Here is a 57,671-nt window from a genome sequence, read left to right as displayed (position 1 = left end):
GCGGTGAGGCGGCTGCCTTCCGTGGGCGCGGTGGTCTCCTCCGCCGGCACCCAGCCGCTCCGGTCGCCGTCCGGACGGTCCCAACCGGAGATCTGCCGCCGGGCGTCGTAGTCCTCTCCCCCGTACCAGCTGGAGAAGGTGGTCGGGCCCGCAGTGGTGAGCCATGAGGCGTCGGAGGCGACGACGGCACCGGTGCCGTCGGAATAGGTGAGTTCCAGTTGGGCGACGAGCTTCGGCGCGCCCATCGATCCGGAGAACTTCTGGTACCGGCCCGGCGTCGACGGCACGTTGTAGATGCCGTTGCCCAGCTCGAAGCCGAGGGCGTTCGGGCCCTGGCGGAGCTGGCCGGTCACGTCGTACGTCGCGTACTCGATGCGCTTGCGGTAGTCGGTGTTGGCCGGCTCCAGCACCGCATCGCCGACCTTGGCGCCGTTGAGGCGCGCCTCGTAGACGCCGAGGCCGGTGGCGTAGAGCCTGGCCCGCGCGACCGGCTTGTCCACGGTGAAGGTCTTCGCGAACAGCGGCATGGCGCCGGGTTTGGCCGGCGGCTTCGGTGCGGCCTGCCCGGTCACGCTGGTCACAACCGTGCCGGTGGTCTCGTCCGCGGCCCGCACCTGCACCGTGTAGTTCTCCGGAAAGTTCGGCGTGGAGCCGTCCGCAGTGAGGGTGTCCGTGCGCGGGTACAGCACCAGCTTGTCGACGTCGGTGTCGCGGCCGAGGTCGAATTCGAGCCAGATCGAACCGTCCAGGTCCTGGTACTGCCGCTCGTAACTGGTGTAGCCCATCGGCGGGCCGTCGCTGGTCAGCCGGCCGTCGTGGACGGCCTGGAGGGCCCAGCTGCCGGGGATCTCGAAGGACTCGGAGGCCTTCGCGACGGCGTCGCGAGAAAGCAGCTGGCCCGCGCCGTACACCTCCATCTCAGCCAGCTGCAGCCGGGAGACGGGGTACGGCCAGCCTTCCTTGATCGGCTTGCCGAGTCGGGTGACGTCCAGCCGCACGTACCGCCCGTGCCGGGCGGGGAAGGTGATGGTGACCGGGTTGGTTCGCGCGAGCCAGTCGGGGTTGGCGATCCAGCGGGCGGACCAGTCGGTCGGCTTCAGCAGCCCGGTCTCCCAGGAGCCGACGCCGCTCCAGGGCGACGGGCGGTCGTCGGCATCCCAGGCGCGCAGCGCCCAGTAGACCCGCTGGCGGGAGTGCAGCGGCTTGCCCCCGTAGCGGATGCCCACGGACTGGCTCGAGGCGACCTTTCCGCTGTCCCACAGGTCCCCGTCGCCGGCGGCGATCCGCTGCGGGCTGGACGCGACGAGTGCCTGGTAGGCGGTCTGGACGGAGTTGCGCCGCGTGGCAGCCAGTTGCCAGGTCAGCGAGGGTGTCGGGTCCTCAATGCCGAGCGGGTCGGCGAGTGAATCCACGGTGAGCGCGCCGACGGAAAGGACCGACGCGGTGGCGGCGGGAGCCGCCGCCACGGGGGCCGCCCAGGTCACGGCGGCGGCGACGGCGCCGGCGGCGAAGACCGCCACGGGGATGCCGATCCGGCCCGATCTAAGCCTCATGCCCGTGGTCCTCTCACTCGAACCAGCTATTAGAACGTTTCAAAGTGACACCGGTCACTTCTTAACTCTCCGGAAACACGCAGCACAACCCCATGTCCGGATCCGGCCATGGCACGGACGGCAGGGACGTCAGGACACCTCACGTCGGCACGACGGAAGCCGCCTGACGTACCCGCCGCCGCCCGGTGACCGTGGACGCACGGCCCCGGGCGGGTCAGATCAGATGGCGGCGGGCCGCCCAGACCACCGCCTCGATCGGCGTGCTCACGCCCAGCCGGTCGCAGATCGTCCGAGTGCGCCGGCGCACCGTCCGCTCCGACATCTCCAGGCGCCGGGCCACGGCGTCCAGCGACAGTCCTCGCGCGAGCAGCGCGAGGAGCGCCACATCCTCCTTGGACAGATCAGGACGTGGTACGCCTGGGGCGTCCACGTGCCGGCCTCCCTCCGGTCATACCCGCAGTTCGCGGAACTCGACGTCGAGCAGCTCCGCGACCGCCCGCAGCTCGTTCACCCGATGTCCGGTCCCGAGTGCCCAGTGATGTCCCACGCCGCTCGCGCTCCACGCGTCGGTCCACTCGCCCGGGTCGCAGCCGAAGTCCACGCGCGACGTGGTGTTCCCGATCTGCAGCAGCGGCCCGGCGACGACGCTGCCCTCGGATGCCAGGAAGGTGTACCGCCCGTCGCGGGTCTGCCCAACGCCGAACGCGGTCACCGGGCCGTGCTTCACGTCGAACTCGACCGAGACGCCCCAGCCCCGCTTGCCGTGGTACACACCCAGCCCGCGCAGCAGCGGCTTGCCGTCGCTGATCGCGAGATGCGCTGGACCGTCGTGGCCCATCTCCACCACATTGTCGAAGAAGTTCAGCGCCTGGAACTCGGTGAACGACCCGCCGGCACCCAGCCGGTCCATGATGAGCATGGCCAGCGACGTGCGCAGCTCGTACTCCCCCGCCGCCGGGATGCCGCGCGCGGTGAGCAAAGACGCTCCGAGGATCATGCCGGCGCCGAGCCGCTCGTGCAGCTCGCCCTCCAGCCCGCGGTGGTAGTAGGCGAGGCTGTCCAGCTCGAAGTCCTCGACCAGCCGGTCGAGGCCGACCGCCACGCGGGCGGCCCACTGGAAGTCCTCGTCGACGACGGACTCGTTGACGGCGAAGATCTCCCGCGCCTGCGCCATCTTGGCGCGGACCTGCTCGTCGGTCGCGGCGTTGACGCGTACGCGCAGGTCGTCGAACTCGACGACCTCCATGTGCCCGCCGAAGTTGGCCGGCACCATGGTCAGGTCGGTGGAGACGTCCAGCATGCCGGGGTAGAGGTGCCCCATCAGGCCGTGCCGGCCGCGCCGCAGCACAGCCCGTACGCCGGCCGCCTTCACCCAGCGGGCGATTCGTGCCCAGGCTCGTTCGTCCTCCAGGTAGCCGGAGACGGAACGGAATGGGATGCCGCAGCGGGTGAACGCGTTGGCCATCTCCGGCAGCGGGCAAGCCCCGCAGTAGGCCAGCCACTGCCCGGTGTCGAAGGTCGCGTGGTCCATCGCCTCGGTCGGCTGCAGGTTGATGAGCAGCACCGGCGCGTCGCTGCGCTGGGCGATCGGCAGAAGCATGGTCGCGGTCATGTAGGTGGTGAGGAAGCCGACGATGATGTCGCAGCCGGCGACGCGCAGCTTCTCCGCCGCCGCCGCACCCTCCTGCGCGTCGGAGATGAAGCCGACGTCGACGACGTCCGCACCGAGAGCATGCATCTTCTCGCTCACCCGGGCCGCCGATCGTTGCAGTTGCGGCAGCAGATCGGGAAACTGCGGCCAGTACGCCCCGAGGCCGCCCGCAACGAGTCCGACCTTGACGCGGCGCTGCGGGATGCTGGCCAGCGTCGGGCTCGCGGCGACCGGCTCAGTCGTGGTGGTCATGTCCGTGTTCCTTTCGGGTCAGGGGGTCGGCGTTGCCGTGTCCAGGGGGCGAGCCGCACCGACTTCCAGCTCGGCGAGCTGGAAGCGGAAGACGTTCAGCCGCTCTTCGAAGTCGGTAGGTCTGCCGAGTCGGGTGACCAACACGCGAACGTACCGGGCGGGCACGCCACCAAGGTCCACGAGGACCGGGTGCCGGCCGGGGTTGCCCTGCCCGGTCACCGTCGCGGCGTCGGTCCAGGTCGCGTTGTCAGTCGAGACCTGAACCGTGAAGACCTCTGGGAAACAGACGCCGTCAACCGGCAGCTCGCCGTCGGACGGTGTCTGCGTTCGCGGCCACAGTGCGAGCGTCCCCGCGGTCAGGGTCCGCCCGAGATCCACGCTCACCCACTCCGAGGCGTCCCGGCTGGATCGCGGCGGGTCACTGGTGTAGCCGCGGGCGCCGTCGACGCTGCGTCTGCTGCCGTCCGTGAGCAGCCGGGTCCCCCAGTCGGCCGCCTCCAGGCTCACCCGGGCGGCCGCCGGGCGGTTCAGCGCCAGGTCGCCGACCGGGACGCTGATCGAGCGGCTCAACGCCCCGGTCCCATACGACAACCGCAGATCCAGCTCGGGGCTCCGCTGGCCAGCCGCCTGATCCCGGGAGACGTCGATCGTGACGGTGGTGGTGGCTCCGGGGGCCAACGTCACGGTCGGCACCTCGGCGGCCCGCCACCCGTCCGGGACGGCGAGCGCCGCTCCCACGCGCAGCGGAACGTCGCCGAGGTTGCGCAGCGCCGCCCGGACCTTCCCGCCGGCCGCGTCGCCGAACACGCCGGCCGCCCGCAGCTCTTCGACACGCACCGGGGGCGCCAGCGTCACCGCGGACCGGGCGGCCAGCACGAAGTCGGCGTCCTTCAGGGCGACCGGGGTGGTCGCGACGACCTCGGTCGGGAGAGAGGTGTCCGCATCCACCGGGCTGCGCACCTCGAACGTGGTGACGGCCTGTTCCCCCGGGTCGAGCTGTCCGGGTGCCGCGTCGCGACGGATAAGGCGCGCCGTCCAGCCGTCCGGCAGGTTGAGGGTGCTGTCACCCACACGCACAGGTTGGCTCCCGTCGTTTCGGACAACGGTCCGCACGCTGACCGCCGCACCGGCCACCGCGCCGGACCCGTTCACGGTCGTCGTGGCGTGTACGTCAGTAAGCAGTGCCAAGGCCTCGTCGACGGATCCGCGTGCCGCCCGCAGATGGTCGTCCGCGCCGGCTGCGTCGGCCAGCATGCGGTCGATGCGACGCTGGCTGTCGCGCAGCGCCTTCAGCGCGTCCGTGGTACCGCGCAGCAGCGCCTCGAGCGGCTCCCGGGCCCGCGCCGCATCGTCGCCCCCCACGGCCGCGATGTCGTCCCGCGCGGCCGCCACGGCGCCACGGAAGGCATCCGTGCCGAAGCGGTACGAGCCAGAGCCGACCTCGAACGTGGCCCGCCCGTCGGCGGCCGACACCGGGCGCACCCCGGGGGACTCGGCGGCGATCCGGCCAGTCTCCGTCACCGCCCAGGCCGAGGAGGCCGGCACCGAGACCCGGGCTGTCACCCCGACCGGCACCTGCACATCCAGCGTGAACCGTTTCCCGTCACGCCGCCACGACGATCGGACTTCCCCGTACGGCGTGCCGACCTTCGCCGAGGCCGAACGCAGATCGTCGACGGGGTGCGGTGCGACGTCCACTGTGCGGTAGCCCGGCGACGTCGGGCGGACACCCGCCAGCTGCTCGTAGAACCACTGGTCGATGGTGCCGAGGAACGCATGGTCGCGGGACCGGGCGTCGAGGTTCCATGACTCCCACATGGTCGTCGCACCGTTCTCGAACCAGTAACCCCAGCTCGGGTACGTCTTCTGGTTGGCGACCCGGAACGCGACGTCACCGGAGCCCTGCTCGGTCAGCACCGGCAGCAGATAGCGGGTGCCGATGCTGCCGGTGTTGAGGTGGTCGTCCCGCGCCTCGGTGATGTCCTGCACCAGGTTTGCGGTGACGGCGCCCCGATCCTGGTCGGGCACCAGACCGAAGGCCAGCGGCAGGATCTGCGACGTCTGCCGGAACCCGGCGTCCCGCTCGGTGCGGAAAACCTTCCGCTCGCCGTCGTAGAACGTCCGCTGGAACGCGGCCTTCACCTCGCCCGCCAGCCGGGTGTACCGGTCGCGGTCCGCAGCCGCGCCGAGCAGGGCGGCGCTGTCCCGCATGACTTCGAGGTCCCGGAACAGGTACGCGGTCGCGGTCAGCCGGGCGCCCTCCGGCGGGGTCAGGTAGCCGGGCGAGACCCAGTCCCCGAGCACGCTGTCGGCGATGAGGCCCGGACTGTCGGCCAGCTTGCGCTCCACGTACGCCCGCATCGAGGCGTACTGGCGGGCGATGATCCGCGCGTCGCCGGACCGCTGATACACGTACCAGGGGACCAGGACTCCCGCGCTGCCCCACTCGATCGCGTCGATGCCCGCGCCCCAGCCGTCGTCGGGCGCGATGGCCGGGATCCGCCCGTCGGGCATCTGGCTCTCGGAGAGGTCAGCGACCCACTTCGACACGAGCGGCACAGAGTCCAGGTTGATGAGCGTGTCCTCGGACCAGAGGTGGAAGTCCGCCCAGCCATTCTTCTCGAACATCGGCGAATCGCTCGGATACCCGTACAGGTTGTTCAGTGTGGTTCGGACCATCGCATCGTGTATCCGGTTGAACAGCTCGTTCGAGCTGGTGAACTCGCTGGTACTTGCCAGGTCCGAGTGCACGTACACGGCGGTGAGCGTGCCGGTCTGCGGCGCCCGAGGCAACCCCCGCGCCTCCACGTACCGGAAGCTCTTGTAGCTGAACCTGGGTTCCCAGCTCTCCGCTGCACCGCCGCGCAGCACGTAGCGGTCGACCTGGATGTCGCCGGTGATGTGCTGCTGCTCGTTGGCCACCGTGCCGTCGGGCCGCAGCTGCTCGCCGTACCGCAGCTCGACCTGCTGGCCCGGCTCGCCCTCGACGGCGAGCCGGGCCCAACCCGCGACGACCTCTCCGAAGTCGAAGACGTACGCGCCGGACGGCAGCCGAGTGATCTTCACCGGGGCGACGGAGCCGGCACGGCGGATCGGCTGCAGCGGCTCGGCGCGCACCTCGCCGGCGGGCGCAGGCACGGTGGTGACCGGTCGCCACGCGGCATCGTCGAAGCCGGGCGCATCCCAGCCCGCCTGCTCGCGGCGGGCGTCGTACACCTCGCCAAGATGCAGACTGTCCGCCTGGGTGGGGCTGTCCGCCCAGCGCCAGGTGCCGTCGCTGACGACGGTGTCGCTCGTGCCGTCCGGATGGTCGACCACGAGCTTGAGCCGCAGGGCCGGCTCGGCGCGCCAGGGCGCGGTGTGGAAGTTCCAGACCGTCGGCGTGGTCATCGAGTACCAGCCACGCCCGAGCGTCACGCCGAGCACGTTCTCTCCGTTGCGGAGCGCTCCGGTGACGTCCTTCGTCACGTAGTAGACGCGTTTGTCGTACCGCGAGAACACCGGCGACAACACCTCGTCGCCGATCCGTTCCCCGTTGATCCGCAGTTCGGAGATGCCCAGGCCGCTGTAGTACACGCGCGCCCGGCTCACCGGCTTGTCGAGGTGGAGCGCCTTACGCAGCTGCGGGGCGGCGGTGCTGACCGCCGGGATGGCCATCGGTCCCCACGGACCCGCGCCCTGCGCCGCCACGACCTGAGCCCGCGCCCAGCCACTGTCGTCGAACCCGGGCTCGGTCCAGCCCTGCGGGGCGGTCTGCGCACTCCGCCAGTTCGTGTTCGTCCGGATCGCCACGGTGGCGCCGGTCGAGAGGACGACCCGCAGGCTGCCGAGGAAACCCGCGGGTCCGGTTGAAACGCCCGGGTCCGGGTCGTTCGTGACCTCGACCGCGATGGCGTTCGCGCCCGGGCGCAGCACATCGGTGAGGTCGAAGCGCCGCACCTGCTGCCAGTCGTCACCGCGTCCGAGCTCGCGCCCGTTGACGAAGAGCCGGAAATGGTTGTCCGCGGTCGCGATTAAGGTGGCCTGCCGGATCGTGGCATCCGCGGCCAGCGGCACACTGCGCCGCAGGTAGCGGGTGCCGGCCGGCGCACCGGTGGGCAGATCGGCCGGCGCGTGCCAGATCCAGCCGGCACTTCCCCAGTCCACCGCGCCGTCGCGTGCCCCAGCGCCGATCCACGACGCACCCCAGTCGGCGGCGTCGAGCAGGCCGGTCTCGAACCAGGTGGGCCTGCTCCACTCGGAGACGACGCCGGCGCGACCCCAGGCCCGGACCCGCCAGTGGTACCGGGTGGCCGACCGCAACCCCGGGCCGGCCCAGTCGAGGAACTGATCGGCGGTTTCCCGGCGGCCACTGTCCCAGATCAGGTCACCGCGACCCAGGTCGTCGGCGCTGGCCGCCACCTGTACCTGCGCCGCCGTCTGGATCTCGCCGCGGGCCGTGGCGGTTAGCGTCCAGGCCAGCCGAGGCGCCGGATTGTCCACCCCGAGCGGCGTGGCGAGGTGGTCGGTGGTGGTGGCGATCGCGACGAGCGACGGCGGGCCGTCCTCCGGGCTCGCGGCAGCGGGCAAGGCCGCGACCGGAAGGAGCCCCGCGACCAGCCCGGTCACCAGGGCCAGGCGCAGCGGGGTGCGTAACCGGGACAGGGCCACGGGAACTCCTTTCTTCGACCGGTCGGTCAGCGGAGGAACGCCGCCGCGACGCCGGCATCGACGGGGATGTGCAGGCCGGTGGTCAGAGACAGATCGCCGCCGGTCAGCGCGAGCACCGCCGCCGCCACGTGCTCCGGCCGCACCTCCCGCTTGAGCAGCGTGCGTCCGGCGTAGTACTCGCCGAGCTTCTCCTCGGGGACCCCGTAGACCGCGGCGCGTTGCGCGCCCCAGCCACCCGCGAAGATCCCCGAACCGCGCACCACGCCGTCCGGGTTGACGCCGTTGACCCGGATGCGGTGTGCGCCCAGCTCGGCCGCTAGGAGCCGCACCTGGTGCGCCTGGTCGGCCTTCGCCGCGCCGTATGCGACGTTGTTGGGGCCGGCGAAGACTGCGTTCTTGCTGGCGATGTAGACGATGTCGCCGCCCATCCCCTGATCGATCATGATCTTCGCGGCGGCCTTGGCGACCAGGAACGACCCTCGGGCCATGACCCGGTGCTGCAGGTCCCAGTCCGCCTCGTCGGTCTGCAACAGCGGCTTGGAGATCGACAGGCCGGCGTTGTTGACGACCATGTCGACCCCGCCGAACGCCAGCGCGGCGGCGTCGAACGCCGCGGCGATCTGGCCGGCGTCGGTGACGTCCGTGCGCACCGACACGGCGACGTCAGCGCCGATACCGTGCCGGATCTCGTCGGCGACCGCCGACGCGGCATCCTCGTTCAGATCGGCGACCACCACGCAGGCGCCCTCCGCGGCCAGCCGCATCGCGATCGCCTTGCCGATGCCCGAGCCGGCCCCGGTGACGAGCGCGACACGCGTCGCCAGCGGCTTCGGCGCCGGCAACCGGCGCAGCTTGGCCTCCTCCAACTCCCAGTACTCGATCCGGAACTTCTCCGACTCGGGGATCGGGGCGTACGTGGAGATGGCCTCGGCACCGCGCATCACGTTGATCGCGTTGAGGTAGAACTCGCCGGCGACCCGCGCTGTCTGCTTGTCCTTGCCGAAGGAGAACATGCCGACGCCGGGCACCAGCACGATGGCCGGATCGGCCCCGCGCATCGGCGGGGAATCCGCGGTCGCGTGCCGGGAGTAGTACGCCTGGTACTCCTCCCGGTAGGCGGTGTGCAGCTCACGCAGGCGCGCGACCACGTCCGCCAGCGGGGCGGTCGCCGGCAGGTCGACCACGAGCGGGCGCACCTTGGTCCGCAGGAAATGATCCGGGCAGGAGGTGCCGAGCGCGACCAGCGCCGGGTGCTTCTCCCGGGCCAGGAAATCGAGCACGGCGTCGTCGTCGGTGAAGTGCCCCACCTGGGCCACGTCGGTCGAGGCGAGCCCCCGGACGACCGGGGCGAGCGCGGCCGCCCGGGCCCTCCGCTCCGCCTCGGGCAGTGGCCCGTACCCCTCGAGCAGCGTGCCGAGCGGCTCGGCCGCTCCCCGGGCGTCGATAAACGCATGCGCGTTGCGGATGATCTCCAGCGACCTGGCCTCGCACTCGGGTGAGGTGTCGCCCCACGCGGTGATCCCGTGCCCGCCCAGGATCACGCCGATCGCCTGCGGGTTCGCCGCTTTGATCTTCGCGATGTCCAGCCCCAGCTGGAACCCGGGGCGGCGCCACGGCACCCAGACCACCCGGTCGCCGAAGCACTCCTTGGTCAGCGCCTCGCCCTCGGCGGCGGTGGCGAACGCGATGCCGGCGTCGGGGTGCAGGTGGTCGACGTGCGCGGCGTCGACCAGGCCGTGCATGGCGGTGTCGATCGACGGTGCTGCGCCACCCTTTCCGTGGAGGCAGTAGTCGAAGGCCGCCACCATCTCGTCCTCGCGGTCGACGCCGGGGTAGACGTCGACGAGCGCGCGCAGGCGGTCCAGCCGCAGGACGGCCAGGCCCGCCTCGGTGAGCGTGCCGAGGTCACCGCCGGACCCCTTCACCCACATCAGCTCGGTGTCCTCCCGGGTGACCGGGTCGGATGCGGTCGACTTGCAGGAGGCGTTGCCGCCGGCGTAGTTCGTGTTCCGCGGATCGGCGCCGAGCCGGTGCGCGCGTTCGAGCAGAGCGGCGACGGTCGGGTGGGTCGTACTCATGGTGGCCCTTCTCCGGTGATTTCTTGCGACGGCTGCCTGGTGTTGGACGTGCGGGCGACCGTCAGGCCCCCCAGCCGGCCTGCGAGCCGCCCTGCCGCTCGGCGACGAGCCGCTCGTGGTGGCCCGACCGGCGGTAGGCGGTGATCGGGTCGGGGTCGATGCCCATCTCCTCGCGCAGCTCCGCGAGGATCGGGCGGACGTCGGTGTTGAACGCGTCCATGAGCACGGCGTTGGCACCGAGCACGTCACCGTTGTCCTGGGCCGCTTGCAGCGCGTCGGAGTCGACCAGCAGTGCCTTGGCCGTCGCCTCCTGGACGTTGAGCACCGACCGGATCATCGCGGGGATCTTCGGCTCGATGTTGTGGCACTGGTCGAGCATGAACGCCACGTCGGCGGCGGGGTCAAGGGCACCCGCCTGCACGATCTCATGCATGATCCGGAACAGCTGGAACGGGTCCGCGGCGCCGACCATGAGGTCGTCGTCGGCGTAGAAGCGGCTGTTGAAGTGAAAGCCGCCGAGCCGGCCGGCGCGCCGCAGCAACGCCACGATGAACTCGATGTTGGTGCCCGGCGCGTGGTGACCGGTGTCGACAAGCACCTGGGCCCGCTCCCCGAGCTGCAGGCAGTGCGCGTACGAGGTGCCCCAGTCGGGCACGTCCATGGTGTAGAACGACGGCTCGAAGAGCTTGTACTCCAGCAGCATCCGCATCCCCCCGGGCATCGCGGCGTACGTCGCCTCGAGCGCCTCGGCCAGGCGATCCTGACGGGCCCGGATGCTGTCCTGCCCCGGATAGTTCGTGCCGTCGGCGAACCACAGGCTGAGGATGGTCGAGCCGGTGGCAGTGCCGATCTCCACGCACTCCAGCAGATGGTCCAGCGCCTTGCGGCGCACCGCCGGGTCGGGGTTGCAGACGCTGCCGAGTCGGTAGACGTCGTCCTGGAACACGTTCGGGTTGATCGCGCCGATCCGGATCCCGGCATCGCTGGCGTGCTTGGCCAGTTCCGCGTAGTCGTCGACGCGGTCCCACGGGATGTGCACGGCGACGCTGGGGGCCACCCCGGTGAAGCGGTGCACGGTAGCGGCGTCGTCGACCTTCTCGTACGCGTTGCGCGGCACCCCTTCCTGCGCGAAGACCTTGAAGCGGGTACCGGAGTTGCCGAAGGCCCACGACGGTGTCTCGATCCGCTGCGCCCTCAAGGCGGCCTTTACCGATGCTGTGTCAGTCATGAGTGGTGCTCCTGATCCATTGCTCTGCCGTGGGCTCTCTCGTCGGTTCGGTGTGTCAGTCGGTCATCGCCGTCTCCCGCCGTGGCCAGATCACGTGCCGGCCGCCACCGTCGTGTCGATGCGCAGGTCGCGACCGGTCTCCTCGCGCCAGGTGGTGCCACCGTCGTTGCTGTAGAGGGCGCTGCCGCCGGGATAGGGGTCGGCGTCGCTGTATGCCATGCCGTAGCAGCCGCGGCCGGCGGCCGTGCGGACGACGAGCGCGAACCGGTCGCCGGCCGCCACGTCGAGGCCCACCTCGACGGCGACCCTGGACGGCGACCAGCTCACCGCGGCCGCCGGCACCTCCCGCCGCACGAGCGGCTCGCCGGGCCGCCCGTCGGCGCCGAGCCGGGAGACTTCGAGAATCAACGGCCCGTCGGGATGGCCGGACTGGAAGGTCGTGTACGAGACGCGCTCGAGCCGGCCGCTCCGTCCGGCGGTGAACGTCTGGGCCCGCTGGATCCGCCCGGCCACGTCGCAGAATGCCCGGAAGCCGAGATCTCCGGCCGTCACGTCGATGCTGGCGGGGACCGGCGGGCCGGTGTTGTCGCGAAGCCCGGCGAGCGGCAGATCGTAGCTGCGGCCGCAGGTGATCGGTTCGATCGACCCGTCGGCCCGGAAGCGCAGCGGCTCCCAGTGATGCCGGGCCAGCGCCTCGTTCGGCGCCCCGTTGTTCCACAGGTCGCTCTGGTACAGGTAGACCTTGCCCTGCCGGGCGGGCAGCGCGGCGATATCGGCCGGTTGCCCTCCGCACGAGTCATTGCTGATCTTGATGCCAACGGGTGGCAGGGCGGGCCGGTCCCAGGCCGCGAGGTCGCCGGAGAAGTCGTCGGCGAACAGGACGGTGCCGTCCGGCGCGGTGACCTTGACGTCGTCGAAGCGCGCGCTCTCGTGATCCGAGCCGCCACTCTCGCGGAAGCCGATCCGCCCCGCGCCGTACGTGCCGTCGGTTGTCTCGTCGATCAGCACCCCGTCTACCCAGGTGCGGATCGTGTCGCCGCTGACCTGGGTGCGGACGGCGTACGAGCGCCCACCCTCGATGGCCATCGGGGTCTTGACCGTCGCCACGCTCGCGATGCCGCTGCCCCGCCAGACGACCTTGGTGAGGTTGCCGCCGGTGGCTCCGGCGTGCGGGTAGTTGCCGAGCAGCCAGGAATAGCCGTTGCCGGAATCCGATGCCCGGAAGACCCAGCCGGCCTGGGCGTACGACTGGCCGCCCTGGGACGCGGTCTGCAGCGGCGTCGTGGTGAACGTCAGGTCGTAGTCGGTCCATTGGGCGCCCGCCTTGGACAGCCCGATGCCGCCACCATCGACGAGCAGTTCGCCGCCGGCGACCTGCCAGCTGTCGAGCGCGGGCGCACCGGTCCATGGGCCGAGCGGCGTCGGCGCGGTGAAGTAGGAGGTGCCGGTGGTGCAGTAGCCGCAGTTCGGGTCGGAAAGGGTGAGGTAGTAGCGCCCGTCGCGCTCGAACATCGACGGCGCCTCGACCCGGGTCAGGCCCAGTCGGGTGTATTCACCGGTGCCCGTGCGGTAGGTCGGGTCGAGCTTTTCGACCACGATGTCGCCGCCCCGGCGCCAGTCCGTGAAGACGAGGTAGGCGGTGCCGTCGTCGTCGACGAACAGATCGTGGTCGCCGTTGTTCAGCCCAGGTGGGACGCCGTCGGTCACGGCGAGGCGGGGGAACGGCTCCTCGAGGAACGGGCCGGTCGGCAGGTCGCTGGTGAGGACGTGGTAGCCGACGCCGATGTCGTAGGAGTTGATCCAGAGGACGTACTTCCCGGTCGCCGCGTTGAAGGCGACGTGTGGGCGGTAGCAGCCGTAGGTGTTGCCGTTGCAGCGCTGCTGCCACTGGGCGGTCGAGGCGTCGAAGAGCGGGCCCTCGTCGCGCCAGTGCACCAGGTCCGCGGAGCTGTAGGAGGCGAAACCGCAGAACGGGGCACCGGGGCGCTGCCACTCGTAGCCGCAGCCGTAGCGGGTGCCGTAGAGGTAGTAGCGGTCGCCGAAGCGGCGGATCTCGCCGTCGTGCGCGTCGACCGCGTCCCCGTCCGTGGCGAACCGGAGCGTCGACCCGGTCGCGTCGCCGTTCACCACGGTCGTCACCGGTTGCGGCGACTCGGCTGCGGCGGGCGGGGTGGCGACCAGGATCACCAGGGCGGCCGCCGCGCTCAGGAGAAGGACGGACCGCCGGTTCACGGTCGTTCCACACAAGCCACGCGGGCGTCGGCCCAGTCGGCATGGTCGTTGCTGAAACCGTCCAGCCACGGCGTCGTGACCAACTCGAGCGTCTGCACCCCGGTGACGTCGAGGTCGACCTCGAGTGACCCGGTGGTGGTGGACAGCACGGTCGGGCTCCACTGGACGCCGTATCGCACTCCGCTGTCGAAAACCTGCGTGCCGTCGGCGACCACCTGGAACACGACACTGCCGCCGTTGCCACGGTGGTCCACCTCGTCGTCGACGCCGACGACGGCCCGGAACCTGCCGCACCGACCGTTAAGGTCGTACGCAACCTTGGAGTTCGGGACGAGCCCGAGGCCTTTCTGGTACACCTTGCCGTCCAGGCTGATCGGGTTTCCGTCACCGGTGGCGTTCTCCCCGTTGGACATGTCCCGCTCGACGGGGCCCCAGGCGCCGGTCGCGGAGACCCAGTCGAGGTCACTGAGCCAGTAGCTCGTCGGGCCGGTTGACGCCTCGGTCTCGGCGGCCGACCGCGCCGAGCCGGCGGCCGTCGCTTCGTGCATCTGCCAGGCCGCGGCCGGGAGAACAAGCAGCAGCCCGGTCGCGCCGGCGGCGAGCAGGACGGGTCCGCCTCGGAACAACCTCATCTCAAGCTCCCTTCCGTACGCCGAAGACTCGCCGGACGGCATTCAGATGGCCATTGCCGTGCTGCTCGTCGGGCTCGAGATAGCTGCCCTCGGTCCACTCGTTCCAGGCGTTCACGGTGACGATCGGTGGACTGGCGTTGGCGACGGCGAAGTCGCGCGCCAAGCGGAGCGCCGTCTCGAACTCCTGCGGAGTGTTGCCGCCGAGCACCGGGGTCCACGGGTAGCCGAGGTTCTCCCAGACGTCGCTCTGCACAGTCCGCGGCGAGGAGTCCCACCCCATGGTCACGTTGGGGAAGTACGGGCGCTCCAGGCCACGGGTCAGGGTGTCCCACACTGTCGCCGCGTGGGCGCGCATCTCGGAGTACGCCGTCTCGGGAAATCGGGTGAACGGCGAGTGGTGGATCCAGACGTACGTGGTGTGGCTGTCCATGCCGAGTTGGTCGACAAGCTTGTTGCGGTTGGCCATCGACCGCGGGTGGCTGTCCGGCACGAACGGCTCGCAGTCGACGGTCATGCAGTTGAGGTGCAGCTCGCCGACGCCGGCCGCCCTGGCCTTCACGCGGAACGCGTCGAGCGCGGCGCGGGCGGCGCCGACATCGCGACCGAACCCGTCGAGGAACTTCTCGATCTGGTAAATGGAGAAGTAGGCGCCGCCACCGACCCGCCAGTACGACGGATGCGTCATGTACTTCTCGACGACGTAGGTCGTGAGCGCGTCGAAGGACGCCGGGACCTGGGCTCCGAACAGGGTGGTGTTGCCGACCTTCAAGGTGTTGACGGGGTTCGCCCGGTGCACCGGGAACAGGTTGTTCCAGTCGTGGTTGGCCCACATCAGGGCGAACTTGATGCGGCTGACGTTCGGCGCGCGCAGGAAGCCTTCCTCAAGGCAGCGGTGCAGGTAGGGACCCCAGCTGCCGGTGCCCGTGGTGTACCAGTACCAGTCGAACATGAAGGCGTCCACGCCGTGGTCGGCAGCCGCATCGATCTTCTTGGCCATCACCGCGGGCTGCGCCTCGTCCTGCATGCCCCAGGCCGGCACCTTCGGCTGCTGGTGCCCTGGGTAGCGCGGCTGTGCCCGCTTGACCAGCTCCCACTCGCTCCACCCACGGCCGAACCAGTACTCGTTGAGTGGGTCGACGTGCCACTGCGGGAAGTAGAAGGCGGCCACGTCCGGCCGTGCCTGCGGGTTCGCCGCGAGTGCCGCATCAGGCTGCAGCAGACCGCTGCCTCCCGCGAACGCTGCTGTCGTTGCGGCGCCGGTCAGCTGCAGGAACCGCTTGCGGGACATCGGGGTCCCACCGTGGTGCGCTGCCTGGTCACCCGTGATGTCCTGTCTCATCCCACCGTTCCTTCCGTCAGGTGGTTGTCTGCCTCGAACGTTCGATGGGTGCTGGTGCGTGCGCTGGTTAAGGTCATGCCGGGTCCGCCGGCACAGTCTGGGTGGTGGTTCCGGTGCGCACCGAGGTCTCGAGCTTGAGATCTCGACCCTGCTCGACCCGCCAAATGGTGCCGCCGTCCGTACTGACCAGCGCTGCGCCGCCTGTGTACGGGTCGTCGGGCGCGTACACCATGCCGTAGCACCCCTTCGTGAGCGTCGGGGCGCTGACGACCACGGCATACGACTTGCCGGCCGTAACCGTCAGGTTGGGCTCCACGGTCACCTCGGTGGGGGCCCAGCTCAGTTCGCCGACCTCGTGGGTACCGGTCCAGAGCACGTCACCCGGGGTGCCATCGGGACGTAGGGCTGTGATCGAGACCGTCAGCGGGCCGTTCGGGTGGTTGTCCTGGAACGAGGTGTAGGCGACGCGGCTGAGCACACCCGAGCGGCCGGCGATGAAGGTCTGCGCCCGCCGGAGCGCGCCCTTGGTGTCACAGAAGGCGCGGAAGCCGGCTGAACCGGTGCTCTGGTCGAGGTCGGCCGGGGCGCGGTCACTGCCCTGCTTGAGTCCCGCGAGCGTCAGGTCGTACGTTTCGCCGCAGGTCAGGGGCTCAATCGAGCCGTCGGCGCGGAACCGCAGTGGTTCCCAGTAGTGCTTGGCGAGCGCCTCGTTCTGGTCGCCATTGTTCCATCGGTCGGATTGGAACAGGTACGTGCGACCGCCCGGCGCGGGAAGGACAGCGACATCGGCCGGCTGCCCGCCGCAGGAGTCCTCGCTGATCGGGAAACCGCGCTTGCGCGGCTCAAGTCCGATCCACTGGGCGGTGTCGCCGGAGAAGCCCTCCTGGAACAGCCGGGTGCCATCGGGAGCGGTGACGGTGACGTCGTCGAACAGGCCGCTCTCGCCGGTCGTCTCGCGCAAGCCGATCCGGCCGGTGGCATAGGTGGAGTCCGTGGTGGCGTCCACGAGTACCCCGTTCACCCAGGTGCGGAAGGTCGAGCCGAGCACCTCGGTGCGCACCTGGTAGCGCTGGCCGCCGACGATCGGGAACGGCAGCTTGAGCACGGTGACCTTGGCCGGCTGCCCGTTGACGTAGACGACCTTGGTGAGGTTGCCGCCGGTCGCTCCCGGGTGCGGGTAGTTGCCGATGAGCCAGGCGTAGCCGTTGCGGGTGTCCTGGGCGCGGAAGAACCAACCGGCCTGGGCGTAGGCTCCGCCGCCGCCGGTCTGCAGTGGTGTGACGGACAGGTCGAGGGTGTAGTCGGTCCAGTCGAGGCCGGGCCTGCTCACCGTGCCGAGACTGGCCAGCTTCAATTGCCCGTCGATGATCGGCGCGTCACCGCGCATCGCCCCGGTCCACGGCCCGAGCGGCGACGGAGCGGTGAGATACGAGGCGCCGGTACCGGAGCAGTAGGCGCAGTTCGGATCGGAGAGCGTCACGTAGTAGGTGTCGCCGCGTCGAAACAGCGAGGGCGCCTCGGTGTTGCGGACGTCGAGCCTCGTGTACGCGCCGGTCCCGGTCGTGTAGGTCTTGTCCAGCCGCTCGACGGCGACGTCGTAGCCGGCGCCGGTGAGCGTGTACGCCAGATAGGCCGACCCGTCGTCGTCGACGAACAGATCCATGTCGCCGCCGCCGTCGAGCGCCAGCCTCGGCAGGTCCGGCTCTTCTTGGAAGGGTCCGATCGGGGAGTCGCTGGTCAGGACGTGGAAGTGCACCGGCACGTCGTACGTGTTGACCCACAGGACGTACTTCCGGCTGGCCGCGTTGTAGGCGACGTGCGGGCGGTAGCAGGACAGCGTCGCGCTGTTGCACCGCGACTGCCAGGCGGTCGTGGTGGCGTCGAAGAGCGGGCCTTCGTCGGTCCAGTGGGCGAGGTCCGGCGAGGAGTAGACCCGGTAGCCGCACCACGGGGTGGCCGGGCGCTCGAGCCGCACGTAGCCGCAGCCGTAGCTGGTGCCGTAGAGGTAGTAGCGGTTCCCGAACCGCTGGATCTCCCCGTCGTGCGCGTCGATGGCGTTCCCGTCCACGTCGAAGCGGATCGTCCCGCCATGCGTATCCCCGTTGACCACCGTTGTGCTCATCGAGGAGGCGGGGGCAGGGTCGGGCGACGCGGCCGCGGGCGTCGAGCCGGCGACCAGCGACAGCCCGAGCCCGGCTGCCAGGACCAGCTTTCTCGCACGGGCGAGGGCGCGCCCGGGTGCGGCGCCGGCGCTCATCAGGCCCTCGCCGACCGGGCGACCGTGCGAAGAGCGTCGAGGTAGGCCATGCCGTGCTCCACGTCGGGCTCGAGGTAGCTGCCCTCGGTCCACTCGTTCCAGGCGTTGATCGAGACGATCTTCAGCTCGTGCTCGGGCTTGGCCACGAACTCGCGCGCGGCCTGCAACGCCTGGCGGAATTCACCGGGGGTGTTCTTGGTGAAGACCGGCGTGAAGGGGTAGCCGATGGGCTCGTAGATCTCGGACTGGGCGGTCCGGGGGCTGGGATCCCAGCCCATGCTCACCACCGGGAAGTACGGGGCCTCGAAGTCGCCGTCGAACCGCTCCCAACTGCGCGCGGCGGACTCACGGACCGTGTCGTACGGCGTGGCGATCTGGGTGAGCAGGTCGTACTCGTGGTGGATCCAGGTGTAGTGCGTGATGCTGTCGAAGCCCAGCTCCGCCACCATCGCGTTGATGTCGGGCATCCACTGGTTGACGACGACGTTCAGGTGCAGTTCGCCGACGCCGGCGCGAGCCGCACGGGCCCGCAGGTCATCGAGCGCTGCACGCGTCGCGGGCCGGCCGCCGAGCCCGGTCTGCAGGGTCCCGATATCGTAGATCGAGAAGTAGGCCTTACCGCCGGCCCGCCAGTAGGCCGGGTGGCGCATGTAGTTCGTGATGACGTGATCCGTGGCCCGCTCGAACGCCGCGCGATCGGTGGCGCCGGGCATGAGGGTGTCGTAGAGGGTCCGACGCTTGGCCGGGTACAGGTCCCACCAGTCGTGGTTGGCCCACATGAGCGCGAACTTCAGTTCGTCTCGGTTGTCGGCCTGGAGAAAGCCACGGTCCAGGGCGCCGTTGAGGAAGGGCCCGTCGTACCAGTACCAGTCGAAGACGAAGGCGTTGAGGCCGTGGCTGGCAGCGGCGTCGATACGCCGAGCCATCTGCTCAGGGTCGCTCTCGTCGGTGTATCCCCAGAGCGGCCGCTTCGGCTGGTCGTGCCCGGCGAACCGCGGACGGGCGGACTTGAGCACCTCCCACTCGCTCCACCCCGGCCCGAACCACTGCTCGTTACGGGGATCGGCGTGCCACTGGGGGAAGTAGTAGGCCACGAACTCGACGCCCGGCTCGCGGGCCGGCTGGGTCGTGGTCTGCGCTGCGGCGGGGCTGCCGACAACACCGTCGATGGCGAGGGCGCCGACGCTCGCGCCGGCGAGGCGGAGGAAGTTCTTGCGGGAGATGGGCGTGCTCACGGGATACCTGCCTCGGGGGGAATAGGAGGAGGGAGAGGCGCTACCCGGCGACCGCGTGCCAGCGGCGCCATCGGGTCAGGGGGCGATGGAGCAACAGGGCGGGATGGGGGTGCGGTTCATCGGGGTGACGTCCCGGGACGGGGCCAGGCTCGCCCCGGGACGGCGTCGAGCGGGGGTCAGCCCGCGAACTGCGCGACGTTGTCCTTGGTCACCAGCGTGACCTTCTGGAACACCTCGCGGTTGGTCGCGTCGTCGTAGGTCAGCTTGCCGCCGTCGAGGGCCTGCGCCGCGAGTTCCACGGTCTTCGCCCCCATGCCCGCCGGGTCCTGCGCGATGGTGGCCGACAGCCCGCCCTTGCCAATCGCGGTGATCGCCTCGGGGTCGGCGTTGAAGCCGACGGTCACGATGCCCTTGACCGGATCCTTACCCGCGTCCTTGATCGCGTTGGCGGCGGCGACGCCCATCGGGTCGTTGCAGGCGAAGACGCCGGTGACGTCCGGGTCCTTGGCGAGGGCGTCCTTCATGATCTTGTACGCCTCTTCCGCCTTGGAGTTGCCGGAGAGCTCGGTGACGACCTGGAAGCCCTTGGCCTTGATCTGCTCGTCGAACGCCTGGTTACGCCGGGCCGCGTACACGGCCGAGGGCTCACAGGTGATCGAGACGACCTTCTTGCTCTTGGCGCCGTTGGCCGCGATCTGCTGGGCCATGTAGTCCGCGGCCTGCTTACCGCCGTCGGCGTTGTCCGAGATCACAATGGCGTCGTACGGGGTGCCGCCCCCACCAATGTCGTCGATGATGACCGGGATCTGCTTCTGCTTGGCCTTGGCGACGATCGGGCCGAGCGCGTCGGGCTTGAACGGGCTGATGATGAGGACGTCGACGCCCTGGTCGAGCAGCGCCTGGGCGCCGGTCACCATCTCGTTCTCGTCGCTCTTTTCGTCGTGGAGCTTGAACTTCCAGCCCTTCGCCTCGACGGCTTCACGGGTGCCCTTTTCCATCTTCTGGAAGAACTCGTACTGCATGTCGTACACCGAGAAGCCGACGGTGACATCGCCGCCAGCTGCGCCGGAGGGCTTGCCACCCTCGGCGGTCGTTGAGTCCGAGCACGCTGTCAGGCCAAGGGCGAGCACCCCGGCGATGGCCAGAGTGGAGAGGTTGGTGCGCACGGTTCCTCCTTCGAAGGTGCCCGCGTGCGTCGCCGCAGCGGACGGTGGAAGCTGAGACGTTTCAACTACTGGTGACTCGTTCTGTTCTGTTGTGGGTCGGGTGTTGCAGTCAGGGCGCCGGCGCCTCCCGGCGCTGGGTCGGCAGCAGTCGGGCGAACGATCCGGGTACGGCGAACCGCGTACGAAAACCGTCGATGGCGAGCGCGGTGATGAGCACGCAGCCGAGCACCACGCGCTGGTAGGAGGCGTCGACGCCGCGGCTGACCAGCAGGTCGTTGAGGACGCCGACCAGCAGCACCGCCGAGAAGGTGCCGATCAGCGTGCCCTTGCCACCCTTGAGGCTGGTGCCCCCGAGTACGACGGCGGCGATGACGCGCAGCTCGAAGCCGTCCTGGGCGGCGCCGTCGGCCGTCCATACCCGACTGATGTAGGTCAGCGCCGCGATACCGACGCTGAATCCGATGACGACGAAGATGAACATCCGGATGCGGTGCACCGAGATGCCGCAGAACCTCGCGGCCTCCGGCGAAGAGCCGAACGCCACGATCCGCCGGCCCGTGGCGGTACGCCGCAACAGCACCCAGGTCACGCCGTAGCAGGCCACCATGATCAGAAACGGCAACGGGATGCCGGCGATGTTCAGCCCGCCGATCTTCACGAACGGCGATCCGATCTCGCTGTAGGGCAACGTCTTGGGACCGTGCTGGGTGAGGACGTAGGCAATGCCCCGGAAGACGAACAGCATGCCGAGCGTGGCGACGAACGGCGGCACGCGCATGGCGGTCACCAGCGCCCCGTTGACCGCTCCGCACGCCACCCCGGTGAGCAGTGCGACCACCACGGCGAGCCCGGTGCCGCCGGCCGCGTAGCCCATCAGGGTCGTCACCGAGACCAGCGCGAGCTGACCACCGACCGAAAGGTCGAACGTGCCGTTCATGACCGCGAGCGTCATGGCCGCGGCGACGATCCCCAGGTACGCGCTCTCGCGCAGCACTGACTGGAAGTTGGCGACGGTCAGGAAGTCGGACGACAGCAGCGGCGAGGCGGCCAGCAGGATGACGAGGACGGCGGTGATCCCCCACGTCTCCCAGAGCGCACCGATGCTGTGCTGGCGGACCCACCGGCGCTGGGTCCCGGTGGCCGGGGCGGGTGCCTGGGCGCCGGGAGCCGGCGGCAGGGCGGTGTCAGACGTCATCGAGGGCCTCCGCGGGGGTGTTGCGACGCAGAGCCTGGATCGTCAGGGCGACGACGAGCAGCAGGCCGATGCTGATGCGCTGGTAGGCGGGTGGGGTGTTGAGCAGGTTGAGGCCGTTGCGAATCGTCTCGATGAGCACCGCCCCGAGCAGCGTGCCGACGACCGACGCCCGTCCGCCGAGCAGGCTGGTGCCGCCGATCACCACGATCGTGATCGCGTCGAGTTCGAAGCCGAGGCCGAGTTGCCCCGACCCCTTCTGCAACTGGCTCGAGATGAGCAGGCCCCAGATGCCCCCGGCGACACCGACCATGACGTAGACAGCGGTCCGTACCCGGTCGACAGGCAAGCCGGACATGCGCGCGGCCTCCCGGTTCGAGCCGATCGCGCAGACCCACCGTCCGAAGCGGGTGCGGTTGACCACCCACCACGCGACGAGCGCGGTCACCGCGGTGAGCACCACCGGCATCGGTACGCCGGCCACACGTCCGGCGGCGAGGAACTTCAGGGTGGACGAGCTGACGATGACGTCCCGGCCGCCGGTGTAGGCGAGGGAGACGCCGCGGACGATGACCAGCGTCGCCAGCGTCGCGATGAACGGGGTCACGCCGAGCTTCGTGACGACGAGGCCGTTGAGCAGTCCCACCGCCGCGCCGACCATGAGGCCGACCACCATGGCCAGGCCCGCGGAGTGGCCGCCAACGATCCACGTACAGGCGACCGCCCCGGTCAGCGAGACCGTGGAGCCGACGGAGAGGTCGAACTCCCCCATCGCGATGCAGAGCGTCATCGCCATACCGGGGATCGCGACGATCCCGGCGGCGACGATGACGTTGGTGACGTTGTCGACGCTGAGGAACCGGTCGGTCGCCACGGTGAGGACGACAGCGATGAGCACCAGCGGCACCGCGAGCGGCGCCCTCTCGATCGCTCGGCTGAGGCGGGACCTCGGGTCGGCGCCGCGGGCGCGCCGCTCGCGAAGGGCGGCTGGGGTGCCCCGCTCGGGGGCGGCGGTGGTCATGCGGCCACTCCGATCCGGCGACCCGTGGTCGCGCAGGCGACGACATTTTCCTCGGTGCGGTCTTCTCCCTCGAGCACCCCGACGATGCGTCCTCTGGACAGCACCACGACGCGGTCGCTCGTGCCGAGCAGCTCCGGCAGGTCGCTGCTGACCATGATGACTGCCGCACCTGCGGCGGTGAGTTCGTTGATGAGCGCATGGATCTCGGCCTTGGCGCCGATGTCCACGCCGCGGGTGGGCTCGTTGAGGACCAGGACCCGTCCACCCGGCGCGAGCGCCCGGGCCAGCAGCACCTTTTGCTGGTTGCCGCCGGAGAGCTCGCTGATGAGCTGGTCCGGGCCCGTGGAGCGGACCCGCAGCCGGCTGCCGTACTCGGTGTAGGTGTTCTCCTCCGCCTGGCGGGAGAGCAGGCGAGCGAACCCGTGGCGGAGCCGGTCCAGCACCGTCACCGTCAGGTTCTGGCGCACCGACAGGTCGGGCAGGATGCCCGCACGCTTGCGGTCCTCGTGGAGGAAGCCGACGCCCGCCGCGAGCGCATCCGCCGGCGTCGACGGAGCGAAGGGCCGGCCGTCGAGTTCCATGTGCCCCGCGCGGAGTGGCAGCGCGCCGAAGACCGCCTGCGTGAGTTCGGCCTGCCCGGCACCCGCCACACCACCGATGCCGACGACCTCCCCCGCCCGTACCTCGAGGCTGACGTCGCGCAAGTGCCGGCCGGCGCTCACGCCGACCAGGCGCAGGACGACCCTGCCCTCCGCGACCGTGTCACGGTGGAAGACCGCGTCGATGTCGCGCCCGACCATGAGCCGGACGAGCTCGTCCTCGCCGGTCGCCGTTATGTCGAGGGTACGGACGAGGCGCCCGTCGCGAAGGACGGTAGCCCGGTCGGCGACGGCGAACACCTCCTCCAGCCGGTGGCTCACGTAGATCACCGAGCGGCCCTCGTCGCGGAGGCGGCGGACCACGTCGAGCAGCCGCTCCACCTCTTCCTTGGACAGTGCCGCGGTCGGCTCGTCCATGACGATGACCTGACCGTCGGTGCCGAGCGCCTTGGCGATCTCGACGAGCTGCTGCTCGGAGACGCTGAGGTCGGCCACCCGGGCGTCGGGATCGATGTCGACGCCGAGGGTGCCGAACAGTCGCCGGCATCCGGCGCGCATCTCCCCGTACCGGATCCCGCGAGACCACCGGGAGTGCGGCTCGCGTCCCGCGTAGACGTTCTCGGCGACGGTGAGCTCGGGGAAGAGCGTGAACTCCTGGTAGATCACGGCGATGCCGTGGGCGTGCGCATCGCTGGGCCGGCGCGGCGCGTAGATGTCGCCGCGCAGCCGGACGGTGCCGGCGCTGGGTGTGTAGACCCCGCCGAGGACCTTCAACAGGGTCGACTTGCCGGCACCGTTCTCCCCGACCAGGGCGTGCACCTCGCCGGCACGGATCTCGAGGTCGACACCGTCGAGTGCGCGGACCCCCGGGAACTCGACGGTGAGGCGGGTAACCTCCAGCACGGGCGCCTGGGAGCTGTCCACTGTAGGGCTCATTCGGCGGGCTCCAACCAGCGTGTCGGGGCGGTGGTGAATCGTTTCAACCATGGCTACACTGCGAAGCTAGAGCCGCCGTCCGGCAGGTGTCAAGAGTCACGTCGTCATCGCTCTGACATCGACTGGAAACGGGGGCGTCATCTGATCAACGCATTTGAATCAACACCAACGGTTGGCCCGGAAGCGGCCGGCGCCAACGAAACGAGGACTACGTGAACCGACCCCCAGCGAGCATCCGTGAGGTCGCCAGCATGGCCGGCGTCTCCGTCGGCACTGTCTCCAACGTCCTCAACCGACCCGACATCGTGGCCGAAGCAACCCGTCGCAGAGTCCTCGACGCGATCCGCCAACTCGGCTTCGTCCGCAACGAGTCGGCTCGACAGCTGCGCGCCGGTCACAGCCGCACGATCGGCCTCGTGGTCCTCGACGTGGCCAACCCGTTCTTCACCGACGTCGCCCGCGGCGTGGAGGACAGCGCCAACGACGCCGGTCTCGCGGTCATCCTGTGCAACAGCGATGACGACCCCGCCAAGGAGTCCCGCTACCTCGATCTCCTCGAGGAGCAGCGGGTGCAGGGAATCCTGATCACCCCCGTGACCGCGACCAACCAGCGCTTGGAGCAGCTGCGCAAGCGCGGCACACCCATCGTGCTGCTCGACCGCCGGGCGACCGACGACACGCAGTGCTCTGTTGCCGTGAACGACGTCCTCGGCGGTGAGCTCGCGGTGGGACACCTGCTCGCGCAGGGACACACACACCTCGCATTCGTCGGCGGACCCTTCACCACCCGGCAGGTTCAGGAGCGACAGCAGGGCGCCCTCCAGGCGATGCGGGCCGCCGGCCGGGACCCTGGCGAGTTGCACATCATCGAAACCAGCGCCCTCAACGTCGCCGCCGGCCGGGACGCCGCCGCCCGCCTCGCCGGGACAATGCCCAGACCGACCGCGGTGTTCTGCGCCAACGACCTGCTCGCACTCGGCGTGCTTCAGGAGATGACCCGCCGCGGCGTGCGGGTTCCGCACGACCTGGCCATCGTCGGCTACGACGACATCGAATTCGCCGCCGCCGCCGCAGTGCCGCTGTCCTCGGTTCGCCAGCCCCGGCAGTTGCTCGGGCGGACCGCCGCGGAGCTGCTCATCGAGGAGGCGACGGAGGACAGCAGCCACCTGCACCGCCAGGTCGTCTTCGATCCGGAGCTGGTCGTACGCGATTCGAGCGACCAGAAGATCGGCCGGCGGTCGCGGCACCGCCTACCCATCCGCGAGGCCGGCACAGCCACCCGAGGCTCCGCGTAGATTGTTCCTGCCGCATCAGGGCGCGATCGGATAGATCTCCATCTCGTAGAGCGAGTAGCCGTACCCCGTGCCGCGCTGCACGCCCTGCATACGCACGAACTTTGCCGCAAATGCGTCGAAGCGCAGGACGTCTTCGCCCCCGTCCCCCGCCGTCACGGCCGCCGCGGCAGTCCAGGTCGTGCCGTCCGGCGAGGTTTCGATCCGGTACGCCTTGCCGTAGGCCGCCTCCCAGCGCAGCACGATCTTGCCGATCCGCTGGGGTTGCTTCAGCTCCACCCGCAGCCACTCGTTGTCCGTGTGGTTCGACGACCAGCGGGTGGAGGCATCTCCGTCAATGGCGTGATCGGGGGTGAACTGCCCAAGCTCCTCCTCAGTGCTCGACGCCGTTGCCGTCGCACCGTTCGCGGCGAGGGCGACGTTGGTGGTGCTGGTCTTCGGGTAGACGTTGACGGTCAGCGCCCCGCTGACCCGTTCGCCGCTGCTGGCGGTGAAGGTGATCGGCGCGTCGTACGATCCGGTGGGCGTACCGGCGGGGGCCGTCACCTTGACGGTGATGCTCTGGTCCTGCCCGCGCAGGAGAGTGATGGCCTGGCTCGCGGGCTGCGCGACCAGGCCGGCAGGAGTGGTGACGGTGAGGGTGCCGGCGACGTTCACGGCGCGCGTCGCGGCGAGGTGCACGGCCGCGGTCGCGGGTTGACCACCGGCCTCGGCGTCCGCGGTCGCCGGTGCGACGCTCAGGTCGGCGAGCGGGGCGTCGGCAAACCATGGGATCAGCTCGTTGATCTGCGGCGCCGGGGATCCCTCCCGCCAGGCCAGGCGGATAGCGTCGGTCTTCACGCCGCCTGCGCTGAGCTGGGTGTAACCGCCCGACAGTTCACCGATGGTGGCCCAACTGCCGTCGGACGAACGCACCTGCACGGCAGCCGTGGCCACGCTGCTGCCCGACTGCAGGACCACCACCTGGTCGAGCGGGCGGCTCTGGGACAGGAGGACCTGCAGTGACTCGCCGGACTGCGGCTTCCGCCCGGCGACATAGGCACTGCCGGCGTCCCCGTCGACGGCTTCGCCGAGACTGGACCCGGCGGCCGCCGCCGGAGCGCCGGACGCAGTGAGAGTGGTGCCGCCGACCAAGGCGACCTCGAACTCTCGGACCACCACCCAGGTGCCCTGCGCCGCCGTCGCACGCATCCGGACATATCTCGCCCTGGTGCCCGCCGGAACGGTTGCGTGGATCTCCGGTTGGTCGACGTAGCTGGCGATCGGAGTCCAGGTGGAACCGTCGGCGGAAAACTCCAGCACGCCGCGGCGGACGTAATCGGTGGGACTCGTGGGCTTGCTCATGTAGAGGTCGATCTTGCCGATTTCCGCGACGGATCCGAGGTCGACGCCGACGGAGTCACCGGGGTTCGCCGCCCGGTTGCTCCAGTAGTACGTCGACAGGTCGCCATCAACCATGTTCGCGGGCGAATTGGCCTGCCACTGGCCCATTGACGTGGTGCCGCTGGCCCGGCCCTCACCGGTGCCGAGCCAGCGATCGCTGGTCGCCGCGGCACGCTCGAGGAACGGCGGCATGACATTCGGCGCCACACTCTGGCTGACCGCGGCAGCCTGCCGGCGTACCGCGTCGAAGGCCTGTCGCTGCGCCCAGGCCGTCGTGCCGTCGCCGGCTCGCTGTGCCAGCAGCATCAGCACCGCCCGCTGTCCCGCCTGACCGTAGAGGCCGAGCTTGTTCAGCCACGGTTCGACCTCGTCGAGAAATGCCGCGTTGTGCAGTTCGGAGCGCAACGTGGCGGGGGCCGCCGCCATTTCGCCGAAATAGTCAGCAATGCTGGCGGCAGCGGCGTCGAGGCCGGAGCCGCTCTGATAGGCCGACCAGAACTCGTCGATCAACGGCGTGAGGCGCGGGGACTCCACGGGGTCGATGTTCGACGAGTAGTTGTTTTCGGCGAAGACTCGCAGCGCTGGCCATGCCGTGCCGCCGAGGTCCTGCAACGCCGCGATCCACGCGGTCGCCGGGTCGTAGGTTGCCGGGTTCCAGAGAAATGCGGCCGAGGTGAACTCCGCGATCTTCGAGGCCTCGGCCTGGATCATGGGATTGGCGGTGATCCCGACGAGGTGCTCCTGGATGCCGGGCTCACGCCCGACGTAGGGCCCGAGTAGCAGCCGGTTGGTGACGTAGTCGTTGACCGGGTAGTTGTCCCACACCAGGATGTCGTGGTCGAAGACCTGCCGCGCGCTGTTGGCCTGTTCCGTGGTGATGACGGGTGCGACCACTCCCACGCCGGTCCACTCGACAATGATCTCGGGGTCGAGCGTCCCCCGGAGGGCGCTCTTGTACGCCGAGTCGTTGACGTCGGCGTACTCCGTCGGCACCGTCTGCAGCCGCTCGGCGCCGGGATGCGTGGCGATGAAGTCGCGCTGCACCCGGTTGAGCAGGAATGCCTGCGCCTGCCCCGCAGCGCCGCCGCCCGTACCGAACTTCGCAGCGTCCTGCGGGCAGTTCCAGTTCGTGTAGCTGATGTCATCCAGCGGGATCGCAAACGACCGCACGCCGACGTCCCACAGCGACTGAAACTTGTCGACCAGCGCCTGCTCGTCGGTGTCAGAGCTGTAACAGACCGACAGACCTGGTGAGAGCGCATACGTGAACGCGACGTGATTCCGTTCCGCCGTCGCCACCAACTGCCGGATCGGCGAGAGCTTGTCCGGCGGGTACGCCTGGCGCCACTGGGAGCGGAGGTAGGGGTCGTCCTTGGGGGAATAGACGTAGATGTTCTGCTTGGTGCGGCCGTAGAACTCCAGTTGGCTCAGCCTGTCCTGCTGCGACCATGGCTGCCCGTAGAAGCCCTCGATCACGCCGCGCAGCGGCATCCCCGGCCAGTCGCGAACGGCTACGGCAGGGAACATGTGCCGACCCGGGTGCGCGACGAGAAGCTGGCGTAATGTCTGCGCGGCGTAGAACGTACCGGTCGGATCAACACCGTCGAGGACCGCCTTCGCTTTGCCGTCCGCGTCCTTTCCAACACCGAGCACGTAGCCACCGCGCGGTAGCCCGGCGGCGTCCGTTGCGATGCCGATCCGTTCGAGGGCCTGGTCGGAGGCTCCGTTCTCGCTCGGACCTCCGATATAGATGACAAGACCGTTGTCCGGCGCGGGTTGGGTGTCGGACACGGTGACGACCCTTGTCACGTCCGCCTCGGCCAGAACCTGCCTGACCACGTCGACCGCCGACGGATCGGTCTGCGCACCGGTCACAAGCGCGACGTTCGGCGTGACCGGAACCTGGTCCTGCCGGTCCTGCACCGACTGCGGCGTCGGCCAGATCCGAGGTACGGAGACTGGCGCCGCGGAGACCGGAGCTGGGGCGACGGCAAGGAGGACGGGACTCGCGACTGCGATGGCGGCCGAGACACCGAGGCCGAGAGGACGGGTTCCAAACCTGGGCATTGATCTCCCTTTCGGGGCTCGCGAGCCGGCTCCCAGACTGGCATCGGCAGACCTTGCCACCTCAAGCCTTCTCTACCGCACATTGACGGTAGTGATCGGCTAAGGGTTCGGCCAATACGGCTGTCCGGATCCGGCCAGCCGCTCGCCATCCTGAGCGCGAGCGCGGCCGGGGCAGGCCGCGACGGGCCTGGCCACGCCTCGAGTCAATATCAGATCGATGGCGATTTGATTCTTGACAGGCGCTGGAGGCCGGTCCTAGCTTCACAAGGCAGGCGTGATTGAAACGATTCAGCACCAGGAAGCGTGCGAGATTGGCGGCCCTTCGCGCCGTTCGCCACCTGGCTGAGCAATCCATGACCGTCGCACGCAACTCGATCACAAGGAGGGGTCGGCGTGTCCGGTCCGCACCACAGCAAACGTTTCGCTCGTCGACGTAGGTACTTGTCGCAGGCGGCGGGCATCCTCACCGCGCTGCTCATCGTGGCCGTGTCCCCACTGCAGGCACTTGCCCGCACCGACCAGCCGGCGCACGAGGGGACGCAGCAAGGAGAGGGCGGCGCGGGCGGCGGCCTGTCGGCGGCCCGCTTCGAACATCCGCCCGGCGACAGCAGGCCCACCATGCTCTGGTTCTGGAACGGGATCATCACCGAGGACCTCGTCGACCGCCAGTTGACCGACATGCGCAACGAGGGCATCAACGAGGTCGTGATCTTCCCGGACGCGACGTCGTCCCTGTCTCCCGCCTTCTTCAGCGAGGGCTGGTTCGCGATGGTCGAGCATGCCCTGCGCGAGGCGCAGCGGACCGGCATGAAGGTGTGGCTGTACAACGACCGCAACTTCCCCAGCGGCCGGGCGGCCGGCTGGGTGGTCAACGGCGGCACGGTCGGCGGCCGCGTCTACGAACCGCATCCGGAGCTGCGCCCGCAGAGCGTCGCGCGGAGCGAGCTCGACGCCTCAGGACCTGGGTCGTTCGACGTCCGCGGGCGGTTTCCCGGGCTGATCCCCACCGCGCTCAGCGTGTCCGACGGCCGCCTGAAGGTGGACGGTGGCTACGTCACGACCCTGGGCCGCGGCAGTGACTGGACCGACTACACGCTCTCCTTCGACACCCAGCCGCTCCAGACGGCATCGCTCGGAGGGCACAACTACGCACAGGCAGGTTGGGTCTACCGCGCCCAGGACACCGCGAACGGCTACATCTACCTGCTCGGCAACTACCCCCATGTTGGGGCCGCGGGCGGGAACCTGACGAAGATCATCTACAAGAACGGGGCGTACGTCTCGACCCGGGTGATCCCGCTGCCGTTCAACGTGGTCAGCGGCCGTTCGTACCACGTCGAGACCCGCGTCGCGGGCGACCACATCGTCACCTCGGTCGACGGCACCGTCGTCGACGAGACGACCGACGCAACGTACGCGCGGGGCACGATCGGCTTCCGCGAAGCGACCACGCAGCACGAGTCGGCCACCTTCGACAACCTTCGCGTGACGGCGCCGGACAGCACGGCCCTCTACTCGCAAACCTTCGACTCGGAGTCGGCGCTAAGCGACTTCGCCACGCCGGTGCCGGCCGGCAACGTCGTCGCCGTGGCCGCGCTGCCCGTGCGCGACGGCAAGCCGGACCTCGGCGGGCTCGTCGACCTCACCGACCGCTTCGGGGACGGGACGCCGTGGAGCGTCCCGGATGGCGACTACCAGATCGAGTACTACCTCCACCACGCCCGCACGGACTTCGGCGGCGACGGATACCTCAACCTGTTCGACGAAGAGGCGATCACGCGCTACATCCAGGTGGTCCACGACGAGTACTACCGGCGCTTCGCCTGGGCTTTCGAGGCGGGCGTGGTTCGCGGGCTCTGGGACGACGAGCCGCGGATCGCCACCGGCTACGGCGCCGAGCCCCCGTGGTCCGACCTGGTCGAGGACAACATCGCACGCGCCGGGTCGACGCCGGCGCAAACGCTGGCCGCCACCTTCGGCGACTACGGCCCGGCCGGCAGCCGGCTGCGGGGCGTGCTCTCCAACGCCGCCGGTGACGCGCTCGCGCAGGCCTACTACAAGCAGCAGGGCGACTGGGCTCGGGCGCACGGCACGCAGATCATCTCCAACCCCCTGTCCGACGATCGCCCACCGACGTGGATGCTCCGCGAGACCGGCGACATTCACAAGGACAACCAGTGGATCCAGGTGCCCGGCGGGGACGCCATCAGCGGCAGGGTGGCACCGGGGCTACGCAACCTGGTGCCGCGCTACATCACCAGCGACGGGCATCAACAGGGTGCCAGCCGGATCCTGCACGAGAACCTCGGCGCCTACGGCTGGGGCGTCACACCACAGTTGGCGCGCTACGTCAACGGTGCGATGGGCGTGCGGGGCGTCAACCTGACGGTCCTGCACGCGTACTGGTCAAACCCGGACAGCGTGCGGTACCCCCCGCCGCTACAGCCCTCGAACCCGTGGTGGGACTCGATGGACGGCGTCGTCGACTGGACGGGCCGGGTGATGGAGCTGACGCGGGGGCAGGCGAACGCGCCGACGGCACTGCTGCACCCGCAGACCGCGGCCCAGGCCTGGCAGCGGACCGAGACGGGCGACGCGCTCGACAACGATTTCCGCACAATCACGTACGCCCTTGAGGACGCCCAGGTCGACTTCGACATCCTCGACGAGGCGTACCTGAACGGAGACCCGGCGATGAAGCGCCAAGCGGTCGTCAGCGACCAAGCGCTGAATCTGGGCCCCCAGTCCTATCGAGTCGTGGTCCTGCCGCCGACACCAACGATCAGCGGGAAGGCGGTCGCCCGCCTCGAGGAGTTCGCCCGCGCCGGAGGCACCGTCATCGCCTACGGGCAACTCCCGCTGCAGGAGTCCGACGGCCAAGACGAGGCGCTGCGTGCGGCGCTCGTCCGGCTGTTCGGCACCGACCCCGCCCGCCCGCAGCCGACCGACCATCGAGTCGGGTCCGGCCACGCGGTGTTCGTGTCAGCGGCGCCGGACCTTCAGCGGGCGCTCGACGAAGCACGCGCACCCGCCGCGCATCTGCAGCCCGCCAGCCCGGACATTCGAGTGCTGAGGGTGAAGCACGGGCCGGACCGCGTGTTTCTCGTTATGAACGAAGGCACCAAGCCTGTCGACACCACCGCCGCTTTCCCAATCGTGGGCACGCCGGAGATCTGGGATCCCGACGACGGGTCGCACCGGATCGCCACACGGTTCGACGCGGCACCCGGAAACCGCACCACCTCCGTACCGCTGCACCTCGAGCCGACCAGGGTCCTCGCCGTCGTGTTCCGGGGCCAGCCGCCGGCGCCGCATCTCGTGCAGTCCCCGCTCGAGGCAAGCACGGTCAGGGAGGTCGATCAGGACACGCTCGAGGCCACGGTGATCGCCGATCGACCAGGCGACTTCACGCTGGTGGGCGCCAGGGGCCCACGAGAGTACCGGGGCAGCCTGCGCGTCGAGGGCTCCTTCACACCTATCGCCCTCGACGGTCCCTGGCGCTTCCGCTTCGAGCAGCCCAGAGCGGAATGGAGCGAGCGACAGCTCGGGTCATGGACGCAGGTCGACCGGGCCTACTCCGGCGACGCGACATACGAGAGGGACGTCAGTCTTCCGGCGCAGGACCTGGCATCCGGCCGACGGCTGATCCTCGACCTCGGCAGCGTCCGGGATGTCGCCCACGTCTCCGTCAACGGTACGCAGGTCGGCCGGCTGCTGTGGGAGCCCTACCGGCTCGACGTCACCGACTTCCTGCACATTGGGGAGAACCGGATCGACGTCACGGTGACCAACACGCCAGCCAATGCCCATGGCGGGACACAGCAGTCGGGACTCCTCGGACCGGTCGTACTGCGCCCGCAACAGGAGACGACCGTCCAGCTCAGCTGATGACCAGGGGCGCGGCGGCGAACCCGCCGCGCCCCCGGGGGGCCTTCAGGCGTTCAAGTACGGCTCGGCGGTAAGCGGGTGCCATGAAAGGGTCGCGAATCCTTCAACGCCAACGCCTGCTTCGGGCCTTCACTCGTCATCCGTTGATTGGCGCGCAGCCGAACAGACCTCAATCGGTCACGGCGAACCATGGCGGATCTTCCGACGCTCCCACCGAGTAACAGCGGCGGCCGAGGTAGCCACCGACGAGCCTTCCTGCAGCACCGTCAGCTTGAATACTTCGGTCTTCCCGAAGAGGTCACCAGACACAATCTACGATGACGCATGGGTTACACCTGCGAAGACGATGAGCCACAGGTACGGCCAGGTGACTAAGAGGTCCTAACAAAATGATCTCCGGGTCTTTCGTCCCTTGTGGATGACGATCTAGAATCTCGGGCCGTGAGGCGTGGCGAGCAGCCGCCGTGGATCGTGCCGGACGGGCTATGGCAGCGCATCGAGCCGTTGCTGCCTAAACCTGAGCGCAACCCACGGCACCCGGGACGCAAGCGGATCCCGGACCGGCAGGTGCTGTGCGGGATCCTGTTCGTGCTGCACACCGGCATCCAGTGGGAGTTCCTGCCCCAACAGCTGGGGTTCGGGTCCGGGATGACCTGCTGGCGGCGCCTGGAGGAGTGGAACCGGGCCGGGGTGTGGCAGCGGCTGCACGAGCTGCTGCTGGCCGAACTCCAGGCAGCCGGCAAGCTCGACTGGTCCCGCGCCGTGATCGACTCCTCACACGTACGGGCTGCCAGACGTGGCCCAAAAGCGGCCCGAGCCCGGTCGACCGCGCCCGCCCGGGCTCGAAGCACCACGTCCTGACCGAGGGCGCCGGCATCCCCCTGGCCGTGTCGCTGACCGGCGGGAACCGCCACGACGTCACCCAACTGCTCCCGCTGATCGACAAGATCCCACCCGTACGAAGCCGCCGTGGCCGGCCCCGCCGACGCCCCGACCAGCTGTTCGCCGACCGCGCCTACGACTACGACATCTACCGCCGGGCGGTACGGGCCAAGGGCATCCGCCCCCGCATCGCCCGCCGGGGCCAACCCCACGGCTCTGGCCTCGGCGTCATCCGCTGGGTCGTCGAACGCACGATTGCCTGGTACCACGGCATGAAACGGCTACGCATCCGCTGGGAACGCCGCGACGACATCCACGAAGCCTTCCTCGCCCTGGCCACCTGCATCATCACGTACCGACACGTCACCCGGCTTTGTTAGGACCTCTAACTGGAAGACCACGGTTCGGTGTTGGTCGGGGTGACCGCCCCCGTAGTGGAGGTCCTGGCGGTGCGCCGATCGCACAGTGAGGAAGGCGGGCTGTGCTTTGACGTGCTTGCCGGACTCGCGAACAACGACGGTGGGGGTGCCGGCTGTGTGGTGGAGGATGCCGCCGACAGCATGGAACAGGGCCGCGTCGGGGTCGAACCGGGCCGCTGCGGCGTCTGCCAGCCACTCGTACAGCCGGTCGATCGCACTGGCGAAGCCTCGCTGCGGGTTCCACTCTCGCGCGGGATCGAGGTAGGTGCACAGCCGCCGTCCCTGCAACACGTGCGGGTAGCCGAGGAACCGATCGTGGTCGACTTCGACGAGCGGTGGCGACAGTCCGTTGGGGCCAATCCGCAGCAGGAACTCTTCCTGCTCTTGTAGCGGGAGACCGTGGGGCGCGCGACCAAGGTCGCCGGTCCGCAGCCGGATGCGCGCTTGAACGAGCCCGAGGTCGGTGAGCCGGGGCCGGCCGAGGAGTTGGAAGTCGTCCGGTAGGGCGGCTGCGACCGCGCGCAGTTCACGCACGGCAGTCTCCTGCCAGACCGTGAACTGGTTGCGCTTCCTCTTGGTCACCGACGGTGTAACTCGTTACCCGGCTCGACCGGAGCGGCCCGACGAGGAGGCGCCGGGCGGTTCGTTCCCGCCGACGACCCCGCCCGCTGCGCCGGCGTCCCCGAACTTGGTGCTCGACGACGAGATCTCCGGCGCCTGGAACTCGTCGCCGAAGAGGCCTTGCCACTTCTTGACGCTCTTCTCCTCGTCGGTTTCGTGGTAGGCGTCGTGGATCTCGGCTGCGTGGGCGTGGATGCGGTCGCGGAAGTAGGAGTAGGTCTCCTGGCTCCAACGGTGGTCGAAGGTGACCGACGGGTTGGAGGGGTCGGCGATGGACGGCTTGATCCAGTTTTGCTGGAGCCACTGGTCGAGGTCACTGACCATATGCAGCAGGGCGGTGGGCAGATCGCTGTAGTAGCCGGGGTCGCTGATCTTCTTCCACTCGGAGACCTGCTCGCCGAGGAGGGTGGTGATGAGGATCGACTTGGTCCCGGTGAACGAGTTCTTGTGGTCGCGCAGGAACTTCAGCAGGCGGATCACCTTGCGCAGATTGCGGTTGGCGATCTTGTCCTTGTCTTTCATCCACTGCGTGAAGCCGGATGGGTTGGTCGTCTCGAACTGCTCGTCGTCCCGGTTGATGATCACCTGTTCGCCTTCGCCGAGGATGACGTACGGGACGATGTCGACGTGCATCTGGTTGTTCGCGTACTCGACGTAGACGCAGCGGCACTTGCGATTGTGCGGCATGTTGCCGTACCTCGAGTGGTGGTGGATGACGTGATAGACGGCGTTGATGTACTCCTGCACGTCCTCTGACCAGTCGGTCTCCTCCTTCATCTGGAGGAGGAAGTCCGCGTCGAACGGCTTGCCGTTCTGCGGGCTGATGATCGTCTCCTGGGCCCAGGATCCCTGCGGGATCTTCTTGACGATCCGCGGGCCGAGGTCCGGATCCGCCTTGAGGGCCGCGTAGATTGCGTCGACCCGGTCGGCGAGGAGGTCCAGGTTGAACTGGCTGAGGTTGACCGTGTTCTTCAGGAAGTTGCTGAAGTAATCAGTGTGCTTCATCGGGCGTCCCCCGTGGCGATCGGCGGTGAGGCCGTAACCGGCATGTCCGTTCTGGCCGTGTACGCGTGGGCGAGGTCGAGTCGGTGATCGGTCACGTGTTGACCTGGATCACGGGCGTGTAGGTGCCGTTCTGCCGCTCGTACACCTCGGTGGGTGGCTGGGCGCCGCGCATAAAGGCGCGTCCCATCTCGATCGCCGGGGTCAGCGGTGCGGCGGCGACGAGGTGCCACCTGGTTGCTCCGGGGCAGGTCTTCTCGACCTCGGCGAGCAGGGTCCGCCAGCGGTCGGCGAAGTTGCGCAGCGTGTTGGGGTGCGAAAACAGGCTCGGTCCGAAGCGATCTGCCTCGGGCCGGATCTCGAAGTACGGCAGCCCCTGGAGCGCGTCCGGGAGGTTGGCCTTCTGAACCTCGGCGGTGAGTGAGGCGGCGAGCACAACCTCCGTGGCGGCGGTGGAGCCGATGGTGGCACTGGTGGAGAAGTCGTGGATCGGAGCGGTGGCGTCCCAGCGCCAGCCCTGGTCGCCGTCGCGGTGTTTTTGGTAGAGCCGGGTGTCGGTCTTGTCGTCCAGGCGAGAGCCCAGGTAGACCAGCAGCGGGATCGGGGCGATCGCGAAGATGGACAGGTGCTCGACCTCGCCGCTGGCGACCGACTGCTCGACGAGCCCGAGCGTGGCGTCGATCTCTTCCTGGGCCGCACGCCAGTAGGTTGGGCGGTTCGGGTCACCGGCGATCTTGCACAGGAAGTCGCCTTGCCAGCGGCTGTCGACGAGGCCGAGGTACCCGTCGGCGAGGAGCGCGTCGGCGGTCTGCCGCTGCGAGGCCAGGGCCGTGACTCCGCGGACCAGGCCTCCGACGCGCAGCGCGGCGGTGCGCCGCATCCCGCCACTCGTTGCGGCTACCCGAACCCGGTCTTCGTGCTTCTTCTTCAATTCCCGGAGCCGCTCGGTCGTGAAGTACGGCGCGTGGTCTTCGTTGTCGATCAGTCGGTGGCAGGCGTGGCAGAGCAGCAGGAGGTTCTCTTCGGCTTCCCGGTCCGCGATGTCCTCGGCGAGGCCGCGCGGCGAGCCCTCGGTGGCGGTGGCACCGACGTTGTGGGCTAGTTCGCCAACCAGCACGCTGTGCAGGTAGGACCGGCTGCCGAGCAGCGTCGTGGAGCACATGACGCAGCAACCGGCGGCCCTCGCCCAGACGGCGAGCCGGACTGTGTCCTTGATGTCTCCCCGCTTGACCGAGGTGTTCCGGACCTGCTTCGCCGCCACGAGTCGGATGGTACGGGCAAGGTCTGACAGAACTGGGGCGCTCCGTGGTGAGCTAGGTACGCCCTGGTGATCCGGCCCGAGTACCGCCGGGAGCGATGAGGGCTCGGCAGTGAACGGCGCGAGAGAAAGCTGCAGACATACCGGCCGGTATGTCTGCAGCATTAAAGGATTAGCCCGATCAGACCCACATAAGGATCAGCCGAGGCGGCATCAGTCGGATCCGGTCCTGCCAGCCACGGAACTACTTCCAGTCGGTTGCGACAGAGCCTTCGCCCAGATCACGAACCGGCTAGCCGACCGCGGTCAAACGTGCTTGCCTGGCCGGGAATCGGCCAGATTTAGGCCGCGCACGTCGTCCGGTGCTTCTTGCGGTTCGATGACCTCGAGCAGGGTCGCCGGCAGCGCGCATTCTCTGGTCAGGTCGTCGATCGCGGCGCGGCAAGCCAGTTGGGCGGCCGCTATCACCGACGCCGGTGGGGTTAATGAGACGGGATCGTCGCAGCCGTGTTCGGTTATCTGGTCTCCGCGTCCGCCGGGGACGGGCGGGTGGTGCTGTTCGCTGCCGCGCAACGGGAAGCGGTCGACGCGGATGATGCCGCCGTGCCGTTCGACGCAGACCGTGATCACGGAGCGCTGGACTGTGCTGCCGGCCCAGGCCAGTAGCGCGGAGGCGCGGGCGTCGCCGGTGGCGTCGACGACTAGATCGTGCTTGCGGAGGAGCGTGACGGCTTGCTCGGGCGTGGTGAGCCGGTCGTGGCGGGGGTCGACGCCGGTGGTGTCGAAGCCGAGGTCGGCCAGGCGTCCGGTGACGGCGACGACTTTCGGGTGGCCGACCCAGGGTTCTCCGGCGAGGTGGCGCACGAGGTTGCCGGGCCGCAGCAACTGCCCGTCGAACAACGTCATCTTCCGCACGCCTTGGCGGAACAGCAGGTCGGCGACGAACGAGCCGACAGCGCCGGCTCCCACCACCGCGACTCTGCGGTCGGCGAGCTCGGCGGTTGCCGTGCCGGCGCGTAGCAGTCGAGTGGGCACGCTGGTGTCGGCGGCCTCGCACGCCTGGATTTCGATCGACGCACGTCGGGTCGCGGAGGGGCGGGCGGTCAGTGCGAGCAGTCCGGAGGAAGAGCCTCGCCGGTACCGCAGCACCAGGTACTCGACGACACCGGCGCCGATCAGCCAGCCGATCTGACCGGCGTCGCCGCCGAGAAGCGGGCGCAGCGACGCCCAGTCCTCGATCGGCCGAGTAACCTCACCGATGTCGGCGACCCACGCCAGGTGCCGGTGCCGGCGGCCGATCGTGGGTGTGCCGCGATGCCGCCGGTTGGGCCGCACCGGCGGCGCCTGAGCCTTGCCGGTGATCGTCACGCAGCGGCTGTCAGGAGTGGCGCGAGTGCGTACACAGCCGTGCACGGTGGCCAGCGACACCAGGTCGTACAGCACAATCCCGCCCGCGGCGGGCAGGTACCGTTCGAGGTCGCAGGCGGAGTCGCCGGGCCAGCCGGCTTCGGTCTGCCGCAGCCATGCGGCCACCCTGCGCAGCAGCCGCGCCGGGTCGCACCAGGGCGCGTTCTCCACTGGTGTGTCGGCCGGCCACAGACACAAAGCGCCGTCCCGCTCGCGGTGGAAGGTCGGGGTGAGCGGGATACCAGCGTCGAGCACGCGGACCTGTGGCGGGGCGAACGGGTACGCGGCAGTCATTGTCACCTCGATGGTGGCCGTCACCGCCTCGCCGCCGCAGCGGTACCACCGCAGCGGGCCACGCAGCGTGTCGTCCTCGCCGGTGAAGTCGGCCCTGGCCAGGACGCGGCGGAAGACTTCCCGCTCAGCCGTGAGTTCCCGTTCCCATGCTCTCGTCATGCGAAGCGGTCGCTTCCAGCCGGAACCCGCGTGGCGATCATCGCCGACCGACGGGCAGTCGTCCCGGTGGCGACAGCCTGCTCGGCAGCACGGGCGGCTCGGATCCCGAGCGCGAGCGCGGTCTGATCCAGCATGTCGCCGGTGTCGTGAGCGTCGCCGATGGCGGTGAAGTCGCGCTGTGCCGCTTCGAGCCACTCGAAGAAGCGCCGGGCGCGGACCGGGTGCCCGATCCACCGGTCGGCGAAGTTCTCGTCCGGCTCGACCGGGTTGGCGATGACGTACCGGCCGAAGCGGGACTCGACGTGGTCAGGCATCTGGTGGACGACGTGGTGCAGCACGTTGAACAGGTCACCGCCGGGCTCGTAGGACCGGGCCGCCAGGGTGGTGATGATGATCGAGGAAGGACGGTTGCTGGGGTCGTCGCTGAAGTAGATATCCCGGTGCCGCTTCAACGCCTGGACGGTCCGCTGCAGCGTCGTCTTGAAGGCATTACGCGGCAACTGCTCGACGTCCATCTGACGAGACTCGGCGATCCGGATCGCGCCGGCCAGCCACTCGTCGTGCAGGACACCGAGGAACCAGTCGGCGTAGTCGGTGGGGGCCGAGGGGTGCCACCGGCTGCCTTCGGTGTCCGTGGCCCAGATGCCGTTCGGCTCGGCGGCGGCGTTGGGGATCGCGGGCAGGACGTCCATATGGAACGGCAGCAGGTCGTGGACGAAGGTCCAGCACCGGCGCCCCTCGTCGTCGAGCGTGAGCCGCAGCTCGGGATGCTCCTTGACGAAGTTTTCCAGCGCATCACCTACGTCGGCCTTGAGGTCCTCCGGATCGATCTGCGACAGCTCGAGGTCGTGCCGGCACACCATGTCCAGGTCGTACTCGTCATGGCGGTGGATAAGAGCGGTCACGGTGCCGAGCCGCATGGACCCCTGCGGATACAACGCTCCGCCGGTCCCGCTGCCCGACCAGTAGGTGCTCAAGAAGTCGCAGGCCGCCTTGTAGGCGAACTCGGCGACCTTGAACTGGTCCTCCGGGATGTCGAATGACTCGATCCCGGCGCCCAGCACCTGAGTCAATTGATCGTCGCGGTTCATGACTGTCACGGATTCCTCTCCGGCGCGCAGAAGTGATCTCTTGTTCGTTGCGGGCCGGTAGCGGGCCCGTCCTAGTTGACGGCGAGACCGTATCGGGTGCCTACGACAGGAATTCCGCGAAGAAAGATCGTCTTTACGGGCCAAAGCGATCTCGAGATAGAGATGAGTGGCAATGGATCTACGTTCGCCCTCGCCGTGTTGTGCCTGGGCCAACCTGCAAGCCAGTGACGAAGTGGATCGGCCGGGGCGGCGTTGGCGCCCGGAACATCCATTACGCCGCGCTCCTGGTTTGGCACCTCTGTCAACCCTGACGAGAGGGGCTGCCAGCGAAACGCCGCACCAGTTCGCGGAGCGCGATCGCCGCAGGCCGCAGGAGCGGCGACCGTCGCGAATGCTGACTGTCGTACCCGCCCCGTACGCTACCTATCGATGGTTACACGAGGTGTAGAAGGTGCTTACCAGGGCGCGCTCTGGGCGTTCCAGAATCCGATGCTTGCCCTGCTCCACCAGACGCATGCCCCATTTGTGGTGACGGTGTTAGCGATGGTCTTCACCGCGGATCGGCCGACGGCGGCGGTGGCGGACGCGCACGCCGAGATCAACGACGCCCTTGACCAGTTGCGAGCCGCGGGCTACGGCGACGAGGACAACCAGCCGCTGCCTGCTGGAAACGCGCGTGACCTTTGCAGGCAATGGGTGCAGGCAGGGTGGTTGGTGCGGCAGGTGTCCGACGATGACGTCGAGGTGTACCGGCTGTCCGCGTACGGCGTCGGTGCGCTTGAGGTCGCTGGGCGGGTCGGCGGGGTGCGAAGCAGGGTGTCGGAGTCCCGGGTCAGGACGCTGCTGGAGGCGATCGAGCGACTTGCGCAGGACGCCGACCCGGACGTGGCGGCCCGGATAGCGCGCCTGCGCGAGGAGATCCAGCAGCGGCAGAAGGAGCTCGCGCGGCTCGAACAGGGTGGTGCTGTCGAGACCGTCGAGGACGAGCAGTTGCTCGAGGCGGCAGAGAACGTGCTGCACCTGGCGCGGGAGCTGCCCGCGGATTTCGCCCGCGTGGCGGAATCGATCAAGGTTATCCAGCGCGACGTCGTCGCTGACTTACGGCACGACGTGCGGCCGACCGGTGAGGTGCTCCGCGAGTACCTGGCCCGCGGCCAGCAGATCCTGGACGCGACACCGGAGGGCCGCGCGTTCGCGGGGGCCTTGCGCCTGATCGGCGATCCGGCGCAGATTGATGACCTGTGGAGCCAGCTGCGAACGGTGCTGCGCCACCGGTTCACCGATCTGCTGCCGGAGCAGCAGCGGCGGGAGCTCACCGAGATCTCGCGCCGCATCGAGCAGGGCGTCAAGGAGGTGCTGACCGCGCAGAGGCACGCATCCCATGTGATCACCACCCAGGTCCGCAACCACGATCCGATGCGGGACCGTCAGGTGGATGAACTGCTGAGAGACGTGATGTCCGGCTTCCACAGATGGATCCCGAGCTCACGCCGCGGCGAGGCCGTTGAGCCGCTGCGTCGTTTGCCGGTTGCCGACGTTGGACACCTGCGCCAGCGGATGAGCGACCTGCGGCCACCCCAGCCGCCTGCACCGTTGCGGGAATGGGACGACGCTGAGGACATGCCGACCGCGGACACTCGCGCATGGGGGGGCCCACGATACGCCGAACTGCGCGCGCACTTGGCGGCGTTCGCGGGTGGTGCGGCGAGCGTGGATGTCGCGGCCGCGTTCCGCGCGGCGGCCGAGGACATCCAGCGGCCGGTCGACCTGCTCGGGCTGCTGGAAATCGCCCATGACGCCGGGATGACCGAGACGGCCGGGGTTGCGATGCTCGACACGGTCCGACCCGATCGGACCCGGCGACGGTTCGCTCTCGGCGGCGTGGTGGCGGTAAACCCGACGAGCGCAGACAGGAGCGGTGGCGATGACTGAGCCGGACAGTGCCGACGACGGCTGGCCGATAGGCGCGGCGGCCGGCTTCATCGATCCGGTCTCGATGGAGGACGACCCAGTTGAGTTGTTCGCCGGCGACGCGGGCACCTTGGACGCGGACGTGCGCCGGGTGCTGGTTCAGTTATTACGGCGCAAGTTCCTGCTGGCCGCAAAGAACCCTGCGCAATGGCGCACGCTGCTGGAGAACCAGCAGATCATCGAGTCGCGGATGCACGACCTGTTCGTCCGCCTCGTGGTGGATCACGACCGAGGTGTCGCTTACAAGCAGCAGGTGCGCTCAGTGGAGCTGGACGTGCCGATTCTGCTCAAGGATGACCCCTACAACCGGGCCGAGACCCTAGTACTGGTGCACCTGCGGACCGTCTTCCAACGGGAGCGCGGCACGGGCGAGATGTCCGCGCGGGTCGACATCGAGGAACTGGAGCAGACTGTGCTGACCTACTTCGATCCGAAGGACCACAACGTGGCTCGCGGCCAACAGGAGGTCCGTAACGCGGTGCAGCGGCTGGTCACTGAAGGTCTGCTCACGGAGGAGTCTGCCGGCCGGTATCGGATTACCCCGATGGTGGAGGTCGTGTTGAGTACCGCAAAGCTCACCGAACTGGAACAGTGGTTGCGCGGACGGAACGAGGCCGCGGCGTGAGCATGATCGACACGCTGTTCGGGTTGATCCCGGCGGCGTCGCGGGGCGAGCAGTGGGTGGCGCGGGACCTGCAGTTGGTCAACTGGGGCGGCTACGACGGGTATCACCACCTGCGACTCGCGCCCGGCGCGACCCTGCTCAGCGGGGGTTCCGGGTCAGGTAAGTCGACGCTGATGGATTCCTACATCGCGTTGCTCATGCCGCACACGACTCCCTTCAACGGTGCGTCCAACGGCGGCGTGGTCGGCAGGCCCCGGGGCAAGGACCAGCGCAACATCCTCTCCTATGCGCGAGGCAAACTCGACGAGTCCCGGACCGACGGCGAGACGAAGGTACGAGTGCTGCGCGGGGACGGCCGAGATACCTGGTCCGCCATCGCGATGACCTGGTCCGACCACACCGGCGCCGAATTCACCGCGGTCCGGGCCTGGTATGTCCCGTCGTCCGCGCGCAGCCTCGACGACGTCGTGGCGGTGCGCGCCACGTGCGACCACCGATACCAACTGCGGGCGCTGGAAGGCCCGGCAAGCAAGAAACTCGCCCATGCCGAGGTCCAGGCAACAGGCTTAAAGTGCGCTGACACCGACAGAGAATTCACCGCGCGCCTGCACACCACCCTCGGCATCGGCGCCGCAGGCGACGGGCACAAAGCGGTCGCGCTGCTGGGCCGGATTCAGGCCGGTCAGCAAATCACCACCGTCGACGCCCTCTACAAGACGATGGTCCTTGAGGAACCGTCAACCCTTACCACCGCGGACGCGGTGGTCCAGCAGTTTGACGAACTGTCCGGGACCCGAACCAGGATGATCACAGCCCGTCAGCAGGTGAAAGCGTTGACTCCGATCCGCGAGCACCGGCACGCCATCGACGAAGCGGTGGACCGGTTGCGCCTGATTGACGAGGTCGGAACGTTCGCCGATATGTCGTCCCCTGCCGCGTTGTGGCGTCATAACCGCCGGCTCAGCCTGTTGCGGGCGGCCGAAAACGACCTAGCCCAGCGGCACGGCCGAGCCGAGAAGGAACTGTCGGAGACCATTGCCCTGGTCAAAGCGGCCGAGGCGCAACGCGAAGCGGCGGCTGACACTCTCCGTGCGTCCGGTGGTGACCGCTTGGACACCGCACTCCGGGAGATCCGCAGCGTGAAGCAGCGGCTGGGCGACGTCGAACGCTCACGGGAACGACTGGACCGGGCGCTCGCCGCGATCGGCGCTACCGTGTCGACCCGTGCGGACTTCACCGCACTGGTCGAGACGGCGCACCGGTCCCTAGCCGACACCGACGCTAGAAGGGCCGCCCAGAACCAGTTCGCCGAGGCAATGTCGGAGAAGAAGGACGCCGACCGCGAGCTGGCCAAGTGGTCCGCCGAGCACAAGGCGGTCAGGACCCGCCGGGGAAACATCCCGACTGAGCTGCACGCGGCTCGCGCGGCGTTCGCTGAGGCCGCCGGACTCACCCCCGACGACTTGCCCTTCGTTGGCGAGCTGATCGAGGTGCGGACGGAGTTCGAGCCGTGGCGCGAGGCGTTCAATCTGGCACTCGGCGGATTCGCCACGCGAATGCTGATCGACATTGGCAGGCTGAACTCGTTCCGCGAGGCGATCAACGCGGTGCCGACAGCCCGTCGGGTCCAGTTCGAGGGCGTGCGTACCGGCCTGCGCGATGAGGTCGGGCTGGACGGAAAGACACTCCCCGGCAGGCTCGACTACCAGCCGTCGCCGTTCACCGCTTGGCTGAAGGGCGAGCTCGCCCGCCGGTTCGCCTTCGTCTGCGTCGAGACGCCCCGGCTGCTGGCGCAGCACTCCAAGGCGCTCACGATCACCGGACAGACATCGGAAGGTGGTCGGGGCGCGCACGGCGGTCACGGCCAGGCCAACGTGCTCGGTTTCACCAACAGCAGACTGCTTTCCGAACTCGAGAAGCGGATCGGCCGTGCGCGGGAACGCCTCGACGAAGCTGTCGCCGCGCTGTCAACGGCAGAGGAAAACCTCAACTCGTTCGAGACCAGGCGCACGACCCACCAGCTCTTGACCGAGTTGTCCTGGGATCAGGTTGACGTCGAGTCGGTCCGGGCGGAACGGGACCGCTGGAACCGCGTCGTCGAGGAGGTCCGCGCAGGCAACCCCAAGATTGATCAACTGCAGCGTCAGGTGGACGAACTCAAGGAGCGGGTCAGGGAACTGACCGAGCGCGTCGGCCGGCAGAGGGACAACGTGACGGTGATCGGTGAATCCTGGGAGTCGACCGTCGACGAGGTGGACCGCGCCCAGCAGGCGCTCGACACAGCCGCCGAGTCAGGCGTCGATGTCAGTCAGGAACACCAGGCGTACCTGGAGGCGCTGTTTGACAGCGACCCCGACAACACCGCCCCATCGGGGTGCTCGCGGAGTTCGACGCGGCGGTGACACAGGCCACCAGGCAGCTCCGCGCCGACCGGCAGTCCGCGACGGAGAGGATCGACCGATCGAGAAAGGCGCTGCTCGACACGTTCTCAACGTTCCTCGAGCGGTGGCCGAACCCGAACCTCGGCATCGACGCGGATGCCTCCTACCGCGACTTCGACCGCCTGCTCACCGATCTGGAGACCAGCGGCCTGCACGAGCTGGAGACCGAGTGGCGGGACAGTCTTCTCAAACTGTCCGGCAACGACCTGACCGGCCTGGACAGCGAGCTCGCCGCCGCTGTCCGGGAGATCCGCGACCGGATCGACCCGGTTAACCGCATACTCGCCGAACTGCCGTTCGCCGACGACAATCACCGGCTGCGCATCGACCCGCAGGAGAGCCACTCCACGGTGCGTGCCAGGTTCCGCAAGGAGCTGCGCGAGGTACGCGCCTTCATCGACCAGGCGGCGACGGACCACGAGAGGGAACGTGCCTATCACCGGATGGCCAAGGTTGTCGACCGCATCCGACGCACCGCCCCCGATTTTGCCGACCTCGTCGATGTGCGCAACCATGTTCGGATCAGTGCCGAGAAACGCGATCTCGGGGGGAGACACGTCGCCGTATACGACCACATCGGCGAGAAGTCCGGCGGAGAGTCGCAGGAGCTGGTCGCGTTCATTGTCGGGGCAGCGTTGCGGTACCAGCTCGGTGACGCGGGCGCCGACCGCCCTCGCTACGCCCCCGTCTTCCTCGACGAGGCGCTGATCAAGGCAGACGCGCACTTCACCGGCCGAGCCATCGGCGCGTGGCGCGGCCTCGGCTTCCAACTCGTCATCGGCGCCCCTAACGACAAGCACAGCGCGATCGAACCGCATGTTGACGCTGAGTACCTGATCCTCAAGAACTCCCAGGGTCGATCCTGGGCAAAGCCCTTGGTCGGTGTTCCAGACGCATGAGCACACTCGTCACCCCCGAGGACGCCGTCGCGGCCATCCGCCGCAAGATCGATCAGAAGTGGGCAGAAGCCCTGTGCGCGGACCTTGACATCGGCGACCAAGTCGTGTTCTCCGTTCCGCTGCGCCCCGGCGTGTCAACGGGCAAGGCCGTCCAGCAGCTCGGGTACGCCGCCTGGCACGAATGGCACATGCGTTGGCGTGAGTTCTACGACAAGCTGCCCACTGGCGTGGAACTCGTCCGCAAAACGGTGACCATTCGAGGAGTCGCCGGCGACTTCCCCGCCACGCTCTGCGCGGACTTGGACAGCGCCGTCACGCTCCTCGCCGACACCCGAACTAGTGCTGAACCACCGACCGTGGACATCGGCCGCGCTCGTGCGCTGGCCTCGGCGATGCGATCCGCCAGCGCAATCCTCACCCCGGCCACGCTCCGGGCCGTGTACCGCCTCCGGGCCATCGACATGGAGGTGCTGTTCAAGGCAGTGACATGGCTACGGCAGCACCCCGATGCCAGCACATGGACCCTGCGACAACTCCCCGTTCCCGGTATGCACACCAAATGGCTTGACACCCACGGCGCACTGCTGCGTGATGTCGCGGGACGCGATGTCCGAGACGAAGTCCGGCCCCGGCTAACCGCCGTGCACCTGACCTATGTTGACCCTGACCACGCTGCGTCAGGCCGACGCAGGCACGACGCCTGGACCACCGGCGATGTGCACGACATCGCCTACCGGCCGCGGCTCGTCCTGGTGGTAGAAAACCGCGACTGCCGCCTCTGGTTCCCGCCTGTCGACGACACGATCGTAGTCGAGGGCGGCGGCAAGGCCGCATCAGCACTGCTAGCGAACGTGCCCTGGATCCGCGCCGCAGGTCACGTCGTCTACTGGGGTGACATCGACGCAGACGGATACGCCATTCTCAACCAGTTTCGCGCCACACTAGCCGAGCCCACACCGGACGGTGCGCCGGCGAAACCCGTCACCTCTATCCTCATGAATGCCACCGATCTGCACCACTACTCCCAACATGGCGTCAACCACGACAAGGCGGGCCGCCTCATCAAGCCGTCACCCGAGCCCCTGCTGCACCTGACCGAAGCCGAGACCACTGCGTACAACAGCATCGCAACCGCGGGTCCTACCCCGTTCCGCCGGATCGAACAGGAAGCCATCCCGATCACCCACGCAGTAACCCGGCTACAACAGATCTTGAACTGTCAGGAATGATCATGCTGGTCACAAGATCGGCGGCCCTACCGCTGCAATGCTGGTCCCTGAACCCGCCCGCCGGCAGGGCGGTCACCCCATCTGCGAGCACGCCGTGCGGCCTGCCCCACCGCTGAGGCGGACGAACCGCAGCCGGTGTGGGCGGCTGTGACCGGTTGTGAGCACGGCAGGCGTTTGCCAGAGCACACGGACACCGGTTTGAGGGTGTCAGCGCATCGCAACGCGCGGCGCGGAGCCGACACCACATGAGCGAGCACACGCCGCAACACCAGCACCACCCTGCCCATCCTGTCGACCCGCACAGTGTCGACCCGACCCTGATCGACGTGGTCGCCGGCGACCCTCCAGTACCGGACACCGTGTGGCGCACCGCCCGCACGGATGCCGACACCGGCCGCAGCATCGGCGCCCGGCTGGCCTACCGGCTCGTGGCCGCCTACAGTCGCCCCGGCGATCCGGTCGTCGACCTCACCGGCGACCACGCGCTGGCCGCCGTCTGCGCCGCCGGCGAGCGCCGGCACCACCCCGGCTGGTTCACCGACGCCCCCAGCCTGATCATCGGGCCGGCCACCGCACCGGCCCGCCTCGACACGGCCGGGCTCTGTGACAACGACCTGCCCGACATGGGCTCCTGGTTCGGAGACGACCTCACCGACCCCGAGCTGCCCCCGTCCATCGACCCGTCCCGGCCCGGCCGGTCGCTGCAGGAGGCGACCAGCCTGGTCGTGGCCTGCTGGCCTCTCGACCCCACCGACGTCGCCAACCGGATCCGGCTGGCGTGGCCGCTGACCGCGTGCGCGCGGTTGCTGCGCCCCGACGGTGACGCGTTCGTCTACCACGCCACCGACGAGGAACTGCTCACCATCGCTCAGCAAGCCAGCCCTCAGCGGTGGGCGGTGGCGCACCTGACGGTCCACGCGGACCTCCCCGTGTTCAGCCCTGCACTCCGACCGATCGCGGCACCGGGACGCGGGCGGCGGCGCGAGGGCGGCGACCACCATGGCTGACCACACCCCCTTCCCAACCAACCCGCTGGCCGGCACCGAAGACCTCTACCGTGGCCGGCACCGTCCCGACGAGGACCGCCACCACAGGACAGGATGCGACCGGGCACCGATCGGGCCAGAGGACCTGTCGGTGTGGGCCACCGCTCCTCGGCTCCGGCGCGGCGGCGAGGGTCCCTCGGGTACGGCTCGGACCGCAACCTGCCCGACACCCTCCTCAACCACGTCGACCGGGTCGAGGTGCTGCCGGACGGGCGGGTCCGCCGCATGTGGTTCCGGCGCACGGTGTGGGCCATGGACGACGCCCGTACCGGGCGGCAGTCCACGGGCCGCACCCCCGGCACGACCGGTACCCGCAAACGCACCCGTACGCCGACCACCCTCGTCTCCCAGTCGCTGTCGCCTTGCTGACGGAGGCGGATGCCACCGGGCGGGACCGGCGTGGGCTCGGGTGGAGTTGGCACGGAAGCTTGGTATCCCGCAGCGCACCGCGCAGCGGTTGCTGTCGGGGGCGCGGGCGGCGTCTAACGCCGCTGGTGATCGGCTGACCGGCCCTGGCAGTAACAGCAGTGCTTTCGTCGGAGGCTGCACCTATCGTTGATCGCGTGGTTCTGCCGATCGACACCTCCGCGCCGCTGCTGCGCCCGAGCCACCTCACCGACCTCGTTCGGGCTGTGAGTCTCGCTGACCCGGACGACGAGCATCTCTGGATCGAATGGAAGTCGACCCTCGACCTCAACACGTCGGCTGGGCTGGAGCAGGTCGTCAAGGCCATCATCGGGCTGGCCAACCGTGAGCCGGCTGCCGCCGGGCGACGGGCGGGCGGGTACGGCTACCTTCTCGTCGGGGTCGAGCCCGGGTCGATCAATGGTGTGGCGACTATGGACCCGGAGAAGCTGGTCGGCAAGGTGCGCTCCTATGTCGGCACCGCCATCAGCTGGACGCCGGAGTACATCGCGGTCGACGGGAAACAGGTCCTTGTCGTGATCGTGGATCCGCCGCAGCCCGGCGACCCCATTCACATCCTTCGCAAGCAGACCGAAAAGTTCAAACCGGCCACGATCTTTGTCCGTCACACCGGTCGTACCGACCCGGCGAACCCCGACGACTTCGACAAGCTCCAGGCCAGGCTGCTCCAACGAACCCCAAGTCTGCAGCTGTTCGTGGCGGCGATCCCCTCGACTGTTGAGGAGGCGGCCGACATCCAGGGCACGGTGAGCCGATGGGTGGATGAGCGCCGGCCTGGTCTTCTCGCCGCGCGCTACCACTCCGGACGGCGTGAGCCCGGCATTGATCTTGTGGGGGCACGCGGCGGGCTGCTAGGGCAGCAAGTTCCCGATAGCCGCACCGAGGAGCAGTACGCCGAGGAGGTGGAGCAATTCCTCCACGACGCAGAAGAGGCTCTGGTACATCGCGGAGCTTGGGATCTGCTCCGGCACGAGCCGGCCTCGCTTAATGTGACGGTGACCAACCCCACCGATGTCGGCTTCGTCGGCGTTCGGCTTGAGGTGCACGTCTCAGGGCAAGTGAAGAGTTACTCCGAGGAGTTGGTCGAGGCCCTGGAGGATGATCGCCCGAACGTTCCGCGTGCCCCCAAGCCCTTCGGCACCCCCACGTTCCGCAGCCCCATCCAACTCAGTGGCTTCAACTTCGGGTCGTACATCCCCTCGCCCGTTTACCCCAGCCCAGGCCCCTCATACACCGTGCGAGACACCGGCTCGGTCACCATCGAGTACGACGACTTCGAGTTGCGCGCCGAGGAAACGAAGACACTGGAACTGGTGCCGCTTCTCGTACACGAGAAGCCAGGTACGACGTTGACTGCTACCTGGTCCGCAACCGCTGACGGAATCCGTGGCCGGATTACCGGTGAGTTCGCTATCACGGTCGCACCAAGCACGCTGAGCCTGGAGAATCTGGCTGACGAAGGCGACGGAGACGAGTAGGCGCCGGCGATTGGCCAGGGTCAGGACGTGGTACTGCGCGCTGTCGGTCGGAGGACCGGCAGCGGCTGCACTGAGGTGTACCAAGGATCTTGGACATGTCCTCCGACTTGAGAGGATGAGTCCATGCCCGAGCAGCGTCGTCGGTTCAGTCCGCAGTTCAAGGCCGAGGCCGTGCAGATGGTGATCGAGACCGGGAAACCGATCGCCGTGGTCGCTCGTGAACTCGGAATCCATGACGGCACCCTGGGCAACTGGGTGAACGCGTGGCGCCGTGAGCACCCGGAGCCGGACCAGCCCGTCAACCCCACGGAGCGTGCCCGCGTGAAGGAGATGGAAGAAGAAATCCGCCGGCTGCGGATGGAAAACGAGTTTCTAAAAAAAGCCGCGGCCTTCTTCGCCCGGACGCACCCGTAGCGGTGCGGTGCGCGCTGATCGACGCGGAGAAGGCCACCTACCCGGTCGCGTGGATGTGCCGGATGCTGCGCGTGCCCCGCTCGACGTTCTACGCCTGGCGTAACCGGGCCGAGACCGCGACCACGGCCCGCCGGCGGCAGCTGGCCGAGCAGGTACGGCGGGTGTTCGACGCCTCGCGGGGCACCTACGGGTGCCGGCGGGTGACCGCGGCGCTCAACCGCGAGGGCATCGCCTGCAGCGTCGGGCTGGTCGCCGACCTGATGCGTGAACTCGGCTTGCAGGCCTGCCAGCCACGCGCCTACAAGCGCACCACCGTGCCCGGCCAGCAGCCGGTCTCCAGCCCCGACCTGATCGCCCGCGAGTTCACCGCCGTCCAGCCCGGCACCCGGCTCGTCGGCGACATCACCTACCTGCGCACCGGGCAGGGCTGGCTGTATCTGGCCACCGTCATCGACCTGGCCACCCGCATGGTCGTCGGCTGGCAGACCGCCGACCACATGCGCGCCAGCCTCGTCATCGACGCCCTCGCCATGGCGAAACGACACGGACATCTACGCCCCGGCGCCGTGTTCCACAGCGATCGCGGCTGTCAAGGCGGATTCAATCGGTCGTCGCAACACTGGGTTGTTGGAGCGATCGTAGGTGTTCGTCGAGGGCTTCGGCTGGGGTCTTCCAGTCGAGGGTTTTCCGGGGTCGGCTGTTGAGGGCGTGGGCGACGGCGTTGATCTCGTCGGCGCTCCATCTGGACAGGTCGGTGCCTTTCGGGAAGTACTGCCGCAGCAGCCCGTTGGTGTTCTCGTTGGTGCCGCGTTGCCAGGGGCTGTGGGGGTCGGCGAAGAACACCGGGACGCCGGTTTCGACCGTGAAGCGTGCGTGCGCAGACAACTCCTTGCCGCGGTCCCACGTCAGCGATCTGCGGAGCTGCTCGGGCAGTTGGGTGATTGTCGCGGCGAGGGCTTTGCTCATCGTGATCGCCCCATAGCCGGCGAGAGCCGGCCCGTTCTTCGTCCGCGGGATCACACCCCAGCCGTCCTCACGAGGCAGGTGGATCAGCATCGTGAACCTCGTCGTCCGCTCGACCAGTGTCCCGATCGCGGAACGCTGCAAACCGATGATCAGATCCCCTTCCCAGTGCCCGGGCACGGCACGGTCCGCGACTTCAGCGGGACGTTCACTGATCAGCGTGTCGCTGGTGACGTGCGCCCACGCGCGTTGCTTCGCGCGTGCCCGGGGAACGCGAAGCGCCCGCCCGGTCCGCAAGCAGGTGACGAGTTCGCGCTTGAGGGCGCCGCGGCTCTGGACGTAGAGCGCCTGGTAGATCGCCTCGTGGCTGATGCGCATCGACTCATCCTCCGGGAACTCGGCCCTGAGCCTGCGGGAGATCTGCTCCGGGCTCCATCCGATAGTCCATGCCCGATCACCACGGTGAGGCTTGTTGCGGCCCTTCCACTGCGGGCCCTGCGGCCCAGCGACCAGTCGGCCGCCCGCTGTCCGGATCGCACCCGCAAGCCGTTGCTGGACGTACTCTCGAAGCCGCTCATTGGCCAGCAGCTTCGCGGTCTTCGGCCGGCGGGCTCGACGCTCAGCATGCCACTGCGCAGTCGAAGCCTTGTAATCCAGGCGGTACGTCCTGGTCGAGGCGTTGCGCCGCAACTCCCGCGAGATCGTCGACGGGTCCCGGCCGAGCTGGCGTGCGATCTCGCGGACGCCCATGCCTTGCGCCCGCGACAGAGCGATGTCTTCGCGCTCGCTGAACGACAGATAGCGGCCCGACACCCTCGGCGGCAACGCAGGATTCACGCCGCCAGCGTGCCGGAACCACCGGAACCCGACCGGCGAGGACACGCCCGCCGCCGCGGCCGCGTCCTCGGTCATCACACCGCGACTGATCGCAGCCCAGAACCTGACCCGGTCCTCACGCCACGCCACCGTCGGCCGTCCCGGCGAAGGAATCTGACCCCGATACTCCCGAACCCGCTTCTGCCCCAGCCCATACGCCATCGCTTCACCTCTCCGACAAGGTGTTGCGACGACCAGTTGAATCCGCCCAATACACCTCGGCCGAGTTCGCCCGGTTCTGCACCGCCAACAAGATACGCACCAGCGTCGGACGCACCGGCGTCTGCTGGGACAACGCCGCCGCGGAATCGTTCTTCGCCACCCTCAAAAACGAGATGTACCACCGGCGACGCTTCGACACCCGCGCCCGCGCCAGCTTCGCCGTCGCCGAATACATCGAAATCTTCTACAACCGCCAGCGCCTGCACTCAGCGCTCGACTACCGCACCCCAGCCGAAGCCCTCACCGAATCCCAGACCCGCATCGCAGCCTGACCAGCAAACCCACGAGGCACTGTCCAAGATCCTTGACACAGCCCACACCTTTTCTCCGTCACTCTTCGTCATCGGTGGCGGGTCGCGCCGCCGGGATCTTCGGTACCTCGATCAGGTAGCGCAGCGCGCCGTTGATGTCGGTGTTTCGGCTGGCGGCGGTCCGCTCCAGCACGTCGTACACATCTGCGTCGACCTCGACCGTGCGTCGTGCGGGCATGATGCCAGGCATCTGTAGTTCTCCTTTGCCGTAGATCGGTGTGCACCCGGTGAGGCGACCACTTTCACAGCCTTTACCAGGGCCGGTCGCGTGACCATCCGTGGCTCAGCCTTCTTCACCTCTGGCGGAGAGTCGGACGACCCCGAGTGGGTGCTGGTGGCCGTCGAGCGCGGCGTGCTCTTTCGACCAGACCAAGTGGATTCATTCACCCGGTTGTTCCTCATGGAGGAACTGTGCAAGACGGTCACCATCTCGGGCGACGAGTCCTGTCTGCACCCCTACCCTTCGATTAGGGAAGTCCTTGCCCCTGCTCGTTCTGCCCGCTTCGAACACGGTAAGCGAGGCTAGCCGTCCGAGGTGAGCGCCGACGTTGTTGCCGGTCCTGAAGCTGCTGCGGCTGCGCGCTGACGGTGGGCGGTACGGTGGGACCTGCGGACCCGAGGTTCGACCGGGGCGTGTTGCTCACCTGGCGGCGCAGCGCGGCCCCGCAGCCGAAGATCTGCACTGGCTGCGCCGGTCGCGCTGCACCGCCGTGTCCTGTGCCGGATAGCGGTGAGTGAGCAGGTCGGTCTTAGAGCCTGGTAAATAAGGGGTTCGGGCGGTCGCCGGTCCTGGCGAAGATCGACAATCGTGACGGCGCCGGCGTGGCGGCGTGACATGGGGAAGGGCCTTCGGTACGAGCAAAGGCGACTAAACCAGCACGACCGAAGGCCCAACCCTGTCTGTATACCTTGTCGCCGGCGTCGCCGCATCCGCCACCCCGGCTATCGTTGACGATCACCTGCCCACCGCCCGGCCACGGCACTATCCGTCCGACACCTCGGATGCCGAATGGCAGGTCCTGGCTCCGCACGTGCCGGCCGGGACCGGGCGCGGCCGGCCAATCACGTACCCCCGCCGCGACGTCGTGGACGCGATCCGCTACCTCGACCGGACAGGCTGCCAATGGGACGCGCTGCCTGCCGACTTCCCGCACCACAAGCTCGTCTACCACTACTTCAAGACCTGGACCCGCGACGGCACGTTGAACCGCATGCACAACAGCCTGCGTGAACAGGTCCGCGAGCACGTCGAGGGGCGTCACCGACAGCCGTCGGCCGCGCTGGTCGACTCCCAGTCGGTACGGGGCGCGGAGACCGTCGGCCGGCCCAGCCGCGGCTACGACGCCGGCAAGAAGATGAACGGCCGGAAACGCCACATCGCCGTCGACACCTGCGGACTGCTCCTCGTCGTCCTGGTCACCGGCGCGAACGTGCAGGACCGCGACGCCGCCAAACCGCTGCTGTGGGCACTACGCACATGCTTCCCCACCATCGGCCTGACCTGGGCCGACAGCGGCTACGCCGGCAAACTCGTCGACTGGGCCGCCACTCACCTCGCCCTGACCGTGCACATCGTGGCCAAGCTCGCCGGGCAGACCACCTTCGTCGTGCTGCACCGCAGATGGGCGGTCGAGCGCACATTCTCCTGGATCAACCGGTGCCGACGCACCGTCCGCGACTACGAACGGCTACCCGACCACCACGCCGCGATGGTCCAATGGGCCATGATCATCGTCATGACCCGCCGCCTCGCCCGCCACCAAAACACCTGAAACCCTTATTTACCAGGCTCTTAGTTGTCGCAGGCGATTCCGTCGCCGTCGCGGTCCAGGTCGTAGATGTCCGTGCGGATGACCCGTACCGGACCGTCGACGTAGGCGGGGCTGCTCGGTGAGCACCTCGACAACCACGACTACGATCTTGGCCCGGTTGAGGCCCTCCAACTGTTCAAAGGCTGTCCTTCATGATGGCTGAGCCGAACTGATCGCGGCTTACTCGGAACTTCACGGGGACACGGTCGGCCAGGACGCTTACGTGGGTGACTACTCCGACCATGCGATTGCCCTGGCTGGCGAGGTTCTCCAGCGTGCTGGCGACTGTCTCCAGGGTCACCTCGTCGAGCGTTCCGAATCCCTCGTCCAGGAAGATCGAGTCCAGCCGGGCGGAGCCGGCCGCGGCCAACGTGGTGATCTGCGCCGAGAGTGCGAGCGCCAGCGCCAAGCTCGCCTGGAACGTCTCGCCACCGGAGAGGGTTTTCACTGGCCGAGGCAGGTCGGCGTTGTTGTGGTCGATCACCACGAACTCGCCGTTCTCATGCGCGAGGTTGAACTGGCCACCGGACAGTTCGGCGAGGCTCGCCGAGGCGTCCTGGACCAAGACGTCAAGAGCCGATGCCACGAGCCAGCGGGGAAACTCGTTCGACCGCAGTAGGCCGCCCAGCGTGCTGGCGACGGCATGCTCCTCGTGCGACTTCGTTCGGCTGGAGCGCAGGTCGGCCAGCTGCGACAATTGCGCCTCGATGCTCTGGACGTGGGCGCGCGCCCGCTCAAGCTCGGCAGCGACGGCGGCGGAGACCGTGTCCGCTGCGGAGGCAGGAGAGATGGCGATTCCCACCTGCCCGAGGGCCTGACCAAGCGCCAGTTCCTTCTCGCCACGGTGGTGCTCCGCCGCCGCGAGAGCAGCCTGGGCGGTTGCGAACGTCACCTTCCGCCTGCTGACTTCCTGCTCGGCCCAGCCGACGATCTCGGCCCAGGCGGTCCGCAGGTCCTCCTCCCGGATCGGCGGGGCCCCGAGCGGAACGAGCAAGTCCCGTGCCGCTCGAAGGTCCTTCCAGGCCGTCTGCTCCTGAGCTTTCAAGGAGGCGAGTGCTTGAATAGCCGAGTCGCGGCCGGCACGGGCCTTCTTCAGTTCCCCTTGTGCGACCTTGGCTTCGGCCTCTAGCTGGTCGATCCGAGCCAGCTCGGCCGCGACCTCGGCACTGCTCGGCGCCGCGGCGAGGGCTTCCGCCAGATTCCTCAGGCGGTCATTCTTCGTGCGAAGCGCCAGTTCGGTTTCTCGATCCGAACGCTCCGCGGCCATGCTGGCCGTGTCCAGGCGTTCGACCTCCCCGTGCGCTTGCTTCAGACGGGCCGCCATCGACGACGACTCGGCGTCGGCTTTGCGCTCCTCGGCTTCGGCTTGTTGCAGGAGTTTGGCGTCGGCTCCGGCCATCTGACCGGACCAGCTCGCCAAGGTGTGCCAGGCGTCCGCTAGGTCGAGGCCGTCCACGGGCGGCGCGCCGAGCGAGACAAGTGGATCCCGAGCGGCGGTCAGTGCTGTCCGCGCCTCCGCGTACGTCTTCGCAAGCGCCGCCACCGCATGGCTGGCCGTTTCGTGAGCAGCCCGAGCCTTGCGGAGCGTTACGCCGGCATTCTTGAGTCTGGCGTTCAGGCCGTCCAGACGACTCAGCTCGCCGTCAACGGCGCTCTCGTCCGCCCATTCGCCGGTGAGCGCTCGCCTGAGCTCGGCTGTTTTTTCCCGCGCTGCGGCAAGCGCGTCGGTGGCTTTCTGTTCCTGTGCCAGGGCCGCAGTGTGTTGCCGAGCTGCGGTGTCGCGGTGCCGTTCGGCGGTTGCCAGGGCCTTCTCGGTCGCCGCGACGGTTTCATGTTCGAGGGGTGCCGGCAGCTCCTCCACCGGATGCTCGCAGACCGGGCAGGGCTTGCCCGCTACGAGGTGCGGCCGAAGTACCGACGCGGCTTCGGCGCGCCCGGCTTCATTGCGGGCCAGCCGAGCCTGGTCAACGGCCCGGATCGCTTCGTCGAGTGCGGCCTGCCTTGCGGTGACCTCCGCTCGCGCCCGGTCGGCCCGGGTGATCAGGTCCGGTTCCGCGGCCGCGAGCTTGGTCAACTCGGCGTGGTGGTGTTTGGCCTGGTCCAGCGCGCTACGGGCGGGTGCCGCCTCAACATCGCGCCGCGCGTCAGACTCCGCCTCCTCCGCCTCGGCAAGGCGTCGGCCGGCGGCCGCCAGCGCACTCTTGACGGAGACCTCGCGTTCCTGGATTTCGTCTATTCCGGTCGGGACGGACAGCCTGCTGAGCTTCTCGTACTGGGACCGGACCGTCTCGACGCGTTCCCGCGCGGCTTTTGCCTCCGCCTTCGCGGTCTCTGACGCCGCTTGGGCAGCGGCCGCCGTCTGCATCGCCAGATCGCGTTCAGCGGTGACCGCGGCGAGAGTCTTAGCCGCCTCCGCGCGATCGTTCTCCGCGCCGGGTAGCTGTTGCTCGAGTTGTGAGCGCTCGGCGTGGTTGCGCTTCGCGTGCTCGAGGAAACCCCGTTCCGCGGCCGCCGTCTCGAAGGTCGCCCTCGCGATGTCGTCAGCCTTCTCGGCCAGGGCGAAGGCCTCGGTGGCCCGATCTGCGGCGCCTGTCGCTTCGGCCAGACGCTCGGCGCGTATCTCAAGGTCGGACGGGAGTGCGACGCCGCCGAGTAGTTGCGTCTCCTCGCGGATCCGGTCGGTGTTTCGCCGCGCTTCGTCGACCGCTGCTGTAGAGGTCGCCAGTTCGGACAGGATCGTGACGACCTGGTCTTTCAGTGCCGTGAGCTGCTGGACTCGTTGGTTCGCCTCGCCCAGGGCCTCCGGCGTGACGGTGGCGAGGCGGCCGATCTGCTCATCGAGGAAAGCGACTCGCTGCTTGGCCTCGGCCGCTTCGGCGTTGGCGCGCTGTCCGATGGTTTCGTACATGCCGATTCCGAGCAGGCGCGTGAGGATCTTCTGGCGGTCGGCTGGCTTGGCGTGGAGGAACTCGGCGAAGTCGCCTTGGGGCAGGACGACGCAGGAGCAGAAGTGATCGAACGACAGCCCCAGAAGTTCTTCGACGGCAGCGTTCACCCTACCATCGGCCGCGATCAACTCGGTCTCGTCATCGGTGGACCCGAGCCGGGTCGGATCGATCAACCGCTCGAGTCGGCCGCTGTGGATGCCGACGCCCACCCGGGTTCGCCGCAGTTC

General features: G+C 68.8%; 36 protein-coding genes and 3 pseudogenes (2 of these 39 only partly in view). 15 read left to right on the top strand and 24 right to left on the bottom strand.

The window, feature by feature from the left end; all coding sequences use genetic code 11:
- The 15 genes from GA0070624_RS16280 to GA0070624_RS16210 all read right to left on the bottom strand — a co-directional run.
- Window positions 1–1,553: the 5' portion of an alpha-L-rhamnosidase gene (locus GA0070624_RS16280; protein ID WP_091342017.1), read on the bottom strand. 2,419 nt of this gene lie to the left of the window's left edge; the window shows 1,553 of its 3,972 coding nt (coding positions 1–1,553); the start codon lies at window positions 1,551–1,553; the stop codon falls past the left edge of the window.
- A gap of 214 nt (window positions 1,554–1,767) precedes the next feature.
- Entirely contained in the window at window positions 1,768–1,983 is a 216-nt protein-coding gene (locus tag GA0070624_RS16275; RefSeq protein WP_091342014.1) for a LuxR C-terminal-related transcriptional regulator, read from the bottom strand.
- An 18-nt stretch (window positions 1,984–2,001) separates the two neighbouring features.
- The gene (locus GA0070624_RS16270) at window positions 2,002–3,456 is read right to left on the bottom strand and encodes an L-fucose/L-arabinose isomerase family protein (protein ID WP_091342012.1); all 1,455 of its coding nucleotides are present in this window, start codon (window positions 3,454–3,456) and stop codon (window positions 2,002–2,004) included.
- Between the two features lie 18 nt (window positions 3,457–3,474).
- Window positions 3,475–8,106 carry a family 78 glycoside hydrolase catalytic domain gene (locus GA0070624_RS16265; protein ID WP_091342009.1) on the bottom strand — a complete coding sequence of 1,544 codons (4,632 nt, stop codon included), beginning with the start codon at window positions 8,104–8,106 and terminating at the stop codon, window positions 3,475–3,477.
- Window positions 8,107–8,132: 26 nt separating this feature from the next.
- Window positions 8,133–10,184 carry a bifunctional aldolase/short-chain dehydrogenase gene (locus GA0070624_RS16260; protein WP_091342007.1) on the bottom strand — a complete coding sequence of 684 codons (2,052 nt, stop codon included), beginning with the start codon at window positions 10,182–10,184 and terminating at the stop codon, window positions 8,133–8,135.
- A gap of 61 nt (window positions 10,185–10,245) precedes the next feature.
- On the bottom strand, window positions 10,246–11,412 hold the full coding sequence (gene rhaI / locus GA0070624_RS16255) for an L-rhamnose isomerase (RefSeq protein WP_091342004.1): 1,167 nt from the start codon (window positions 11,410–11,412) through the stop codon (window positions 10,246–10,248).
- A gap of 90 nt (window positions 11,413–11,502) precedes the next feature.
- Window positions 11,503–13,644, bottom strand: coding sequence for a family 43 glycosylhydrolase (locus GA0070624_RS35260; RefSeq protein ID WP_218105161.1), 2,142 nt, complete (start codon window positions 13,642–13,644; stop codon window positions 11,503–11,505).
- Window positions 13,641–14,276: an NPCBM/NEW2 domain-containing protein gene (locus GA0070624_RS16245; RefSeq protein WP_176731721.1), complete on the bottom strand. Its 636-nt coding sequence runs from the start codon at window positions 14,274–14,276 to the stop codon at window positions 13,641–13,643. The genes GA0070624_RS35260 and GA0070624_RS16245 overlap by 4 nt, the downstream gene beginning before the upstream one ends.
- Before the next feature lies 1 nt (window position 14,277).
- Window positions 14,278–15,615: a glycoside hydrolase family 99-like domain-containing protein gene (locus GA0070624_RS16240; RefSeq protein WP_176731720.1), complete on the bottom strand. Its 1,338-nt coding sequence runs from the start codon at window positions 15,613–15,615 to the stop codon at window positions 14,278–14,280.
- A 73-nt stretch (window positions 15,616–15,688) separates the two neighbouring features.
- A complete protein-coding gene (locus GA0070624_RS16235) occupies window positions 15,689–17,872 on the bottom strand; it encodes a family 43 glycosylhydrolase (protein ID WP_091341997.1) in 2,184 nt (727 codons plus the stop codon).
- Window positions 17,872–19,107 (bottom strand): glycosyltransferase WbsX family protein, encoded by a 1,236-nt coding sequence (locus tag GA0070624_RS16230; RefSeq protein ID WP_091341995.1) that lies wholly within the window; start codon window positions 19,105–19,107, stop codon window positions 17,872–17,874. The genes GA0070624_RS16235 and GA0070624_RS16230 overlap by 1 nt, the downstream gene beginning before the upstream one ends.
- A gap of 176 nt (window positions 19,108–19,283) precedes the next feature.
- Entirely contained in the window at window positions 19,284–20,273 is a 990-nt protein-coding gene (locus GA0070624_RS16225) for a substrate-binding domain-containing protein (protein ID WP_091341992.1), read from the bottom strand.
- Window positions 20,274–20,382: 109 nt separating this feature from the next.
- A complete protein-coding gene (locus tag GA0070624_RS16220; protein ID WP_091341990.1) occupies window positions 20,383–21,468 on the bottom strand; it encodes an ABC transporter permease in 1,086 nt (361 codons plus the stop codon).
- Window positions 21,458–22,486, bottom strand: coding sequence for an ABC transporter permease (locus GA0070624_RS16215; protein WP_091341989.1), 1,029 nt, complete (start codon window positions 22,484–22,486; stop codon window positions 21,458–21,460). The genes GA0070624_RS16220 and GA0070624_RS16215 overlap by 11 nt, the downstream gene beginning before the upstream one ends.
- Window positions 22,483–24,009, bottom strand: a complete 1,527-nt coding sequence (locus GA0070624_RS16210) for a sugar ABC transporter ATP-binding protein (RefSeq protein ID WP_245718820.1) — start codon at window positions 24,007–24,009, stop codon at window positions 22,483–22,485. The genes GA0070624_RS16215 and GA0070624_RS16210 overlap by 4 nt, the downstream gene beginning before the upstream one ends.
- Window positions 24,010–24,233: 224 nt before the next feature.
- Between GA0070624_RS16210 and GA0070624_RS16205 the strand changes: the two genes are divergently transcribed.
- Complete coding sequence (locus tag GA0070624_RS16205) at window positions 24,234–25,316, top strand: LacI family DNA-binding transcriptional regulator (protein WP_245718819.1); 1,083 nt, start codon at window positions 24,234–24,236, stop codon at window positions 25,314–25,316.
- A 15-nt stretch (window positions 25,317–25,331) separates the two neighbouring features.
- Here the strand turns inward: GA0070624_RS16205 and GA0070624_RS16200 are convergent, their stop codons facing one another.
- Window positions 25,332–28,763: a glycoside hydrolase family 84 protein gene (locus tag GA0070624_RS16200; protein ID WP_176731719.1), complete on the bottom strand. Its 3,432-nt coding sequence runs from the start codon at window positions 28,761–28,763 to the stop codon at window positions 25,332–25,334.
- 393 nt (window positions 28,764–29,156) lie between these two features.
- On the opposite strand from GA0070624_RS16200, the gene GA0070624_RS16195 reads away from it, so the two are divergent.
- Window positions 29,157–32,651 (top strand): glycosylhydrolase-like jelly roll fold domain-containing protein, encoded by a 3,495-nt coding sequence (locus GA0070624_RS16195; protein WP_141715048.1) that lies wholly within the window; start codon window positions 29,157–29,159, stop codon window positions 32,649–32,651.
- 414 nt (window positions 32,652–33,065) lie between these two features.
- Window positions 33,066–33,913: pseudogene (locus GA0070624_RS16190) on the top strand (IS5 family transposase).
- Here GA0070624_RS16190 and GA0070624_RS34045 read toward each other — a convergent pair.
- From GA0070624_RS34045 to GA0070624_RS16165, 5 genes are all read right to left on the bottom strand, one after another.
- Window positions 33,815–34,534, bottom strand: coding sequence for a hypothetical protein (locus GA0070624_RS34045; protein WP_141715047.1), 720 nt, complete (start codon window positions 34,532–34,534; stop codon window positions 33,815–33,817). The pseudogene GA0070624_RS16190 and the gene GA0070624_RS34045 overlap by 99 nt on opposite strands.
- Before the next feature lie 15 nt (window positions 34,535–34,549).
- A complete protein-coding gene (locus GA0070624_RS16180; protein WP_091341982.1) occupies window positions 34,550–35,578 on the bottom strand; it encodes an SMODS domain-containing nucleotidyltransferase in 1,029 nt (342 codons plus the stop codon).
- 91 nt (window positions 35,579–35,669) lie between these two features.
- Window positions 35,670–36,836: an SAVED domain-containing protein gene (locus GA0070624_RS16175; protein WP_091341980.1), complete on the bottom strand. Its 1,167-nt coding sequence runs from the start codon at window positions 36,834–36,836 to the stop codon at window positions 35,670–35,672.
- 303 nt (window positions 36,837–37,139) lie between these two features.
- Complete coding sequence (locus GA0070624_RS16170) at window positions 37,140–38,693, bottom strand: ThiF family adenylyltransferase (protein WP_091341979.1); 1,554 nt, start codon at window positions 38,691–38,693, stop codon at window positions 37,140–37,142.
- Window positions 38,690–39,997, bottom strand: coding sequence for a nucleotidyltransferase domain-containing protein (locus GA0070624_RS16165; RefSeq protein WP_141715045.1), 1,308 nt, complete (start codon window positions 39,995–39,997; stop codon window positions 38,690–38,692). The genes GA0070624_RS16170 and GA0070624_RS16165 overlap by 4 nt, the downstream gene beginning before the upstream one ends.
- Window positions 39,998–40,213: 216 nt before the next feature.
- Here GA0070624_RS16165 and GA0070624_RS16160 point away from each other — a divergent pair, with 216 nt between their 5' ends.
- The 10 genes and pseudogenes from GA0070624_RS16160 (at window position 40,214) to GA0070624_RS16120 (ending at window position 51,017) form a co-directional block, all read left to right on the top strand.
- Window positions 40,214–41,716 (top strand): DUF3375 domain-containing protein, encoded by a 1,503-nt coding sequence (locus tag GA0070624_RS16160; protein ID WP_091341975.1) that lies wholly within the window; start codon window positions 40,214–40,216, stop codon window positions 41,714–41,716.
- A complete protein-coding gene (locus tag GA0070624_RS16155; RefSeq protein ID WP_091348937.1) occupies window positions 41,709–42,380 on the top strand; it encodes a DUF4194 domain-containing protein in 672 nt (223 codons plus the stop codon). Before GA0070624_RS16160 ends, GA0070624_RS16155 begins: the two co-directional genes overlap by 8 nt.
- A gap of 2 nt (window positions 42,381–42,382) precedes the next feature.
- Window positions 42,383–44,782, top strand: a complete 2,400-nt coding sequence (locus GA0070624_RS16150) for an ATP-binding protein (protein WP_245719160.1) — start codon at window positions 42,383–42,385, stop codon at window positions 44,780–44,782.
- Window positions 44,755–45,720 (top strand): SbcC/MukB-like Walker B domain-containing protein, encoded by a 966-nt coding sequence (locus tag GA0070624_RS35760; RefSeq protein ID WP_245718818.1) that lies wholly within the window; start codon window positions 44,755–44,757, stop codon window positions 45,718–45,720. The genes GA0070624_RS16150 and GA0070624_RS35760 overlap by 28 nt, the downstream gene beginning before the upstream one ends.
- Window positions 45,717–46,949: a Wadjet anti-phage system protein JetD domain-containing protein gene (locus tag GA0070624_RS16145; protein WP_091341974.1), complete on the top strand. Its 1,233-nt coding sequence runs from the start codon at window positions 45,717–45,719 to the stop codon at window positions 46,947–46,949. Before GA0070624_RS35760 ends, GA0070624_RS16145 begins: the two co-directional genes overlap by 4 nt.
- A 245-nt stretch (window positions 46,950–47,194) precedes the next feature.
- Entirely contained in the window at window positions 47,195–47,956 is a 762-nt protein-coding gene (locus GA0070624_RS16140; protein WP_091341971.1) for a hypothetical protein, read from the top strand.
- Window positions 47,957–48,099: 143 nt separating this feature from the next.
- Window positions 48,100–48,554 (top strand): annotated as a pseudogene (locus tag GA0070624_RS16135) (hypothetical protein); the annotation flags it as partial.
- Window positions 48,555–48,558: 4 nt separating this feature from the next.
- Window positions 48,559–49,899 (top strand): AlbA family DNA-binding domain-containing protein, encoded by a 1,341-nt coding sequence (locus tag GA0070624_RS16130; protein ID WP_176731718.1) that lies wholly within the window; start codon window positions 48,559–48,561, stop codon window positions 49,897–49,899.
- Between the two features lie 123 nt (window positions 49,900–50,022).
- Entirely contained in the window at window positions 50,023–50,313 is a 291-nt protein-coding gene (locus GA0070624_RS16125; protein WP_091337523.1) for a transposase, read from the top strand.
- A 2-nt stretch (window positions 50,314–50,315) separates the two neighbouring features.
- Window positions 50,316–51,017, top strand: a complete 702-nt coding sequence (locus tag GA0070624_RS16120) for an IS3 family transposase (RefSeq protein WP_091337525.1) — start codon at window positions 50,316–50,318, stop codon at window positions 51,015–51,017.
- On the opposite strand, the gene GA0070624_RS16115 is transcribed toward GA0070624_RS16120, so the two are convergent.
- Window positions 50,914–52,314 carry an IS30 family transposase gene (locus GA0070624_RS16115; protein WP_091337528.1) on the bottom strand — a complete coding sequence of 467 codons (1,401 nt, stop codon included), beginning with the start codon at window positions 52,312–52,314 and terminating at the stop codon, window positions 50,914–50,916. The genes GA0070624_RS16120 and GA0070624_RS16115 overlap by 104 nt on opposite strands.
- Window positions 52,315–52,364: 50 nt before the next feature.
- Here GA0070624_RS16115 and GA0070624_RS16110 point away from each other — a divergent pair.
- A pseudogene (locus tag GA0070624_RS16110) lies at window positions 52,365–52,646 on the top strand (integrase core domain-containing protein); the annotation flags it as partial.
- A 58-nt stretch (window positions 52,647–52,704) separates the two neighbouring features.
- Here the strand turns inward: GA0070624_RS16110 and GA0070624_RS34775 are convergent.
- Window positions 52,705–52,875 (bottom strand): hypothetical protein, encoded by a 171-nt coding sequence (locus GA0070624_RS34775; RefSeq protein ID WP_176731717.1) that lies wholly within the window; start codon window positions 52,873–52,875, stop codon window positions 52,705–52,707.
- A 706-nt stretch (window positions 52,876–53,581) separates the two neighbouring features.
- Between GA0070624_RS34775 and GA0070624_RS16100 the strand changes: the two genes are divergently transcribed.
- Window positions 53,582–54,457 carry an IS5 family transposase gene (locus GA0070624_RS16100; protein ID WP_218105385.1) on the top strand — a complete coding sequence of 292 codons (876 nt, stop codon included), beginning with the start codon at window positions 53,582–53,584 and terminating at the stop codon, window positions 54,455–54,457.
- Between the two features lie 175 nt (window positions 54,458–54,632).
- Here the strand turns inward: GA0070624_RS16100 and GA0070624_RS16090 are convergent, their stop codons facing one another.
- A protein-coding gene (locus GA0070624_RS16090) for an AAA family ATPase (RefSeq protein ID WP_176731716.1) crosses the window boundary here: on the bottom strand, window positions 54,633–57,671 show its 3' portion. It continues 261 nt past the right edge of the window; only the last 3,039 of its 3,300 coding nucleotides appear in the window; its start codon lies beyond the right edge, outside the window — the gene reads right to left on this strand; its stop codon occupies window positions 54,633–54,635.

This window comes from Micromonospora rhizosphaerae, assembly GCF_900091465.1.
Taxonomy (GTDB): Bacteria; Actinomycetota; Actinomycetes; order Mycobacteriales; family Micromonosporaceae; genus Micromonospora; species Micromonospora rhizosphaerae.
This window is presented reverse-complemented; position numbering and strand designations above follow the sequence as displayed.

What these genes read in the sequence shown, in the direction of transcription:
- GA0070624_RS16270 (WP_091342012.1), bottom strand. Translation starts at nt 3,456, where the DNA reads ATGACCACCACGACTGAGCCGGTCGCCGCGAGCCCGACGCTGGCCAGC.
- GA0070624_RS16260 (WP_091342007.1), bottom strand. Translation starts at nt 10,184, where the DNA reads ATGAGTACGACCCACCCGACCGTCGCCGCTCTGCTCGAACGCGCGCAC.
- rhaI (WP_091342004.1), bottom strand. Translation starts at nt 11,412, where the DNA reads ATGACTGACACAGCATCGGTAAAGGCCGCCTTGAGGGCGCAGCGGATC.
- GA0070624_RS16245 (WP_176731721.1), bottom strand. Translation starts at nt 14,276, where the DNA reads ATGAGGTTGTTCCGAGGCGGACCCGTCCTGCTCGCCGCCGGCGCGACC.
- GA0070624_RS16240 (WP_176731720.1), bottom strand. Translation starts at nt 15,615, where the DNA reads ATGAGACAGGACATCACGGGTGACCAGGCAGCGCACCACGGTGGGACC.
- GA0070624_RS16235 (WP_091341997.1), bottom strand. Translation starts at nt 17,872, where the DNA reads ATGAGCGCCGGCGCCGCACCCGGGCGCGCCCTCGCCCGTGCGAGAAAG.
- GA0070624_RS16220 (WP_091341990.1), bottom strand. Translation starts at nt 21,468, where the DNA reads ATGACGTCTGACACCGCCCTGCCGCCGGCTCCCGGCGCCCAGGCACCC.
- GA0070624_RS16215 (WP_091341989.1), bottom strand. Translation starts at nt 22,486, where the DNA reads ATGACCACCGCCGCCCCCGAGCGGGGCACCCCAGCCGCCCTTCGCGAG.
- GA0070624_RS16200 (WP_176731719.1), bottom strand. Translation starts at nt 28,763, where the DNA reads ATGCCCAGGTTTGGAACCCGTCCTCTCGGCCTCGGTGTCTCGGCCGCC.
- GA0070624_RS16180 (WP_091341982.1), bottom strand. Translation starts at nt 35,578, where the DNA reads ATGAAGCACACTGATTACTTCAGCAACTTCCTGAAGAACACGGTCAAC.
- GA0070624_RS16170 (WP_091341979.1), bottom strand. Translation starts at nt 38,693, where the DNA reads ATGACGAGAGCATGGGAACGGGAACTCACGGCTGAGCGGGAAGTCTTC.
- GA0070624_RS16160 (WP_091341975.1), top strand. Translation starts at nt 40,214, where the DNA reads ATGGTTACACGAGGTGTAGAAGGTGCTTACCAGGGCGCGCTCTGGGCG.
- GA0070624_RS16155 (WP_091348937.1), top strand. Translation starts at nt 41,709, where the DNA reads ATGACTGAGCCGGACAGTGCCGACGACGGCTGGCCGATAGGCGCGGCG.
- GA0070624_RS16150 (WP_245719160.1), top strand. Translation starts at nt 42,383, where the DNA reads ATGATCGACACGCTGTTCGGGTTGATCCCGGCGGCGTCGCGGGGCGAG.
- GA0070624_RS16145 (WP_091341974.1), top strand. Translation starts at nt 45,717, where the DNA reads ATGAGCACACTCGTCACCCCCGAGGACGCCGTCGCGGCCATCCGCCGC.
- GA0070624_RS16140 (WP_091341971.1), top strand. Translation starts at nt 47,195, where the DNA reads ATGAGCGAGCACACGCCGCAACACCAGCACCACCCTGCCCATCCTGTC.
- GA0070624_RS16125 (WP_091337523.1), top strand. Translation starts at nt 50,023, where the DNA reads ATGCCCGAGCAGCGTCGTCGGTTCAGTCCGCAGTTCAAGGCCGAGGCC.
- GA0070624_RS16115 (WP_091337528.1), bottom strand. Translation starts at nt 52,314, where the DNA reads ATGGCGTATGGGCTGGGGCAGAAGCGGGTTCGGGAGTATCGGGGTCAG.
- GA0070624_RS34775 (WP_176731717.1), bottom strand. Translation starts at nt 52,875, where the DNA reads ATGCCTGGCATCATGCCCGCACGACGCACGGTCGAGGTCGACGCAGAT.